Origin of the sequence: Burkholderia sola, assembly GCF_905400185.1 — a bacterium.
GTDB lineage: Bacteria > Pseudomonadota > Gammaproteobacteria > Burkholderiales > Burkholderiaceae > Burkholderia > Burkholderia sola.
Genome location: NZ_FR989677.1, coordinates 1,142,071 through 1,199,741, shown reverse-complemented (window position 1 = coordinate 1,199,741; position 57,671 = coordinate 1,142,071). Strand labels below are relative to the sequence as shown.

Annotated in this window: 36 protein-coding genes and 1 pseudogene (1 of these 37 running past the window's edge); 27 read left to right on the top strand and 10 right to left on the bottom strand. The window is 67.7% G+C overall.

Annotated elements, in window-relative coordinates:
• Together KR541_RS35365 and KR541_RS35360 are read right to left on the bottom strand one after the other, a co-directional pair.
• Positions 1 to 761: the 5' portion of a LysR family transcriptional regulator gene (locus KR541_RS35365; protein ID WP_244138001.1), read on the bottom strand. It extends 118 nt beyond the left edge of the window; 761 of the gene's 879 nt are visible here — the first part of the coding sequence; the start codon lies at positions 759 to 761; its stop codon lies off the left edge, out of view.
• A 1-nt stretch (position 762) separates the two neighbouring features.
• Positions 763 to 936, bottom strand: coding sequence for a hypothetical protein (locus KR541_RS35360; RefSeq protein ID WP_160300523.1), 174 nt, complete (start codon positions 934 to 936; stop codon positions 763 to 765).
• A gap of 23 nt (positions 937 to 959) precedes the next feature.
• On the opposite strand from KR541_RS35360, the gene KR541_RS35355 reads away from it, so the two are divergent.
• From KR541_RS35355 to KR541_RS35340, 4 genes are all read left to right on the top strand, one after another.
• Positions 960 to 2,132 carry a CaiB/BaiF CoA transferase family protein gene (locus KR541_RS35355; RefSeq protein WP_050016100.1) on the top strand — a complete coding sequence of 391 codons (1,173 nt, stop codon included), beginning with the start codon at positions 960 to 962 and terminating at the stop codon, positions 2,130 to 2,132.
• Positions 2,129 to 2,968: an HTD2 family dehydratase gene (locus KR541_RS35350; RefSeq protein ID WP_050016099.1), complete on the top strand. Its 840-nt coding sequence runs from the start codon at positions 2,129 to 2,131 to the stop codon at positions 2,966 to 2,968. The genes KR541_RS35355 and KR541_RS35350 overlap by 4 nt, the downstream gene beginning before the upstream one ends.
• 48 nt (positions 2,969 to 3,016) lie before the next feature.
• Complete coding sequence (locus KR541_RS35345; RefSeq protein ID WP_050016098.1) at positions 3,017 to 4,366, top strand: MFS transporter; 1,350 nt, start codon at positions 3,017 to 3,019, stop codon at positions 4,364 to 4,366.
• 79 nt (positions 4,367 to 4,445) lie between these two features.
• The gene (locus KR541_RS35340; protein WP_089490226.1) at positions 4,446 to 5,309 is read left to right on the top strand and encodes an HpcH/HpaI aldolase/citrate lyase family protein; all 864 of its coding nucleotides are present in this window, start codon (positions 4,446 to 4,448) and stop codon (positions 5,307 to 5,309) included.
• Here KR541_RS35340 and KR541_RS35335 read toward each other — a convergent pair.
• Positions 5,267 to 5,545 carry a hypothetical protein gene (locus KR541_RS35335; RefSeq protein WP_089490227.1) on the bottom strand — a complete coding sequence of 93 codons (279 nt, stop codon included), beginning with the start codon at positions 5,543 to 5,545 and terminating at the stop codon, positions 5,267 to 5,269. The genes KR541_RS35340 and KR541_RS35335 overlap by 43 nt on opposite strands.
• Entirely contained in the window at positions 5,539 to 6,048 is a 510-nt protein-coding gene (locus tag KR541_RS36880) for a hypothetical protein (protein WP_252996719.1), read from the bottom strand. The genes KR541_RS35335 and KR541_RS36880 overlap by 7 nt, the downstream gene beginning before the upstream one ends.
• 214 nt (positions 6,049 to 6,262) lie before the next feature.
• Here KR541_RS36880 and KR541_RS35325 point away from each other — a divergent pair, with 214 nt between their 5' ends.
• From KR541_RS35325 to KR541_RS35315, 3 genes are all read left to right on the top strand, one after another.
• Positions 6,263 to 6,580, top strand: a complete 318-nt coding sequence (locus tag KR541_RS35325) for a co-chaperone GroES (RefSeq protein WP_050016092.1) — start codon at positions 6,263 to 6,265, stop codon at positions 6,578 to 6,580.
• Positions 6,581 to 6,660: 80 nt separating this feature from the next.
• The gene (groL, locus tag KR541_RS35320; protein WP_089490457.1) at positions 6,661 to 8,283 is read left to right on the top strand and encodes a chaperonin GroEL; all 1,623 of its coding nucleotides are present in this window, start codon (positions 6,661 to 6,663) and stop codon (positions 8,281 to 8,283) included.
• A gap of 116 nt (positions 8,284 to 8,399) precedes the next feature.
• A complete protein-coding gene (locus KR541_RS35315; RefSeq protein WP_050016190.1) occupies positions 8,400 to 8,678 on the top strand; it encodes a hypothetical protein in 279 nt (92 codons plus the stop codon).
• A 162-nt stretch (positions 8,679 to 8,840) separates the two neighbouring features.
• Here the strand turns inward: KR541_RS35315 and KR541_RS35310 are convergent, their stop codons facing one another.
• The gene (locus KR541_RS35310; RefSeq protein WP_050016090.1) at positions 8,841 to 9,749 is read right to left on the bottom strand and encodes a manganese catalase family protein; all 909 of its coding nucleotides are present in this window, start codon (positions 9,747 to 9,749) and stop codon (positions 8,841 to 8,843) included.
• 464 nt (positions 9,750 to 10,213) lie between these two features.
• On the opposite strand from KR541_RS35310, the gene KR541_RS35305 reads away from it, so the two are divergent.
• Positions 10,214 to 11,518: an Nramp family divalent metal transporter gene (locus KR541_RS35305; protein WP_216090198.1), complete on the top strand. Its 1,305-nt coding sequence runs from the start codon at positions 10,214 to 10,216 to the stop codon at positions 11,516 to 11,518.
• Between the two features lie 43 nt (positions 11,519 to 11,561).
• Here KR541_RS35305 and KR541_RS35300 read toward each other — a convergent pair whose 3' ends face one another.
• Positions 11,562 to 11,840, bottom strand: a complete 279-nt coding sequence (locus KR541_RS35300) for a hypothetical protein (RefSeq protein ID WP_089490231.1) — start codon at positions 11,838 to 11,840, stop codon at positions 11,562 to 11,564.
• A gap of 479 nt (positions 11,841 to 12,319) precedes the next feature.
• On the opposite strand from KR541_RS35300, the pseudogene KR541_RS35295 reads away from it, so the two are divergent.
• A pseudogene (locus tag KR541_RS35295) lies at positions 12,320 to 16,474 on the top strand (CheR family methyltransferase).
• Between the two features lie 163 nt (positions 16,475 to 16,637).
• Entirely contained in the window at positions 16,638 to 17,642 is a 1,005-nt protein-coding gene (locus KR541_RS35290; RefSeq protein WP_050016084.1) for a chemotaxis protein CheB, read from the top strand.
• 33 nt (positions 17,643 to 17,675) lie between these two features.
• On the opposite strand, the gene KR541_RS35285 is transcribed toward KR541_RS35290, so the two are convergent.
• Complete coding sequence (locus KR541_RS35285) at positions 17,676 to 18,968, bottom strand: NRAMP family divalent metal transporter (protein ID WP_089490232.1); 1,293 nt, start codon at positions 18,966 to 18,968, stop codon at positions 17,676 to 17,678.
• A gap of 178 nt (positions 18,969 to 19,146) precedes the next feature.
• The gene (locus KR541_RS35280; RefSeq protein WP_050016079.1) at positions 19,147 to 19,749 is read right to left on the bottom strand and encodes a TetR/AcrR family transcriptional regulator; all 603 of its coding nucleotides are present in this window, start codon (positions 19,747 to 19,749) and stop codon (positions 19,147 to 19,149) included.
• A gap of 416 nt (positions 19,750 to 20,165) precedes the next feature.
• Here KR541_RS35280 and KR541_RS35275 point away from each other — a divergent pair, with 416 nt between their 5' ends.
• The 3 genes from KR541_RS35275 to KR541_RS35265 all read left to right on the top strand — a co-directional run bounded on the left by KR541_RS35275 (position 20,166) and on the right by KR541_RS35265 (position 22,671).
• Entirely contained in the window at positions 20,166 to 20,753 is a 588-nt protein-coding gene (locus tag KR541_RS35275) for a tetratricopeptide repeat protein (protein WP_050016077.1), read from the top strand.
• A gap of 120 nt (positions 20,754 to 20,873) precedes the next feature.
• The gene (locus tag KR541_RS35270; protein ID WP_050016075.1) at positions 20,874 to 21,701 is read left to right on the top strand and encodes a hypothetical protein; all 828 of its coding nucleotides are present in this window, start codon (positions 20,874 to 20,876) and stop codon (positions 21,699 to 21,701) included.
• Positions 21,702 to 21,879: 178 nt separating this feature from the next.
• A complete protein-coding gene (locus KR541_RS35265; protein WP_050016071.1) occupies positions 21,880 to 22,671 on the top strand; it encodes a hypothetical protein in 792 nt (263 codons plus the stop codon).
• Between the two features lie 145 nt (positions 22,672 to 22,816).
• Here the strand turns inward: KR541_RS35265 and KR541_RS35260 are convergent, their stop codons facing one another.
• Positions 22,817 to 23,761 (bottom strand): LysR family transcriptional regulator, encoded by a 945-nt coding sequence (locus KR541_RS35260; protein ID WP_050016070.1) that lies wholly within the window; start codon positions 23,759 to 23,761, stop codon positions 22,817 to 22,819.
• A 180-nt stretch (positions 23,762 to 23,941) separates the two neighbouring features.
• Between KR541_RS35260 and KR541_RS35255 the strand changes: the two genes are divergently transcribed.
• From KR541_RS35255 to KR541_RS35240, 4 genes are all read left to right on the top strand, one after another.
• Positions 23,942 to 24,865, top strand: coding sequence for a dihydrodipicolinate synthase family protein (locus KR541_RS35255; protein WP_050016069.1), 924 nt, complete (start codon positions 23,942 to 23,944; stop codon positions 24,863 to 24,865).
• A 234-nt stretch (positions 24,866 to 25,099) separates the two neighbouring features.
• Positions 25,100 to 26,542 carry an MFS transporter gene (locus KR541_RS35250; protein WP_050016068.1) on the top strand — a complete coding sequence of 481 codons (1,443 nt, stop codon included), beginning with the start codon at positions 25,100 to 25,102 and terminating at the stop codon, positions 26,540 to 26,542.
• A 187-nt stretch (positions 26,543 to 26,729) separates the two neighbouring features.
• Positions 26,730 to 27,803 (top strand): porin, encoded by a 1,074-nt coding sequence (locus KR541_RS35245; protein WP_050016067.1) that lies wholly within the window; start codon positions 26,730 to 26,732, stop codon positions 27,801 to 27,803.
• Between the two features lie 235 nt (positions 27,804 to 28,038).
• Complete coding sequence (locus KR541_RS35240; RefSeq protein WP_050016066.1) at positions 28,039 to 30,120, top strand: putative bifunctional diguanylate cyclase/phosphodiesterase; 2,082 nt, start codon at positions 28,039 to 28,041, stop codon at positions 30,118 to 30,120.
• Between the two features lie 74 nt (positions 30,121 to 30,194).
• Here the strand turns inward: KR541_RS35240 and KR541_RS35235 are convergent, their stop codons facing one another.
• Positions 30,195 to 30,992, bottom strand: coding sequence for a thioesterase II family protein (locus KR541_RS35235; protein ID WP_089490238.1), 798 nt, complete (start codon positions 30,990 to 30,992; stop codon positions 30,195 to 30,197).
• Positions 30,993 to 31,321: 329 nt separating this feature from the next.
• Between KR541_RS35235 and KR541_RS35230 the strand changes: the two genes are divergently transcribed.
• The 10 genes from KR541_RS35230 (at position 31,322) to KR541_RS35185 (ending at position 57,627) form a co-directional block, all read left to right on the top strand.
• The gene (locus tag KR541_RS35230; RefSeq protein WP_050016062.1) at positions 31,322 to 31,531 is read left to right on the top strand and encodes an MbtH family protein; all 210 of its coding nucleotides are present in this window, start codon (positions 31,322 to 31,324) and stop codon (positions 31,529 to 31,531) included.
• Positions 31,532 to 31,660: 129 nt separating this feature from the next.
• Entirely contained in the window at positions 31,661 to 33,088 is a 1,428-nt protein-coding gene (locus KR541_RS35225) for an MBL fold metallo-hydrolase (RefSeq protein WP_050016060.1), read from the top strand.
• 25 nt (positions 33,089 to 33,113) lie between these two features.
• On the top strand, positions 33,114 to 34,004 hold the full coding sequence (locus KR541_RS35220; protein WP_216090197.1) for a cupin-like domain-containing protein: 891 nt from the start codon (positions 33,114 to 33,116) through the stop codon (positions 34,002 to 34,004).
• 70 nt (positions 34,005 to 34,074) lie between these two features.
• Positions 34,075 to 35,484 carry a hypothetical protein gene (locus tag KR541_RS35215; RefSeq protein WP_216090196.1) on the top strand — a complete coding sequence of 470 codons (1,410 nt, stop codon included), beginning with the start codon at positions 34,075 to 34,077 and terminating at the stop codon, positions 35,482 to 35,484.
• 70 nt (positions 35,485 to 35,554) lie between these two features.
• Positions 35,555 to 38,803, top strand: coding sequence for a non-ribosomal peptide synthetase (locus tag KR541_RS35210; protein ID WP_124631916.1), 3,249 nt, complete (start codon positions 35,555 to 35,557; stop codon positions 38,801 to 38,803).
• Complete coding sequence (locus KR541_RS35205) at positions 38,803 to 52,824, top strand: non-ribosomal peptide synthetase/type I polyketide synthase (protein WP_216090195.1); 14,022 nt, start codon at positions 38,803 to 38,805, stop codon at positions 52,822 to 52,824. Before KR541_RS35210 ends, KR541_RS35205 begins: the two co-directional genes overlap by 1 nt.
• Before the next feature lies 1 nt (position 52,825).
• Complete coding sequence (locus KR541_RS35200; protein WP_235356260.1) at positions 52,826 to 54,421, top strand: MBL fold metallo-hydrolase; 1,596 nt, start codon at positions 52,826 to 52,828, stop codon at positions 54,419 to 54,421.
• A gap of 65 nt (positions 54,422 to 54,486) precedes the next feature.
• Entirely contained in the window at positions 54,487 to 55,959 is a 1,473-nt protein-coding gene (locus KR541_RS35195) for a serine hydrolase domain-containing protein (protein ID WP_124631914.1), read from the top strand.
• Positions 55,940 to 56,383: a GNAT family N-acetyltransferase gene (locus KR541_RS35190; RefSeq protein WP_050016042.1), complete on the top strand. Its 444-nt coding sequence runs from the start codon at positions 55,940 to 55,942 to the stop codon at positions 56,381 to 56,383. Before KR541_RS35195 ends, KR541_RS35190 begins: the two co-directional genes overlap by 20 nt.
• Positions 56,380 to 57,627 (top strand): MFS transporter, encoded by a 1,248-nt coding sequence (locus KR541_RS35185; RefSeq protein WP_050016040.1) that lies wholly within the window; start codon positions 56,380 to 56,382, stop codon positions 57,625 to 57,627. Before KR541_RS35190 ends, KR541_RS35185 begins: the two co-directional genes overlap by 4 nt.
• Positions 57,628 to 57,671 lie beyond the last annotated feature (44 nt).

Sequence of the window (57,671 nt, the reverse complement as noted above, 5' to 3'; positions counted from 1 at the left end):
ATGACCGCGATCTTTCCCTCATCCGATGATTCGATCGCCGTTCGCGGAACGATACCCATTCCAGCTCCCGACGATACGAGGCGAGCGATAGCCCGATAACCGGATACCTGCACGCGAATGTCGAGTCGTCCATCCAGCGCGGAGGCATGGTTCACCAGAAACGTGTGCAGCGCAGCCCCTGATTGCAGACTAATGAACGGCTGGCCCAGGCACGCCTCGAAGCTGACTTCGCTCTGCCTGGCGAGCGCGTGCGTCACAGGCGCGAGCAAGACCAACTGGTCCTTCTTGTACGGTACGAATCGCAGCGCCGAATGCCCGGAATCCAAGGCCACGACACCGACATCCGCTCTACCGGCCACCACCGCGGCGACGATGTCGTGACTCAGTCGTTCTTCCAGTGTGATGCGCACGCTCGGGAACGCCGCGAAGAAACGAGCGAGGTCGTCCGGCAGATGGGAGCTGATCGCGTTGTTGTTGGCGAATACGGTGACGTGCCCGGTCATTCCCTGGGTGAAAGGCAAAAGATCCGAGCGCATTTGGTCGAGTTGAGCGAGACAACGCCGTGCGTGCTCCACGAGAACCTGGCCCGCCGCCGTCAGCGCGACGCCTCTCGGATGCCGACTCAGCAACGTCACCCCTACCGAGTCTTCAAGATTCTTCACGCGAAGGCTCGCAGACGATGGCGCAAGGTGGCAGCGTTCGGCGCCGCGCGAGACGTTGCCTTCCTCGGCGACGGCGACGAACACCTTCAGGTCAGTCAAGTCATAGCTCATCGTGTTCGAATTTGGCGAAGATGACGCCGGCTTTATAGCACAGCAGCACTCGCCAGCTTGCGGTACGCAAATTGCTGCATTGCACGATTTCGTTAATCCCGAACGATCCTTTCGTGAAATCTCGCTGTAATCGACCGCCGCGTTTTCCGATACTGGTAGCCATCAACCTAACTCGGGAAGGCAGTGATGGTCGCATCAGTGGGTGAAGCATCCTCGGCGAAGCCACTCGCCGGCGTCGTCGTCGTCTCCATCGAACAAGCGCTGGCGGCGCCTTTGTGCACAGGACGCCTGGCGGAAATGGGGGCGCGGGTCATCAAGATCGAACGCGCGGAAGGCGATTTTGCGCGTGGCTACGACGCGGCCGCGAACGGTCAATCGTCGTATTTTGTCTGGACAAATCGCGGCAAGGAATCGGTCGTGCTGGACTTCAAGGACGCCGATGACGCCGCACTCCTGCATCGGCTTATCGCGGAGGCCGATGTCTTCGTTCAAAACCTGGCCCCCGGCGCATTGGATAGAGCCGGATTCGGCAGTGAAAGACTGCGTGAAATGCACACGCGTCTGATCACGTGCGATATCAGCGGCTACGGCACGAACAACGCTGCGAGCCATCTCAAGGCGTACGACCTTCTCGTGCAGTGCGAAAGCGGTCTGGCGGGTATCACTGGCGCACCGGATGCATGTGGGCGCGTTGGCGTTTCCATCTGCGACATTGGCGCGGGGATGAACGCGACCATTGCCGTGCTGTCGGCTCTCGCGCTTCGCTCGAGCACCGGCAAGGGATCGAGTGTCTCGGTTTCCTTGTTCGACGGTGCGGCGGACTGGATGACGATCCCCTACGTACACCACGTTTACGGAAATGGAGCACCTGCACGCCAGGGTCTGAAGCATCCTTCCATTGCGCCGTATGGCGCGTTCAAGACCAAGGACGGTGACGAAATCGTCATCAGCATTCAAAACGAGCGCGAGTGGCGTCAGTTCTGCTCGGCGTTCCTCCAGCAACCGGACGTGGCGGAAGACGCGCGCTTCTCGTCCAACACGAATCGCGTGCAAAACCGCGCAGCCCTCGAACGGGTGATTGCCGACGCATTCGCGAAGGTCGACTCCAGCGAAGCACTTCAACGCCTGTCAATCTCGAACACCGCGTACGGTCAAGTTCGCTCGGTTGCCCAGATGGCTGAACACCCTGCGTTGCGGACGTGGCCGATGACAGTCGACGGCGAAGCATTGCGAATGATTGCGCCGGCAGTTCGCGCGCCGTGGGACAGCCAACACTATGACGCGGCGCCCAAGTTGGGAGAACACACCGAGCGGATTCGCGCCGAGTTCGCCACGAAACAAGTGGGAGAATTCGCATGAGCGTCGTCGACATTGCCCACCTCCGCGAATGGATCGGCAAGAGCCAGTCCGACCGTGACGTCCTGTCGTCGCGTCACGCGCGACTGATGGCCGCGACCCTCGGAATGCCTCAGTCCGACTTCGTCGACGGCGCACGATTGCCCCCGCTTTGGCATTGGCTCTATTTCCTGAGTGGCGACGCACCTTCGGCGCTCGGTCGAGACGGGCACCCCGCAAGAGGCGGCTTCCTGCCTCCCGTCCCGTTGCCGAACCGCATGTGGGCCGGGGGCAAGCTCGAATTTCATGGCGACCTGCCGCTTGGCGCGGAAGTTGAAAAGCGTTCGAGCATCGCATCGGTCGAGCACAAACAAGGACGAAGCGGCGAACTCGTCTTCGTGACCGTCCTGCATGAAGTCGTGCGCGAAGGGAAAGTGCTTGTCACCGAGCACCACGACATTGTCTACAAGGAAGCGTCGAAGGGCGGCGCCACGCCTGCGCAAACGGACATGCCCCAACCGCAGCGGACGCGTCGAGTGAAACCCGATTCGACGATGCTGTTCCGCTACTCCGCGCTGACGTTCAATGGCCACCGCATTCACTACGACGCGGACTACTGCCGAGCGGTCGAGGGCTATCCGAATCTCGTGATTCACGGGCCCCTCAATGCAACGCTCCTTGCGAGCTTCGCGGAGGAAGTGAGCGGACGTCGCCTGAAGCACTTTCGTTATCGCGGCATTCAGCCGTCGGTGCTGGGCAACGAATTGGAGTTCAATGCCGCGCCAGACGGCGACCCACTCGTCGTTTGGGTGAGCCTGCCCGGCGGTGCAGTGTCCATGCGAGCCGAAGCCTCGTTCTGAACGCACACAAATTTGCCTCGACAAAATTTTTCAAGATTGGAGACATGGATGCACCCGAACGCCCCTCTCGGTCAGGCCGATGCCTCGACCCGGTCGAAGGACTCAAAGCGCATCGAGCGCCGCGCAGCAATCGCAAGTGTCATTGGCACCACGATCGAGTGGTACGACTTCTTCATCTACGGCACCGCAGCCGCGCTCGTTTTCCCGAAGCTTTTCTTTGCACACGGCAGCTCGGAAGGCCTCATGGAGTCGTTCGCCACGATTTTCGTGGGCTTTCTGTCGCGTCCGTTGGGCGGAGCCATTTTCGGTTACATGGGTGACCGTGTCGGCCGCAAATCGACGCTCGTCGCCACGCTGACCTTGATGGGCGTTGCGACGTTGTTCGTGGGGTTACTGCCCACCTCGCAACAGATTGGACCCGCTGCCGGCTGGCTTCTGATCGGACTTCGGTTCCTCCAGGGAATCGGCGTGGGCGGCGAGTGGGGTGGCGCTGTCCTCCTGTCAATGGAAAGTCATCAAGGCAAGCGTCGCGGCTTCATGGCGTCGTTGCCGAATGTTGGCGTTCCTCTCGGCCTCGTTATCTCGGTGCTCGTGTGGAGCGTCTGCAGCCGCTGGAGCGGCGACTCGCTGATGGAATTTGGCTGGCGCGTTCCCTTCTATGCAAGCGGCGTGCTTTTGGTGTTCGGCCTGCTGATTCGTATGGGCGTGCCGGAGACCCGGGATTTCGTCGAGGCCAACCAGTCGGTCGATCGCACCAGGAGTCCGATTCGGGAAGCCATCAGAACCGAGTGGAAGGCGATATTGCTTTCGGCGCTCGTCCGTCCCGGCGAACAGGCCGCGTTCTACATGCTCACGTCGTTTGCCATGCTGTACGGTTCGAAGAACCTTGGCCTCGGCAAGGCGTTCATCCTGAACGCGGTGTTGATTGCTGCTGTCGTCGCGTGTTTCGCGTTGCCGTACTTTGGGCATCTGGCGGACCGTATCGGCCGTCGGAAGACCTACATGTCGGCAGCCATCTGCATGATGTTGTTCGCTTTCCCGTACTTCGCCTTGCTCAATACGAAGATTCCGCTCGCCGTCATTGCAGGCACGGTCGTCATCATGGTCATTCACGCGGCGCTCTACGGGTCGCAGGCCGCTTTCATTGCCGAGTCGTTTCCTCCCGGCATTCGCTACAGCGGTGCGTCGCTTGGATACCAAGGCGCGTCGATTATTGCCGGCGGCCCCGCACCGATGATTTCGCTCTGGCTGTTTCAGACGTTCCATTCCGCCTACGCCGTTGCCGCTTTTCTCGCGGCCATGTCTGTCGTCAGCGCGTGCGCGGCGTTCTTCCTTGGCAGGCAAAAGACTGTCGAACAGAAGTCGGTATCAGAGCGTCTCGTAGAGGTCGCTCGCTAAGCTCATCACGATGCTCGCGTCGGAAGACCGATGCCTCTTGCGGCTTGCAAGACGCAAGCTCAGCCCCTGGACAAATCGTATGTATCCGAGATCCTATTTGTTCGTTCCCGGCAATCGACCGGAACGATTCGACAAAGCGTGCGCTGCGGGCGCAGACGCGGTAATCATTGACCTCGAAGACGCGGTGCCACCCACCGCAAAAGCGCAGGCTCGTGATGCCGTCATGTCGTGGCTCAGGAATGGTGGACGAGCGTATGTGAGAGCGAACGCGGTGGATACCGAGTGGTACAAGGACGATATAGCGGCTCTTCGGACGTGTCGGAGCCTCCAGGGCATCGTCGTCCCCAAGGCTGAGCGAACCGACCTGCTGTCGAACCTTGCGAACGAGATCTCCGATGAAGCGGCACTGCTGCCGCTCATCGAGACCGCGGTTGCATTTGATGACCTCCGCTCGCTTGCGAAGGTGCCGAAAGTCGAGCGCCTTCTGTTCGGAACCTTGGACTTTCAGGTCGACACCGGTATTCAAGGTGATGGCGATGAGCTCGTGTACTTCCGCTCGCAACTGACCATAGCGTCACGGATTGCCGGCATCGCGGCGCCCGTGGACGGAGTCACTGCAGCAATCGATGAGGCCCAGAGGATCCGTCGGGATACGGTTCGAGCTCGCAATCTCGGTTTCAGGGGCAAGCTGTGCATCCACCCCAAACAAATCGAGCATGTACACGCGGCTCTCCGCCCTTGCCTGGAAGAGATCGAGTGGGCGCACCGCGTCCTTTCTGCCGTTCAGGAAAGCGACGGCTCGGCCATTAGCGTCGATGGAAAAATGGTGGACGCCCCTGTCATTGCCAAGGCGAATGACATCGTAAGCAGTTCGGTCGCCGAGTCGGCGACCGAGCCGCGTCATCCGGCGTCGTCCGATGGCGCGGCAGGCGCTTCGCCTTGACCGCCGCGCTCCGTCGTCGACCCATGGCTCAGGCGGGAAGCGATGTCGGCCCCGAGCGCATGGAGAATCGATCGGCCTTTCTTCGTCAGATACGCGCGTCGGCGGCCGGGGGCGCCATGTTCGAGCATGACGAGTTGCCGTTCGAGCAACGCATCGAGTTCGGCGCGATTCATGTCGAGCTGATCCGGCGCCTGGCACACCAGCATCAGCGTCGCGAATTCATGCGGGCTCAGCATGGCCGCCCCCCGTCGCGTACGGCGCCGCCCATAGCGGGCGCGATCCAGAAAAACGAAACAGGGTGCACCACGCGTCCGCGCGCGGCGATCCGACGGCGCGGCGGCTTCGGTCGGCCGATCGCGGCGGGTTGGGGCGCGCCGCGCAACGCGAACGGCTTGCGCACAGCACGTACGCGAGCGCCGGTCGGCGCGAAGCGACGCGTGCCGTTGCGCGCTGCCCGCAGGCCGACCGGCAGGCCCGTGACGACGCGGGCGGCGCGTCGCGGTCGGCGGCCGACCTCCGGCAGCCGATCGAAGATAAAGAAAGGATCGTTCATGATTCGCTCCGGGTTGAACCTCGCACGGAGGACAAACCGGACCACGCGCTCCAGTTCGTCGATCCACGAGAGGCCTCGCTGACAAACCAATCGAAACACGCAGCGCATAAGCCGCGGCTGCTTGAGCGCTACCCAAAATAGGATGGGAAGCGCGGATTTCAAGTACCGCTTCGCGACGATTCGCATGGCCCGTCGCGAGACAACCGCCGATCATCAAACAGTCCATTCCGCGTTGAAACATTTTGTTACAAACGTCCTGTTTTCACCCTCTTGAAGCGCGCTCCCCGCGCCACTATTTCGCTTTTCGCCAATCGATGGCACGCGGGCGCAGTGCAGCCTTGCGCGTGCACGCGCCAGCGGATTCCCTTTTCCAGGTGATCTCATCGCTCAGGAGATGAAAATGCAGATTCGTCCCCTCTACGACCGGGTTATCGTCAAGCGAATCGAACAGCAGCGAACGACGGCCTCCGGCATCGTGATTCCCGATTCGGCCGCCGAACGGCCCGAGCAGGGTGAAGTGATGGCGGTCGGCAGCGGCCGGCTGCTCCAGGACGGCTCGCAGCGCCCGCTGCAGCTTCAGGTCGGCGACCAGGTTCTCTTCGGCAAATATGCAGGCCAGACCGTGAAGGTGAACGGCGAGGAACTGCTCGTGATGCGCGAAGAGGACGTCATGGGCGTACTCGAACCCGAATCGCCGGCCGCCAGGAAAGCGGCCTGAATGCCGATTCGACCGCGCCGCACGGGTGATTGCCCGATGCGCGCGGCATCCCGTTCAACGACTGTATCCGGAGCAAGAAAATGACTGCAAAAGACGTGAAATTCCGCGACGGCGCGCGCCAGCAGATCGTCAAGGGCGTGAACGTGCTGGCCGACGCGGTGAAGGTGACGCTCGGCCCGAAAGGCCGCAACGTCGTGATCGAACGCGGCTTCGGCGCGCCCGTGATCACGAAGGACGGCGTGTCGGTCGCGAAAGAAATCGAGTTGAAGGACCGCTTCGAGAACATGGGCGCGCAGATCGTCAAGGAGGTCGCATCCAAGACCGCCGACGTGGCCGGCGACGGGACGACCACCGCCACCGTGCTCGCGCAGGCGATCGTGCAGGAGGGCATGAAGCACGTCGCGGCCGGCATGAATCCGATGGATCTGAAGCGCGGCATCGACAAGGCCGTCGGCGCGGTGCTCGACGAGCTGCGCAAGCTGTCCCGGCCGATTTCGACCCACAAGGAAATCGCGCAGGTCGGCGCGATTTCCGCGAACTCGGACGAGGCGATCGGCAAGATCATTGCCGACGCGATGGAGAAAGTGGGCAAGGACGGCGTGATCACCGTCGAGGACGGCAAGTCGCTGGAGAACGAACTCGACGTGGTCGAAGGCATGCAGTTCGATCGCGGCTACGTGAGCCCGTATTTCATCAACGATCCGGCGAAGCAGGCGGCCTATCTCGACGATGCGCTGATTCTGCTGCACGACAAGAAGATCTCCAGTGTCCGCGACCTGCTGCCGATCCTCGAAGCGGCGTCCAAGGCCGGCAAGCCGTTGCTGATCGTCGCCGAGGATGTCGAAGGCGAAGCGCTCGCGACACTCGTGGTGAACTCGATGCGCGGCATCCTGAAGGTCGTCGCCGTCAAGGCGCCGGGCTTCGGCGACCGACGCAAGGCCATGCTCGAGGATCTCGCGATCCTGACCGGCGCGACGGTCATCTCGGAGGAAACCGGCAAGCAGCTCGACAAGGCCACGCTCGAGGATCTTGGCAGCGCGAAGCGCGTCGAGGTGCGCAAGGACGATACGATCATCATCGGCGGCGCGGGCGATGCGGCGCGCATCGACGCGCGCGTGAAGTCGATTCGCGTGCAGATCGACGAAGCGACGAGCGACTACGATCGCGAGAAGCTGCAGGAGCGTGTCGCGAAGCTCGCGGGCGGCGTGGCGGTGATCAAGGTCGGCGCGGTCACCGAGGTCGAAATGAAGGAGAAGAAGGATCGCGTCGACGATGCGCTGCATGCGACGCGCGCCGCGGTCGAGGAAGGCATCGTGCCGGGCGGCGGCGTCGCGCTGCTGCGTGCGCGCGCGGCGCTGTCGGACATGCGGGGCGCGAATGCAGACCAGGACGCCGGCATCCGGATCGTACTGCGCGCGCTGGAGGCGCCGCTGCGCGTCATCGCGGCCAATGCGGGCGACGAACCGTCGGTCGTGGTGTCGAAAGTGCTCGAAGGCACCGGGACCTTCGGCTACAACGCGGCGACCGGCGAGTACGGCGATCTGGTGGACGCGGGCGTGGTCGATCCGACCAAGGTCACGCGTACCGCGCTGCAGAACGCCGCGTCGATCGCGAGCCTGGTGCTGACGACCGATGCGACCGTCGCGCAAGCGCCGAAAGAGGACAGCGCCGAGCCGGCTCCCGCGCCCGAACTCGGCTACTGACCGGCGTCGCAGGCTTGCCTGCGATCGTCGAACGGCCGCTGGCCGGAGCGGCCTTTCCCGGCGCGCGCGACAGCGGGGGCGCGCCGCGCCGCCTTTTCATGTTTGCGAAACCGACCATGAAGCTCGAACTCTCGATCGATTCCAGGCCGCTGCACGTCGAACTCGACGACGTCATCGCCGGCCTGCTCGCGGCGCGGCTCGGCCTGCCTCCGGACGGCGACCATCGCGTCGCGATCGGCCGCTACCTCGGCGATGCGGCGGGGCCGTGGACGCTGGATGACGACCATATGCGCAAGCGCGTGATGCGCCGCCTGATTCTCGACATCGCCGATCCGACGCTGGTCATCCAGTACCTGATGGCCGACCAGGCCGGGCGCGGCGAAGCAGGCGCCTGACGCACGCCGAACACGCGATGGAGCGTGCGAGAGCGCGTGCGCGTCGCGCAGCCAGTCCGTCGAACGTTCGTCGCCTGCAGCGTCAGGCTGTTGTCATTTCATCATCAGTAGAACGAAGAGGCGCTCGCGGTGATGTCCGAGCGCCCGTCTTCGCGCTTCCGGTCAGGTACCACCGTCCGGCTTGCCGGGCGCGCGGCTCTGCGGGACCGGCTGGCCTGCACCCAGTTCGGCGCCCGTCACCGGGTCGCTGTTCGGATCGGACGCGAGCCGCTGCGCCATCGCCTCGATGGCGTCCACCTGCTGCGGCTCGAGCATCCCTTCGGCAATACCGGTGCCGCCGTCGACGGCCGGCTCGGCGTCGCGGATTTCGAGACCCTCTCCATGATTCCAGGGGCCGACCAGCGGCGCCGCGTCCGGCTGCATCCGGAAGTACACGCTGTCGTACGGCGCCTTCGGCGGCAGCTTGCCCGGCGGGAAATGCGCGGTGATCGCATACAGCGCCTTCTCGAACGACTTCAGGTGCGAGACCTCGCGCGTCATCAGGAAGCCGAGCGCGTCCCGAATGCCCGGATCGTCGGTCACGTTGATGAGCCGTTCGTAAATGATCTTCGCCCGCGCTTCGGCTGCGATGTTCGAACGCAGGTCGGCGGTCGGTTCGCCGATCGTGTCGATGTACGCGGCCGACCACGGCACGCCGCCGGAATTCGTCAGTGGCGCGCCCGCGCCGTACAGCACCTGCGTCACGTGGCTGTCGTTGCCCGCCCCGTGCAGCTTGCGGTACAGCTCGGCCTGTTCGTCGACTGCTTCGGCGAGTTCGCCTTTGGCGCCGCGGTTGAGCATCGCGGCCATCGAGCCGATCACTTCGAGGTGGCTCAGCTCCTCGGTGGCGATGTCGAGCAGCATGTCCTTGCGGCCGGGATCCTCCTCGGTGATCGCCTGAGTGAAATAGCGCATCGCGGCGGCGAGTTCGCCCTGCGGGCCGCCGAACTGCTCGAGCAGCAGATTGGCGAGGCCGGGGTTCGGCGCGCCCACGCGCACCGTGTACTGAAGCCGTGTGTTGTGGATGAACATGGCATCTCCATGGAAAGGGTTGCGCGACATTCGCGGTGGCGACCCAGCACGAATCGATCCCGTGGCCACCGCCACCGCCGGGTACGCGCGGTGCTGGCTGGTGCGGGCTGTGTAGCGGCAGCGGTTTCCCGTCGACGCCGGCAGCGTTCGTTGAGTGGCGCGCGTATCGCGACGGCAGGCGACAACGGCCGGCGAGGCACGGACGCGCGCCGGATGGAGACGGCGCGACCGGGTCGCGAGGCGTCGCTTCTCGCGAACGGCGCGGACCGCTGTCGATGCACGGATGCGGCACGCGGGAAGGGTGGAGTCGACGGCAATACGAGCGCGCATCGCATGACCTGAAGCCCTCGTTGCCGGATTTTCAAGCAGTTGTCATTTCGGCGGCATGGGCCGTACCACGCCGGGCAAGGGTGCGGCGCGGCGCGTCGGCACGCACGTGATGGCGGCTTTGCAAAGGAGTGCAGATGGCGACGCTCGACAGGAACGCGGCGACGGAGCGCACCGCGATGGACATGCGCGAGGTGTTTGCCGGCCGACGGCGCGGGCCGCGGGCGGCGCTGCCGTTCGCGGGGCCGGCGATCGTCGCGTCGGTCGCCTATATGGACCCCGGCAATTTCGCGACGAACATCCGGGCCGGCGCGCAGTTCGGTTACACGCTGCTCTGGGTGGTGCTGATGGCGAACGGCATCGCGATGTTGTTCCAGTCGCTGTCCGCGAAGCTCGGCATCGTCACCGGCCGGAATCTCGCGGAGCTGTGCCGCATGCATTTCCCGCGGCCGCTGGTGTTCGCCATGTGGGTCGCGAGCGAACTCGCCGCGATGGCGACCGAGCTCGCCGAATTTCTCGGCGGCGCGATCGCGCTGTCGTTACTGTTCGACCTGCCGACCTTCGCCGGGATGTTCGTGATGGCGCTCGCCACCTACGGCATCCTGCTGGCCGACCGGAACGGGTTCCGGCCGATGGAAATCGCCGTGGGCATATTCGTCGGCGTGACCGGTCTTTGCTATCTCGCCGAGATGTTCATCGCGCCGGTCGCGTGGGCCGACGTCGCGTGGCATGCCGTCGTGCCGGAATGGCCGCGCGGCGATGCGTTGATGGTGTCGGTCGGCATTGTCGGCGCGACGATCATGCCGCATGCGCTGTATCTGCACGCCGGGCTCACGCAGCGACGCGCGGCGGGGCTCGACCACGCGCAGCGCCGGATGATGGTGCGCTTCTCGGATCGGGAAGTGATCGTCGCGCTGTCCGTTGCGGGTGCGATCAACATGGCCATGATCGTGATGGCGAGCGCGGCGTTTCATGCCGACCATCGCGATGTCGTGGAAATCGAAGCGGCGTACCGGATGCTCACCCCGTTGCTCGGCCCGGCCGCCGCGACCTGCTTTCTCGTGTCGCTGATGAGCGCCGGCATCTCGAGTTCCGTCGTCGGCACGATGGCCGGGCAGATGATCATGCAGGGTTTCGTCGGGTTCCGGATTCCGGTCTGGCTGCGCAGGCTCGTCACGATGGCGCCCGCGTTCGTCGTCGGGATGGGCGTCGATTCGATGCAGGCGCTCGTGATCAGCCAGGTCGTGCTGTCCGTCGTCCTGCCGGTGCCGATGCTGGCGCTGATTTACTTCTGCGGGCGGCGTGACGTCATGGGCGCCTTCGCGAGCGGACGTATCGCGCGCTGCGCCGCGCTTGGCGCGACTGCCGTCGTCGTCGGGCTGAATGCCGTGTTGCTGGCGGGGCCGATCGGCGCGATGGCGTTGCGGTTGGGCGGCAACTGAACGGCCCGAGTGTCAGCGTCCGGACGATCGTGGCAGCCCGTGTTCAGCGCGCTTTCAGCATTTCGTCGGCGAGCCGATAGGCGCTGACCGCGCGCTTCGATTCGTAGTCGGCGATCGTCGACACGTTGCGCCCGGCGTCGCGCGACAGCAAGCCTTGCAGCGCGGCGGCGGCGAAGAAATCGCGCAGGTCCGGCGTCGCGGATTTCGGCTCCGGCGGAGTGGCTTCGACGATCGGCCCCGCTTTCCAGAAAACGGGCGACGGCGTGGCTGCCTTGGAGACGGCGGCGGTTTGCTTGCTCACATCCTGGGAAAACGGCGTCATTTCTTCCCCTTCGATTCAGTATCTGTTGGCGAAGCAGCGTAACGTCCCCGATTGCGTGGGCGAGCATCGTTTCGTCTTGTTTTTGAGCGGTACTAACCACTTGATCGACGCGAATATTCGCCGGTAATACGGCATCCGTCAAAGGAAATAAATTGAATCCGACGGGCCGACGCACGAGCACGATTCGTTCCCGGTGGGGATCGGCGGGAGGCATCGTGTTGCGCCAACCGACGGAAATGGTATGTCGGCACGAATGACGTTCCGGCGACACACCCGCGTGCGGGCGTGGCGCTCCGCCGCACGAGGGTTGCAAGCCTCGCGTCAGGCGCCCGGTCGCGCTTTCCGGTGCCGTACAATGCGCATGGAAGCGAAGGGAAGTATCGCCAGCGGGATCGTGGGACGGCCGGACGAGGGCGATGCGACCCGGCACCGATCGGCGCCTGGCGCATCATGTTCCGCAACACCATCAGGAGAATTCAATGGCACGGCAAGCGCCTACGCACAAGGAGCGGCCTCCATCGCCCGCGACGTTGAAGAGCGATCTGTCGTTTCCGGTAGTGGGCATCGGTGCGTCGGCAGGCGGCACGATGGCCTTGCAGACCTTTTTCGAGAGCGCGCCGACGGGCATGGACATGGCGTTCGTCGTCGTCGTCCATCTCGCGCCGGAACAGGTCAGTCATATGGACGCCGTCCTGCAGCGCACGACGGGCATGCCGGTGCATCAGGTGACGTCCACGGTACCGATCGAGAAAAACCATATCTACGTGATCGCACCGGGCATGCAGCTCGAGATGTCGGACGGTTGCCTTCGTTGCCGCAGCCGTGACCCGTCCGACGAGGTTCCGTTCACGATCGACCACTTCTTTCGGACGCTGGCGGACGCGCACGACTGGCGCGCGGTCGGCATCGTGATGTCCGGCACCGGCTCCGACGGCGCCGCGGGCTTGAGCCGCATCAAGGAGGCGGGCGGCATCACGCTCGCGCAAACGCCGGACGACGCCGAGCACGCGGAGATGCCGCAGCACGCGATTGCGATGGCGCGCGTCGATATCGTGCTGCCGGCGGCCGAGATGCCGCAACGGTTGCTCGAACTCTGGTCGAATGCGCGCCGCATCGAACAGCAAAGCCTCGAATTCGCGCAATCGCTGCACAACGTCGATCGGCCGACGGTCAACGATCCCGAACGGGCGCTCTCCGACATTCTGATGCACCTGAGGGTACGCACCGGCCACGATTTCAGGCTGTACAAGCGGGCGACCGTGCTGCGACGTATCGAGCGGCGCATGCAGGTCAACGGCCAGCGCGATCTCCTCGCGTATCGGGATTTCCTGCGGGCCACGCCGGAAGAAGCGAACGCGCTGCTGGCGGACATGCTGATCGGCGTGACCCAGTTCTTCCGCGACCGCGAAGCCTTCGATTTCCTCGAACGGGAAGTGATCGGCTCGTTGTTCGCGTCGGAGTCCGGCGAGGAGCAGGTACGCGTGTGGGTGGCCGGATGCGCGACGGGCGAAGAGGCGTACTCGATCTCGCTGCTGCTGGCGCGGGCGCGTGAGGCCGCGATGTCGAGCCAGGCCATCCAGGTCTTCGCGACCGATATCGACGAAGCGGCGATCGTCCGCGCGCGGACCGGTTCCTAGCCGCTGTCGATCGCGAGCGACGTGCCCGCCCCGCTGCTGCAGCGGTATTTCACGCGAGAAGGCGCGCACTACGTGATCGCGAAGGCGGTACGCGAACGTATCCTGTTCGCGGCGCACAGCCTGCTGCGCGATCCGCCGTTCTCGCATCTCGACCTGATCTCGTGCCGCAACGTGCTGATCTATCTCGAGCGGGCGGTGCAGCGGCAAATCCTGGAGCTGTTCCATTTCGCGTTGCGCCCCAACGGCTATCTGTTCCTCGGCACCGCGGAGTCCGCCGACGCGGCGGACGATCTGTTTGTCGTCGTGGACAAGAAACGCCGGATCTACCGCGCACGCGTCGTCACGCATCGCGCGAAGCCGGCCACGGGCTTTCCGCCGCTGTTCCAGGTCGAATCCGGCGCATCCGACGAGCGGGCCGCGCCGCAGCCGCCGTTGCGCGTGCCGGCCAGCCCGGCCCAACGCAACTTCTCCTATTCGGAGCTCCATCAGCGCGCGCTCGAAACGTATTCGCCGCCGAGCGTCATCATCGACAAGGAATCGAACGTCGTTCATCTGTCGGATAACGCGGGCCGGTTCCTGCGGCACGTTGGCGGCGAGCTGTCGAGCAACATCATGACGCTGGTGCTGCCGGATCTGCGGCTCGATCTGCGCACCGCGATTTTCCGTGCGCTGCAAACGGGCACGAGCGTCGAGGCGCGCCGGGTGAAATGGGCACACGATGCCCGCGTGTCGTGGATCAACATGACGGTCAGGCCGTTTCACGACAAGGTCGCGAATGCGGAATTCCTGCTCATCGTGTTCGACGAGGTGGCCGGCCGCATGACCGAGGAGGACCAGGTCGAGACGAGCGGGCAGGATCCGGTTCTGGCCCAGCTCGAACAGGAGCTGCAGCACAGCCGCGAGCAACTCGCGACGATCATCGAGCAGTACGAAACATCCGTCGAGGAATTGAAGGCGTCGAACGAGGAGCTGCAGGCGATCAACGAAGAGTTGCGCTCCACGAGCGAGGAGCTGGAAAGCAGCAAGGAGGAACTGCAATCGGTCAACGAGGAGTTGACGACGGCCAACGCCGAAATGCAGGCAAGGATCGAAGACACCGCGAAAGCGAACGACGACCTCCACAACATCATCGCGTCGAGCGAGATCGCGACCGTGTTCGTCGACAAGGAAATCCGGGTCAAGCGGTTTACGCCCAACGCCACCGCGATTTTCAATCTGATCGATACGGACCTGGGCAGGTCGCTATTTCATATTACCCACGCACTGCGGTATCCGACGCTGGCAGACGACGTCCGGCAGTCGTTTCAGTCGCTGCGGCTGATCGAGCGCGAGATCGAGAGCGAGGCTGGCCGGTGGTATCTGATGCGGTTGCTGCCCTATCGGACGGCGGACGATCACATCGACGGCGCGGTGATCACGCTGATCGACATCACCGACCGGCATCACGCGGAAGAGGCGGCGCGGGCAGGCGAGCAACGCCTGCGTCTGGTCGCGCAATCGACCAAGGACTACGCGATCATCATCCAGGACGGCAACGGGTCCATCGTGAGCTGGAACGCCGGAGCGGAACGCATCTTCGGCTATACGGAAGAAGAGATGATCGGCCAGGACGTGGATCTGATCTACGAGCCGAGCGACCGACAGGCGCTCGTGCCGACGCGCGAGCGCGACATCGCGACCCGCGAAGGGCGCGCGGACGACGAACGCTGGCACCGGACCAAGGACGGACGGCGGATTTTCTGTAGCGGCGTCGTCACGCCGATTTCCGATACGTCGTTCAACGGCTTCGCGAAGATCGTGCGCGACATGACGCTGCGCAAGCAGAGCGACGACGCGAACCGCGAAGCGCTGGCGCGGGAACAGGCGGCACGCGAGCAGGCGCTCAGTTCGAGTCAGCTGAAGGACGAGTTCATTGCGGTGTTGTCCCACGAGCTGCGGCATCCGCTCAACCTGATCGGCGTCAAGTCGGAAATGCTGCCGCGCCTGCCGGAGACGCGTGACATTCCCGCCGTGCGCGACGCCGCGGATTCGATTCGGCAGGCCGTGCGCGCACAGGCGCAGATCATCGACGACCTGCTCGATCTGTCGCGCATCCAGACCGGCAAGCTCGCGCTCGAGCTGGGCCGGGTCGATCTGACGGCGATGTTGCGCAGCATCACGGATACCTGCGAGCTCGACGTGCACGCGCGCGGCCTGATCCTGCAAACGGAGCTGCCGACGGAGCCGGCCATCGCGCTTGCCGATTCGGTGCGATGCGAGCAGATCTTCTGGAACCTGATGTCCAATGCACTCAAGTACACGCAGCCGCACGGCGAGATCGTCGTGCGTCTCGCGCATGAGGGCAAGATGCTGCGTGTCGACGTGATCGACGACGGGCAGGGGATCGACGAAGATACGCTGCCGCATGTCTTCGACATGTTCCGGCAGGCGCCGCGCGACCGGACCCGCGGCGGTCTCGGTATCGGGCTGGCGCTCGTTCGGCAACTCGTCGAAATGCACGGCGGCCGGATCGCCGCGACGTCCGCTGGCCTGGGGTCCGGCACCACGATGACGGTATGGCTGCCGGCCGCACCGATCGAGCGCGCCGTGCCAGCGGGCGGCGGCGTGCCGGAGGGGAATATCGCCGGCCTGCGCGTGCTGCTGGTCGAGGACGATGAGGAGACGGCGATGTCGCTCACCGCGCTGCTGGAACTGGCGGGGGCGGTGGTCCAGACCGCGAAAAACGGAGCCGCGGCGTTGGCGATGCTGCAGGAGGCGTCCGTCGATGCGATCGTGTCCGACATCGGGCTTCCCGACATGGACGGCTACGAGTTGCTTCGCCGCATCAAGGCCGATCCCCGATGGGCCACGCTCCGGACCGTTGCGCTGACCGGCCGCAATCGCCAGGACGATGTCCGGGCCGCGGCGGAAGCCGGCTTCGACAGCCATCTGTCAAAACCGCTCGATTTCGGGATGTTGCTCGCGGCACTCGGCGACGCGCGTCGGGACACCCGATGACGGCCGACGGCCCGCGCGTGCGTCGCGGGTCGTTCGGGCGCGGCTGGCCACGGCGGCGTTTCCGGCAATCGCCATTCGACCCGCATTGCGGCATGCGGGGCCGCCCGTGGCGGAATCCCGGTTCAGGAACCCGATTTGCGGCTATCTCCGCAAAGGGGGGTCTATGGATCGTCGAGATATCGTCGTAATCGCATCGTCCCGAGGCGGTCTCCCGGTCCTCCGGACGCTGGTGGCCGGCGTCGCCGCGGATTTTCCGGTGCCGATTTGCATCGTGCAGCATATTGGTCGACATCGGACGATGTTGCCGGAGCTGCTGTCGCGATGGGGTACGCTGGATGCGAGCGTGGCGCTACAAGGGGAACCGCCGCAAGCGGGCAGAATTTACGTGGCGCCGCCCGACCGGCACATGATCGTGCGTGACGGAAATCTATGGCTGCTCGATACCGCGGCCGAGAACTTCGCCCGACCGGCCGCCGATCCGCTGTTCCGGTCTGCCGCCCGCGAATATGGCGCCGGTGCGATCGGCGTCGTCCTCAGCGGCGATCTCGATGACGGCGCGGCCGGCCTGGCGGCGATTCGCGCACGGGGCGGCTACGGTATCGTTCAGGACCCCGACGAATGCGAAGCGCCGTCGATGCCGCGCAGCGCGCTGGCCGCGACGGGAGCCGATGCGGTCGCAAAAGCCGGGGAACTGCCGGGGACCATTCATGCAGCGGTCTACGGCGCATGTGTGAAGGAGCAGCGGAAAATGGCAGACTTGCGCGACCTGGACCATGAGAGCCGGATAGCAGAGGACGGCCTCGTCGACCCGGGACTGCTTGACGAGATCGGGACGCGTTCCGCCCTCACGTGCCCCAGTTGCAACGGCGTGCTCTGGCGCATGCGCGACGAACGGCCGTTGCGATATCGATGCCATACCGGGCATGCGTTCTCCGTGCTTTCACTCGACGACGCCGAGGCCCGGAAAGCGGAGGATGCGATATGGGGGGCCATCCGCGCGGTTCACGAGCGCATGATCTTTGCGCGCGAGCGCCAGGAATGGGCGCGCCGCACGGGCAACGCCGAGGACGTCGCGATCGAACAGGCCCGCATCGACGAAAACCAGCGGCTCGCGGACGTGCTGCGCAATGCGGTCGGCACGGCGATAAACAGGGGCGAACTGGAGTGAGCGCAGCGAGCCGTGCCAACCGCGCCGCAGGCTTTATCCCGGTACGAACACGCCCAGCGCCGCGATCGCCATCGCGAGCGTCGCGATCCATCCGCCCCACGCAAGCGTGCCGCTGACGGCGAACTCCCCCATGACGCGTCTGCTTCGCGCCATCAGCATCATCACGACCATGATCGGCACGGCGCTTACCCCGTTGATGACGGCGCTCCAGTAAAGCGCGCGGATCGGGTCGAAATGCGTGAACGTGAACGCGATTCCGCCGACGATCGCCAACACGATCACCGCATAGAATTCGGGCGCGACGCCCAGCTGCAACGCGAGACTGTTGCGCCAGCGGAACGTGCCGGCCGCCGCATACGCGGCCGATCCCGCGAGCACCGGCAGCGCCAGCAGGCCGGTGCCGACGATGCCGAGCGCGAACAGCACGTACGCGAAGTGACCGGCAACCGGCTCGAGCGCCCGCGCGGCGTCCGCGGAAGTCTTGACGTCGATGTGATGCGCGTTCAGCGTGGCCGCCGCCGTCAGCACGATGAAGAACGCAATCACGTTCGAGACGCCCATGCCGAACCACGTATCGAAGCTGATCCGGCGCAACTGCGCGGGCGCCTGACGCGGCATGCGTCGCAGCGGCCGCTGGTTCGGCGCGGCGCGCAATTCCTCGACTTCCTGAGACGCCTGCCAGAAAAACAGATACGGGCTGATGGTCGTGCCGAGCACCGCGACGACCGTGGTCAGATAAGCGGCGGTCAGTTGCGCATGGGGCTGCACGATCGCGCGGCCGACCTCGGCCCAGCTGACGGGCACGATGAGGGCGACCGCGACATACGCCAGCAGCGTCAGCGCGGTCCATTTGAGCAATCGCGCGTAGCGGTCGTACGGAACGAACACCTGCAGCACGACCGACACGCCGCCCAGGCACACGATGTAGAGCTGTTGCGGGCCGGGCAGCAACAAATTGACGGCCGCGCCCATGGCCGACAGGTCGGCGGCGATGTTGATCACGTTGGCCGTGATCAGCAGCACGACCGTCCCGTACAGCAGCCATCGCGGATAGTGCGTGCGCATGTTGGACGCGAGACCCTTGCCCGTCACGCGGCCGATTCTCGCGCTGACCAGCTGGATGGCCGTCATCAGCGGGTACGTCAACAGCAGCGCCCACAGCAATTCGAAGCCGAACTGCGCACCCGCCTGCGAATACGTGCCGATGCCGGAAGGGTCGTCGTCGGCGGCGCCGGTGACGAGGCCGGGACCGAGACGCCGGACCCACGTGGCCGCATTCGGGGCGGGCTCCGTCGGCTCCGGCTGGAGAAAATCGTTGTCGTTCATGATCGCGGCCTCCCGGGAGTCCAGCAGGCGCAATCGCCGTGCCTGGTCGGGCGCGTCGCGCACTGGCGGCCCGGGCGGGCGTTACGGCCCGTTCGACTTCGCGATGTCGCCTGCGTCGACCTTGCCCGGCGCCTTCCCACCGACGGTTTGCCTGCAATACGACGGCGCGCGACCTGCGTTACGTCGGGCTAGCCGCACCGTCGGCGGCCGGAACCGTCGCGTGCATCGCCTGTTCGAGCAGGGCGTGCGCGGCTTGCCACGCGCGCGCGGCAGCCGCGGAATCGTTGAACGCCCGTGCCTCGACCGTGGCGCCGTCCAGCAGCATCATGAAGACCGTTGCCAGCCGGTTGGCGGCTTCGGGCGGCACGAGGGCCTCGATCAGTTCCGCGATCCATTCGACCATTTTGCGGCGATAGCGGATCGCGACATCCGAGATCGGCGCATAAGCGGTGCCGAATTCGGCCAGCGCGCGCTCGAACAGGCAGCCGGCAAATTCGGGTGTCCTGAACCACGCCGCGTACCAGTCGAAGATGGTCTTGACGCGCTCGACCGGATCGGCGACGTGCTGCAATTGCGCGGCGATGCTGCCGACGATCAGGTCGTAGCGCTGGACCAGCACTTCGCGGATCAGCTCGTCCTTGCTCGCAAAATGCCGGTACAGCGTCATGCGGGCGACACCGGAATCGTCGATGATCCAGTCGACGCCCACCGGATGGAATCCGTGCCTGGAGAACAGTTCGGTCGCTTTGTCTACCACCAGCTGGCGTTTGTTGGCTCGCACGAACGGCTTCCTCCTCGATGTTTCAGCAGCATAGACCGATTATTCTAGCATCATGCTGTTCGACGAAATCGGCCTCCCGGCGCGGTCGGATCGCATTGTCGCCCGGCGATCTTCGCGTGCGGCGCCGGTCATCAAGTCATCTTGACTATTGGATAGACCGATATGTATCATTTGAATCCAGAAAGCATCGATCAGTATTGCGGGGATTCAGGAGGCGGAACACGGGGCTGCGTCCCGCTTGCTGTTTTCCGCCGCATCGGACGCTGCAACGATGTTTCAAGCCGAAAAGAGAACCTGAGAGAGCCTCGGTGTGCGAGCCCGCGGAACGTCTTCGCTGCGCGTCGCACCGCCGGGGGCATGCTCGCGGGCGAGCGCGCGAAGCAATACGGCGCCAATGAAACGTGAGGAAAGTACCCATGTATCGCCGTTTACTCGCACCGGGGCTGCTGTTGCTGCTGGCTGCGTGCGCGCAGGATCCGTCGGTTACCGCCGGCACGGTACGGATCTGCGACGACACAGGTTGTTCTTATCGCCCTAAAGATCAGGTCTCCTATCAAAAAAGGGGCGATGCGGAAGACCGGGACGATCCACGCATCGCCGCGCTCAAGCAAACCGCGAAGACCCAGCCGAAGGCCGCCCACGACCTCGGCCTGCGCTATTTCCGCGGCGACGGCGTGCGCCAGGACAGCTACCAGGCGCTCAAGTGGATGCGCGAGGCCGCCGAACGCGGCGACCTGAACGCGCAAAAGGCGCTCGGCAGTTTCTACCTGTTCGGTCTCGAGGAAATGGGCTCGGATGCGCGCGAAGCGGAGAAGTGGCTGTCGATCGCGGCCGGCCGCGGCGACAAGGAATCGAAGAAGCTGCTCGACCTTGCACGCAAGGCCAAGAAGGAAGACGAAGAAGACTGGAAATGGCGCACGCAATGGCGTGACGTCTATTACGGCTACTGGTACTCGGGCTATCCGTACTACGGCGTCTGGCAGCAGACGTACTGGTACTACTGACCGGGTATCGAGCAACGGGGCGGCAGCGGGGAGACCACCATCGCGCGCCACGCCGGGGGGCTTATCGAAGTTCGCACGAACACATAAGCCGAACAACGACGCTAATCGATCGATAACGACATGAAGACCAACCTTTCCCAACGTCTCACTCAAGGCGCGCTGGTTGCAGCGCTTGGCGCGTCCGTCGCGGGTTGCGGCGGCGTGGTGACGCCCGGCGGGCAGAACGCCGGCGTGACAGGCGCGGCGGCCGGCGGCGCGAGCGCCGGCGCCGATTCGCAACTGCAGCGCTGCCCGTCGCCGCTCGGCACGATCGCGGTCGACGACGGCCGCAACGCCGACTGGTGGGGCCAGTTCGGCAGCGCGACCAAGGTGACGAGCATCGATCCGCTGCTGCGGCTGGCGGTGCAGCAGTCGAACTGCTTCGTGATCACGTCGATCGGCAACCAGAAGAGCGACGCGCGCCTGTCGCGCATCACGCAGTTGCAGCGCAACTCGGGCGAATACCGCGCGGGCTCGAAGCAGCAGAAGGGCCAGCGCGTCGCGGCCGACTACTACATGGAACCGCAGATCGTGATCAACGATTCGCCGATCGGCGGGATCGGCAGCATGATCGGCGGGCTGATCGGCAACAGCGCGGTGGCGGCGGTGGCGGGCCACCTGCAGACGAAGGCGTCGGTGGTGACGCTGACGCTGTTCGACGTGCGCTCGGCGGTGCAGATCGCGGCGTCGGAAGGCAGCTCGACGGCGACCAACTACGGCGCGGCGCTGGGCGGCTTCGGCGGCGGGGTGGGCGGCGCGCTGGCGGGCTTCTCGTCGACGCCGGAAGGCAAGGCGACGGTCGTCGCGTTCATCGACGCGTACAACAAGATGGTCGTCGCGCTGCGCAGCTACAAGGCGCAGGACGTCAAGGGCGGGCTGGGCCGCGGTGGGCAACTGCAGGTCAATTGACGTCGCCGGGCCGGCGGGGGCCGCCGGCCGACTCCTGATTTCTGATTTCTGATTCTTGATTCTTGATTCTTGATTCTTGATTCTTGATTCTTGATTCTTGATTCTTGATGGTCGGTGCGCGCGGCGTGATTCGCGCGTACGGGCTTCGTTCGTCCCGTTCGTTTGGAAGGTGATCCCGATGAAAGCCGTTGCACTGATCGCATTGACCTGCCTCGCGCTCACCGCTTGCGGTGGCGACGACAATTCCTCGCCGGCTTCGTCAGGCGGATCGGGGACGAGCAACAACGGCGGCAGCGGCGGGACGCCGACCACGGGCACATCCGGCGGCAATCCGGGCTCGCCGACCGCGTCGAACGTCGACTGTGATCCGATTTACCAGCAAGGCGATACCGTGCAGTTGCACATGTATACGCAAGCGACGTCGCAGAGCCCGTCGGTCGACAACGGCGTGTACACGCGGACTTACGCGCCGGCGACGTTCAATGGCGTGGCGCTCGTGCAGCAGGCCGAAACGACGCCCGGTTCGCCGATTCAGACCAATCACTACTACCTCGTCGGCAACGGCGTACGCACGAACTACGGCGGCGAGGTTTACAGCGGCAGCACGCTCGTGTTGCGGGACGTGAACTCGCCGCCCTATGTCGAGACGATCGGGCTCGCGGGAAGCGAGACGGTGAATTACGTGGATACGCCCGTCGTTCCGTCGGGCGGCGCGCAAACGTCCGTCTCGATCCAGCGGACGTACGTCGCGCGCGAAACGGTCAGCCTCCGCAACGGCAAGGTCTTCGCGAATGCTTGCCACTATCACACCACGGAGACCTTCACCAACTCGGCGTTGACGAGCAACACGACCGCGGACGACTGGCTCGCGCCGGGCGTCGGTCTGGTCAAGTCGGTCGCCAACGTCGGCGGCACGCAGATCATCACGCGCGAACTGGAAGCGGCGACGGTGGGCGGCAAGTCGTACTAAAGGTCGGCGCGAGATGGGCGGCGCGGATGGAGAAATCGCGCACCGCGCCGTTCGCCGCGCAAGCCGGCGCCCGACCACACGCAGCGCATCGCCGAGATCGACATCCTCACTCGATCCGGACTGCGAACGCACTGTGCCGAGCCGCTCAAATTGACCGCAGGAACGCGGCGGACACACCCAACCGAAGATCCGGCGAGAGCGTGCGCGACCGGGCGATTTCCTTCGTGAGCTGCATGACCGTGCGGCAAGCCAGCGTCAGTTCGCCGTGCGGCGACATGGCAAGTGCAATGAAGCGCGGCACGGACGGATCGACCACCATCGACGCTTGCAACCGGCATTCCCGTTCGAGATTGGCGATCGCGTAAGGGCCCAGCAACGCATGAATGCCGCCATCGGCGACGATGTGCCCCTGCAGGCTGAGAGAATCGGCTTCCGCCGCGAAATTCAGCGACACCTGATGTTCGCCCGCGATTTGTTCGAGCCGCTCGCGCCAGCTATTGGGGCGGCAGAAAGAGACCAGCGGAATGCCATCGAGCCTCGAAAAAGCGATCGTGGGCTGACTGGTCAACGGATCGCCTTCCGCCCCCACCAGGTACGTCGCGGCCTCGACCAGATATTCGTCGCCGTTTCTCGGCGTCGGACTATTTCGAAACAGGATGGCGAGATCGACGCTGCCGTTCTCCAGCCAGGTTTCCAGCAACGCTCCTTGACCCTCGCGCACCTGTAACTGCACCAGCGGGTAACGCTCGCGAAGCCGATGGTAAAGGGTGCTGACAAGGGGATGGGCGGTGGAGGGCAGGATCCCGAGCCTGACCACGCCGATCGGCTCGCCCGCCGTGCTGCGGATGTCGTTGGACAACTGCTCCGTGCTGGCAAGCCACGCCCTCACACGCGGCGCGATACGCGCGCCCAACTCGGTCAACACCACGCCGCGCCCAGTCCGTTGAAACAGACGGCCGCCGCAGTACTGCTCGAGCTCGACGATCTGCCGGCTGATGTGAGGCTGGCTGGTCCCGTAAGCAATGGCCGTCTTGCTCAGGCTCCCGAGTTCCGCCGCGTCGATGAACAGCTTCCAGGCCGCATAGTCCACCGCGAAGCCTCCCGTAGATATGTCAAATCAGTATAGCTGAAATGCGCAATTGCGCCGTTCTCGCATGGGTCGTGCGTCCCTACACTGCAACGCATGCACCGTCGTTCCGGTTCGATGCGAAACGGACGGCGGGCTCTCCTCCCGGAAAGAGGAGCGGAAAAGCTCACATTTGGAGACGTCATGAAAGCGATCGATCTGCGCGGTTTGGTCCCGGCACCCGTTACACCTTTCACCCGCGAGGGCGCGGTGGACCATGCGGCAATTCAACGGCTGGGCGCGTGGCTTGGCGGCATCGAAGGCGTCAAAGGCCTGACGGTGCTCGGACATGCCGGCGAAGGCACGTTCCTCTCGCAGAAAGAACAGGCTCAAGTCATCGAAAGCTTCGTGAAGTCCGTCGACGGCAAGATTCCGGTGATCGCCGGTATCACGCTCGAAGGCACGGAAGTGGCGGTGGAAGAGGCGAAGCGCGCGGTCGAGGCCGGCGCGTCGGCCGGTCTGGTCTATCCGTCGCACGGCTGGCTGCGCTTCGGCTATCAGAAAGGTGCGCCGCAGGATCGCTACCGCGCCATCCACGAAGGCAGCGGGCTGCCGCTCATCCTGTTCCAGTACCCGGACGCCACCAAGGCGACCTACAACCTCGACACGCAGCTGGAGATCGCCGCGCAACCGGGCGTCTTCGCGATGAAAAACGGCGTGCGCAACATGCGTCGCTGGGACGTCGAGATTCCGATCATCCGACGCGAGCGTCCGGAACTGCAAATCCTCACCTGCCACGACGAGTATCTGCTCCACACGATGTTCGACGTCGACGGGGCGCTCGTCGGCTACGGCAGCCTGGCTCCCGAGCCGCTCGTCGAACTGATCAAGGCGGGCAAGGCGAAAGACTACGCGGCCGCCCGCGCGATTCACGATCGCCTGCTGCCGGTGACGCGTAACGTGTATCACCGCGGGTCGCACATGGAAGGCACCGTCGCGCTCAAGCACGGTCTGGTGGCCCGCGGCATCCTCCAGCACGCCACCGTGCGCTCGCCGCTGCTGCCGCTCGCGCCAGGCGCGGACGTCGAAATCGCGGACGCGCTTCGTTCGGCCGGCCTCGTCGACTGACTCGGGCGTGGCCCGTCCATAGCCGGATGACGACGGCGCAGCGCCGTCCGCTTGCCGTCGGCGTCGAGCAGTCGGGGCGGCGCGCGAAACCGCGTCGCGCACGCCGCCGCCGACAGGCTCGGCAAATGATAAAAAGGGCGCCGATGTCGCGGAAAACCACCAAGAAACGTGACCGGTGCCGCACAACAAGAAGCAAGCCGAAGGTTCATAAAATGCAGCTTTTCAGGAGACAGCATGAACACCCCTTCGACCGCCTGCGGCGTCGACCTTGGTCGATCCGCGAGCGAAACGCGTCCCATGAGCGAGCAACTGCGGGCGGCGAACCTGCTGTTCCGCATCGAGAACGTGCCGTTTTGCACGTGGCACACCCGGGCACGGATCGTCATGGGCAGCGCGACCCTGTTCGATGCGTTCGACGCACTGTCGCTTGCTTTCGTGCTGCCCGTACTGGTGGGCCTCTGGCATCTTTCTCCCGGCCAGATCGGCGTGCTGATCGCTGCCGGCTATCTTGGGCAGGTCGTCGGCGCGTTGGTGTTCGGCTGGCTGGCCGAGCGCCTGGGGCGCGTGCCGAGCGCCACCATTGCGGTGGGCGTCATGTCGGCCATGAGCGTCGTATGCGCGTTCACCGGCAGCTTTCACATGCTGTTTCTGATGCGTTTCCTGCAAGGCATCGGTGTGGGCGGAGAAGTGCCCGTGGCCGCCACGTACATCAACGAGCTGTCTCAAGCGCACGGCCGCGGACGCTTCTTCATCCTGTACGAACTGATTTTCCCGTTGGGCCTGCTCGCGGCCGCGCAGCTCGGTGCGTTCGTCGTCCCGCGCTTCGGTTGGGAATATATGTTCCTGATCGGCGGGATTCCCGGCATGGTCGTCGCGATCCTGATCGCACGCCTGCCGGAATCGCCGCGCTGGCTCGTTTCACGCGGGCGGTTCGATAAGGCCGAGCGCATCATCGAGCGGCTGGAAGCCAGCACGACGAAGCGCAACCTCGACACGCAGACTCAAAGGGCCGAGGTGGACGCGCGCGTGTCGGGCCTTATGACCGGACGACAGTCGAAGCGGAAGGGAACGTGGAAGGAACTGTTCTCGCCGTTCTACCGGGGCCGCACCGTCGTCGTGTGGCTGCTGTGGGCGAGCGCTTATTTCGTGGCCAATGGCATCAACAACTGGCTGCCGAGCCTCTACAAGACGGTCTACCATCTGCCGCTGCAAGCGTCGCTTCAGATGGCGTCGATCTCGAACGTCCTGAGTACGTGCGGCGTGCTTGCCTGCGCGCTGCTGATCGATCGGGTCGGACGCCGCCGGTGGGCAATGGCCTGCTTCATCATCAGCGCGGCCCTGCTCGCCGCACTGGGCATTCATGGCGCGGGCAGCGCGTGGTCCGTGATGTTGCTCGGATCGTCGGCCTATGCGGTGATGGCCACGACCACGGTCCTTCTGTACCTGTACACCCCTGAAATCTATCCCACCCGGATGCGCGCGATCGGCACCGGTCTCGCGACTTCGTGGCTGCGCGCGGCGTCTGCCGTCGCGCCGGCGATCGTCGGCGTCGTATTGACCGGAAGAGGCATCGCCGCGGTATTCGTCATGTTTGCCGTGGTCAGTGCGGTGGGCTTCGTCGTCGCCGCGCGCATGGTCGAGACGACCAATCGTTCGCTCGAAGAGATTTCCCCGTAGTCACTTGCATGCCTGACGGCGCCTTTCCCTGAGAAGCCTCGAGGGAAGGCGTTTCGTCGCTCGTCACGCCCGTGGCTTCAGCGACATGCTCGCAACAAGCGCCGCCGTCAAAGAGTAGTCCATCAGTACTGCTGACAGGATTGCCGCGGAAAAGGCCGCTCAAAAAATATGAATGGAGACAACCGAAATGAAAAAGACACGACAGGTCGTGGTGCGCGTGGCCGCCCGGCGCGTTGTCGGTACGCTCGGCGCGACGGCGATATTCGGCGCCGGTCTGGTATGGACCTCCGGCGGCGCACACGCAGACAGCGGCTCCCAGGTTCAGCTTTATGGCCTCATCGGCACCTACGTCGGGAGCATCAAACGCAGCGATACGCCGCGGTCCACGGTACTGATGGGAAGCGGCGGGCTGACCACGTCGTTCTGGGGAATCCGCGGCAAGGAAGATCTTGGCGGCGGCGTCGGCGCCATTTTCGTCCTCGAAAGCTTCTTTCAACCCGCCAACGGCGCGCTGGGACGCAGTGCGGCGGACCCGTTCTGGTCGCGCAATGCGTACGTGGGCTTTCAAGGCGACTTCGGCCAGTTGACCTTCGGGCGACAAAGAAACCCGGCCTATACGGCCGAATCCGTCGTCAATCCGTTCGGATCCTCGACCGTCTTCTCTCCACTCGTCCTGCAGACGTTCGTGACCAACTATGGCGGGACGATCATCGGCGATACGGTGTGGAACAACACCGTCAAGTACACGACGCCGGACTTCAACGGGTTCGGCGTCACCGTCATCTATGGTCTTGGCGGCGTGGCGGGCTCGCCTGGCGTCGGTAACCTCGGCGTTCACTTGAACTATCGAGGGCACGGTCTCACGGCCGTGTTGTCGGGCCAGCGCGTGCGCTATACCGCGGCAGGGCCGGTCGGCGCGCAGTACGCCTATCTGGCGGGCGCGGCATACGACTTCAAGATCGTCACGCTCTACGGCGCGTGGGCGATGACAAGCGACGCGCGTACGCCGACCGGCAGCCACACTTACGAGGCGGGTGTGTCGATCCCGTTGTCGCCGGCCGACTTCCTGCTTGCAGAGTGGGCGCGCACGAAGCGGTCCGGCCCGACCGAAGCGGCCCGCAGCCTGCGGAACACCGCGTCTGTCGGCTACAACCACCTGCTGTCGAAACGCACGGACATCTACGCGATTTACTCCTACGACAAGCTGAGCGCTCGCCCCACCGGCAACACGTTCGCGGCCGGCATTCGCCACACGTTCTGATTCCGTCCCGCCTCCTCCAGCGCCCCGCAGCGCTAAATCCTTCCCTGAACGGGAGGGCGCGTTTATGATCCGCCGCTGCAAGCGGTCGTCGTCGGAATCGCCTGACGCGTCACACCACCGGTCCATTCCTTCGGACACCGCTTTCCGTTTGTGCCCAACTTTCCCGCGAATCCGCGAAGCCCCCGGCTGGCCGGGGGTCTCGTTACGCCAAATCGAAAGCGATCTGTAAATAACAATGCTGCCGACAAGTTATAACGCGTTGCTCGTTCTTCTTTCGCTCCTGATCGCCATCCTGGCGTCCTACACCGTGCTGGACATGGCCGGGCGTATCAAGACGGCCGGCGGGCGCGCCGCACATGGGTGGCTGGTAGGCGCGGCCAGCGTGATGGGGGCGGGCATCTGGTCGATGCATTTCGTCGGCATGCTGGCCTTCGCGTTGCCGATTCCACTGGGATACGATCCGGCCATGACGGTGCTTTCGTTGCTGATCGCCATCGGCTGCTCCACGGTTGCGCTGTGGCTCGTCTGTCGGGGCACGCTCAGGTGGCACCGGCTCGGCGGCGGCGCGATGTTGATGGGGACTGGCGTAGCGGGCATGCATTACACGGGCATGGCGTCGATGCACATGTCGCCGGGCATCCGGTACGACCCGTTGCTCGTCTGCCTGTCGGTCGCGATTGCCGTCGTCGCATCGGGCGCCGTGCTGTGGATCGTATTCATTCGGCGAACCGGTTCGTCTCGCGTGCGCCTGCTCAATCTGGGGGCGGCGGTCCTGATGGGCGCCGCCATCGCCGGCATGCACTATACGGGAATGGCGGCCGCCCGGTTCCCGCTGGGCAGCATCTGCGGGGCCGCCGGCTCCAGCATGGATCCCGGCGGGCTGGCGCTCGTCATCGTCGTGGCCACGTTGGCGATACTCGCCATCGCGCTGATCGTTTCGGTCCTCGACCTGCGTCTGGAATCCCGCACGGCGGTACTGGCGACCTCGCTGGCCGAAGCGAACCAGGAGCTGACGTATCTGGCGCTGCACGACACCCTCACCAAGCTCCCCAACCGCGTGCTGCTCGAAGACCGGATCGACCAGGCGATCCAGAGCACCGACCGCGAGCACGGGTGTTTCGCGCTGATGTTCATGGACCTCGACGGATTCAAGGCCGTCAACGACGCCTATGGTCATCATGTCGGCGATCTGTTGCTGGTCGACGTGGCTCGGCGCATCGGCGCGAACCTGCGCTCGCAGGACACGATTGCCCGTCTGGGCGGCGACGAGTTCGTGCTCGTCGTGGCCGTGAACGAGCCCGCCGACGCGGCCGACGTGGCGGACAAGGTATTGGCGGTGATTCGGGCGCCGTTCCACGTGTCCGAACACGAATTGCGCGTGTCGGCCAGCATCGGTATCGCGCTCTATCCCGGCAACGGCAGCGATTTCCGCGAGCTGATGACCAATGCCGATGCGGCGATGTATCACGCCAAGGCGCTCGGCCGAGATGCGTACTGCTTCTTCGAGGCATCGATGAACGCGAATGTCCGCGAGCACTTGAAAATCGTGCAGGAACTCCGTCTGGCGCTGGAGCGGCATGAACTGGTCCTGCATTACCAGCCGAAGTTCGAAGTGCCCGATGGACCGATCATGGGCGTCGAGGCGCTGTTGCGATGGAAGCACCCGACGCGCGGCCTCATGTCGCCCGATCAGTTCATCTCGATTGCGGAAAAGACCGGATTGATCGTGCCGATCGGCGAATGGGTACTGGACGAGGCGTGCCGGCAGATGCGCGCGTGGCGCGATGCGGGCCGAACCGACTGGACGATGGCCGTGAACCTGTCACCGTTGCAGTTCGGTCACGCGAGCCTGATCCGGGTCGTGGAGGCCGCATTGCAGCGGCACGCGCTGGAGCCGCACTGCCTGACGCTGGAGATCACCGAATCGACCGCGATGCGCGATGCCGACGCCAGCCTGAGAATCCTGCAGCAGCTTCACGACATGGGGGTGCGAATTTCGATCGACGACTTCGGCACCGGTTATTCGAGCTTGCTGTATCTCAAGCGCTTGCCGGCCAGCGAGCTCAAGATCGACCGGGGATTCATCCGGGATCTCGAACACGATACCGAAGATGCCGCGATCATTTCCGCGATCGTCGCGCTCGGTCGGGCACTCGACCTGAAGATCGTCGCGGAGGGCGTGGAAACGACCGCGCAGCAGCAGTTCCTGACCCGGCTCGGCTGCAATTCGCTGCAGGGCTTCTTGCTCGGGCGTCCGATGCCGGCGGATCACTTCGTCGAAGTGACCGCGCAAGGCACGGCGATCAAGAGCATGTGATCGCGAGTCGGGGCGCGTCGCGATCGCACGGCGCATCTCCGCAACGGTCGATGACGGCAAGCGGGTCGCCCGCCCTATGGCTGGGGTATCGCGCAATCATCGGTGTCGCGCTGCCCCGCCTGCGCCAACGCCTGGCCGATTGCGTGCCGAACCGCGGCCGGATGGTCCAAAAGAAAGAAGTGCCCGCCATCGAACTCGCGGAAATTGACCGTGTGGTGCGACGCACGCAACCAGTCACGTTGCCCGGCCGGGCTCAGCAACGTGTCGTCGCGGCCGGAGAAAACCGTGACGGGGCAGGGTAGCGCGGTCGCGGACGGCAGCGGGAAGAACCGCTCGACGACGCGGAAATCCGCCTTGGCCAGCTTCAGCAGCATGGCTCGTAGCGCGTCGTGTTCCACCACTTCGCGGGGCGTCCCGCCGAGCGACACGACATAGTCGACGATCTCGGCGTCGGTGCGCAAATGGACCGGCATGCCATCGCGGTGCGCGTGGCGATGCGGGTAGAACGGCGCATCGGCGCCGGAGGCGCCGAGCCAGGCGGGCGGATGCCCGTGTTGCGCCATGTCGCACGCGAAACAGTATGCGATCAAGGCTCCCATGCTGTGGCCGAACACCGAATAGGTGCGCGGCAACAGCGGGCGCAGCGCGCGCAGGAAGTCGATCAGTTCGGGCAACGTATCGATCGCGCGAGCGCCCAGACTCCGGCCGCGGCCGGGCAGCTCGATGAGCCACACCTCGACGTCTTCCGGGAACGACGCCCCCCACCGATAGTAATTGGCCGCCGCGCCGCACGCGTGATGGAACACCAGCAGCCGATGCCGCGCCGTCGGGCGCGCGAGCGGAATGGTGAGAGTACTGGCTAGCAAGACCATGCTTCTGAACTCCGCCTAAAAACGAATCAAACAAAATACAAAACAATTGGGCCGATTATCGATTTATTCGCAAAGGCATATTCCGTCTATCTGTTCGCATATTTATGAAACAATTGGGTGGATTATTGGTTGCCGAAGAATATTATTTATCCTGTTTTCATGCAATAGAAATGTAATTGATTTAAGATGGGTTATGGTAAAGTCGGTTCGCTTCGATTTTTAGCGTGCTTGAGTCGTCGCCCGGTGCTGCCGGGCGCGCTGTTCTTATCGAAATATCGAATTATGTGGTGCGTGTGACACGCGTGATCGATTATTGAAACGAGAGAGACATGGAAGCCGAAACGCCGCAAAACGATGCCGTTTTCAAAGTGGTCGTCAATCACGAGGAACAATATGCGATCTGGCCGGACGACAAGCATGTGCCGGAAGGCTGGCGGGCGGTGGGCCCGTCGGGAAACCGGGATGCCTGCCTCGAATGGATCGGCGCCAACTGGACCGACATGCGCCCATTGAGCGTGCGGGCCGCACTGTCGAGATAATTATCGACGCTTCGCGCCACGAGCGCGCAATAAAAGATAAAGGAACGATGCGGCATTTCGCGGCCCGGTAACGGCGCGCGCGGGAGCACGTTTGCGTTTCGCCGAGAGAATCCGAGGGTAAAACACACCATGTCAGTCGATGATCGCCTGGGGGTCTTCCTCAATACAGGCATTCTGGCTTCGCGCGCGCATGATCTGGGCTTGCTGATCGAGCGGCAGGACGCGCTCATGCAGCAATTCATGGAAGCGAAATTCGAACCGGCCGCCTGTGCCGCGCTGTTGCGCGATGCGATTGCGCGCTATCCGTTTCTGGCCGAACTGTTCGATCCGGATTCGGTGGCGGCCGGCGGCTGTATCGCGAGCCGTGCGCTGCTCTACGATCTGCATCAGCGCCGCGACCGCTGGACGCTCGCGCTGGCGCCGCAGGGCGGCGAGCCGATCGTGCTCGACACCGCCGCCGGCGACGTGCCGCAGCTCGCGAATGCGCTGCGCGACGCGCTGCAGCGCAACCGCTGGCAGCCGCTGTCCGAGCTGTACGCCGACCCTCGCCTGCTCGGCTGTGAACGGCCGAAAGGCGACGCGGGGCTGGCATGGCCGGCGTTCGACGGCCCCGGCATCCAGCGGCTCGAACACGCGTCGCTGCTGATCGCATCCGAAACCACCCGTCTGCTGACCGACCCGATCAGCCTCGCGATCGGCGGCAACGTCGGCCTGCCCGATCTCGATCGCGCGCCGTCCAACCTGGCCCGGCAGATCGACGGCATGCTCGTGACGCACGGGCATCTCGACCATTGGCACATCCCGACCATCCTGCGGCACGGCGGCGACGGATCGGTGCCGGTCATCGTGCCGCACATCCCGGTCGCATCGCTGCTGGCGCAGGACGACATGCAGCAGTCGCTGCGCGACGTCGGGCAGACGGTGCTCGCGCCCGGCTGGGGCGAGACGGTGCGGATCGGCGACATCGAGATCGACATCCTGCCGTTCTACGGCGAGCAGCCGACCATCGGCGCGGCCGTGCCGCCGCACGACGTGCGCAACTGGGGCAATTGCTACCGGGTCACGACGCCGCAGTTCTCGGTGATTCTGCTCGTCGACAGCGGCGATGACGCGAAGGGCTCGGTGATGGACGTGATCGATCGGTCCGTCGCCCGGCGCGGCCGGCCCGACCTGGTCCTGAGCTGTTGCCGCGAGATGCGCAAGGCGCCGTTCTGGCAGGGCCTGTTCACGTTCTGGATGGTGCTGCCGATGACCGACCTGCAGCGCCTGCCGCGCATCGCGGAAGCGGGCGACGGCCCGTCCATCACGCTCGGCCCGTCCGGCATCGGCGAGCTTTGCGCGCGCGCCGGCGCCCATGCGTTCGCGCCGTATGCGAACGGGTTCTGCGGCATCGCCGCCGAGATCGACGACATCGGCTGGATCAACGGCGAGCCGGCGGAAGCCGACACGCTCGACCAGATCGACGCGCGCCTCGACACGCTCGGCGCCACCACCCGCGTGATCCGCTGGCTGCCCGGCGACGTGCTTCGGCACAACGGCGATTGGCAGGTGTCCTGATTTTCCTGTCGACAGGAGCCCCACGATGACTGGCAGCAAGATTGTGCCGATGCCGCGGATTCGCTACGACGGCAGCCGGAGCATGCGTGACGTTCTGGCCGGACTGAAGCATCCGGCCGTGCTGGAAGGATTCATCGACGCGTGGCCCGCGCGCACGCGCTGGACGCCGGATTTCTTCGTCGAGCGCTACGGCGAACACGAGATCACGGTGGAGACGTCGCAGCTGTCGCCGACGCCGACCCGGCCGGACCTCTACCTGGGCGCGCGCCGCTACGAAACCGCGCGCCTGGGCGCGACGATCCGCGCGATGCGGGCGCAGGGCAGCGCCCGCACCGCGTACATCACCTACGCGGCGATCTATTCGACGGCGCCGGAGCTGAAGGACGACATCGTGCCGCTGCACGAGCAGCACGGCTTTCCCGGCTGGATGCCTCAGTGGCTGAGGCGCAGGCTGGTGTTGCGGCCGGGCTTCTGGCTCGGCCCGGAAGGGATTTCGTCGCCGATGCATTTCGACCGGCACGAGAACCTGAACGTGCAGGTGTACGGTCGCAAGCGCTGGGTGCTGTTCGCGCCCGAGCAGTCCGCCAACGTGTATTACCGGCAGCGCCGCGATCTGCCGGTGATCTTCAGCCCGGTGGACATGAGCGACCCGGACCCGGTGCTGTTTCCGCGCGTGCAGTCGGCGCCGCGCCACGACTTCGTGCTCGAGGCGGGCGACGTGCTGTACCTGCCGCCCGGCTGGTGGCACTACGTGGAATCGCTGAGCGATTCGATCAACGTGAACTACTGGTGGTGGTCGCCTCGCGCCGTGCGGACCTTCTGCCGGGTCGAGCTCGCGAGCCTGTGGCAGGCGCTCGCGCGCCGGTGGCGCCGCGCGGCCGACACGGCCGGCAAGCCGATGTCGATGCCGCGCTGACGCGCCGTCGCCGCGCCGTTCGTTCTATCGGCCCGCCGTGCCGGCGGCCGTGTCTCTTCAGGAAGCCATGATGCAGAACGAGTTTGATTTCACCGTCATCGATGCGCTGTACGCGACCGGCTATCACGGGCCGCGCGCGCTCGACAAACCGGAGTTCTACTGGCGCTCGATGCTGGGCTCGATGGTCGCCTATCGCGACAGCTTCTTTCGCCCGCTCGGCGAGGAGATCGCGCCGGCCGAATCGCGCGACGGCATCGAGATCGAGGCCGCGCGCTGCGAGTACGAGGGCAGCCGGTTTCATCACGCGCTGCCGATGAACATCTCGTCGCTGCGGCAGTTCGGAAACCACTGGCACCTGGTGCTGCCGACCATCTCGACGCTGCGCGACGGGTATTGCCGGCTGCGCGGCCACGACGGCGAGGTGTCGATGCTCGACCTGTGGTTCATCAGCAAGCTGTGCCAATTGCTGCCCGCCTACCTGATCCGTCGGCGCGAGCAGCCGGCCGACCCGGACAGCATTCCCGTCGTGCCGTCGATCATCTACCGGATCTCGCTCGGCATGCACCGGATCGTGCATATCTCGCTGATCAAGCGGATGGCATCGGGCGGCGATCCGGCCGCGCCGTGCCTCGCCAGCGACGCGTATTACGTGATCGCCGAGGCGGCGGGCCTGCTCGTCGGCCGCAACTCGGTGTGCGCGGGGCCGCAGACGATGGTCGAGCAGGCCTATCGCGCGATGATCGAGCCGGCGTCGCTGGCGGGCGCCGACGCGAGCGCGGCCGAGCCCGGTTTCTACCGCTACGCGACGGCGTTCCTGAAGCTCGAAGCCGAGAAATACCTGTTCGCGGTGCGTGCGGCGCAGCAGTTGCGCGCGCTGATCGTCGCGCTCGACGCGGTGCCCGGTCAGGCGCGCACGCAAGCGTTCCGCGACGCGCTGGCGCGTTTCGAGGATTGGTCCACCGAACACACGAGCCCGCTCGCGCACGAGATCGCGCGCGAGGATCTCGCGATGCTGCTGCAGGGGGACGAAGCCGAGATCGCGCGGGCGCGCCAATGGCCGGCGGGCACGGTGCTGCGCCAGATGACGGTCGGGCTGAATCAGCTCGTCGCCGCGGCGGACCGCATGTGCGTGGCGACGCTCGGCGCTGACGGGTCCGCCCTGCTGGCCGAAGTCGACGCGATGCGCGACGCGCCGCGCGACGCGGACGAATGGTCGGCCGACGCGTTCGCCGCGCACGGGCTCGACGCGGCGGCGGCGCACGCGACGGCGGCCGCGCTCAATACGTACCTGCACGACGAGCGCGCCGCGCAGCGAATCTTCACGCGACTCCAGCAGGAAGTGGACCGTGCGCTCGGCATCGACGACGTCATTGCGCCGTACTCGGCCGACGACATCGCTGCCGTGTTCGGCCCGCGGCTGCGCCACTGCATCGCCGAACACTTCGCGGAAACGGACGTCGCGCACCACGCGGCCCGTTGACGCGCGGTGCGCCGGGATCGACTCGCCGCGCCGTCCTTCACGTCCTTCATGTATCCAGACAGGGGCTACCATGCGTACCACTTCGCTTTCAGCCTATCAGTACCGCTTCTGGCTCGAGTGGCAGCTCAATCCGCACTCGTCGGCCTACACGACCGCGCTCGTCTACCGCCTGTCGGGGCCGCTGGATCGCGATGCGCTGCGGCGCGCACTGGACGCGTTCGTCCATGAGCATGACGAAGGATGCCGCAGCACGTTCCGGATGGACGGCACTCGCGTGGTGAGGGACGTGCACGACCGGGTGGCGGTCGCGCTCGACTACCGCGACGCGCGGGCGGCGCCGTCGCTGGACGCCGCCGGGGCCGACGCATGGATCGCCGCGCGGGCGGCGCACGTGTTCGCGCTCGACGACGCGCCGCTGTTCCGCTTCGCGCTGCTGCGCGAGGATGCCGATGCGCACCGGCTCGTGCTCAGCTTTCCGCACATCATCTCCGATGCGTTTTCGGCGGTGTACATCAACCAGCGGCTGACGGCGCTGTACAACCACGCACTCGGCGCGGGCCCGGCGCCCGCGTGCACGTTGCGGGATCTCGGCGAGCAGCTCGCGTTCGAAGCCGCGTACCGCGCGTCGCCGCGCTACGACGAAGATCTGGCCTATTGGCTCGGCGCGCTCGCGCATGCGCCGCTCGGGGTCGAGTTCGACACGGCGGCATCGGCGGGGCCGCGCGACGCGCGCATCCACCCGATGCGTTTCGACGCGGACACGATCCGCCGACTGCGCGCACGGGCCCGCGCGAGCCGCTCGACGCCGTTTCTCGTGCTGTCGAGCCTGTTCGCGATCGCGCTGGCCCGCTGGCAGGACGTGCGCGAGCTGGTCGTGACCTATCCCGTCAACATGCGCTCGCCGGGGTTTCACGACGCCAGCGGATGCTTCGTCAACAACCTGCCGATGCGCTTTTCTCTACGGCCTGGCGACACGTTCCGCGACATCGTCGCGCGTACCACCGCCCGGCGCGCGGAAAGCAAGCGCCATCAGCAGCTGTCGCTGACCGACCTCGTGACGGCGCTGCGGCGCTCGCGTTCGCTGGCCGACACGCCCGTCTTCAACGTCGGCGTGACGGAAGCGTTCTTCGTGCAGGATGCGCCGCTCGCCTTCCACGGCGTGCACGCGGAATTGCTGCCGGTGGTCGCCGCCGAGCGGCCGTTCGACCTGAACTTCGCGTATCAGCTGACGCACGACGGCCTGCACGTGAATCTCGAATACGACACCGGCTGCCTGCCGCCGGCGCGGGTCGGCGAATTCGCCGCACGTTTCGGCCGACTGCTGCGCGCGTACCTGGACGACGATGCGCAGCCGGCGCTCGCGGTCGACCTGCTGGCGCCCGAGCAGCGCGCACGGCTTGCGCAATACTGGCACGGGCCCGCGCGCCCGATCGACGCGACGGACTGGCCGGCCCGCTTCGCCGCGCAGTGCGTCGCGACGCCGGATGCGCCGGCCGTCCGGTTCGGCGCGGAGCAACTGACCTATCGCGAACTCGATGTGATGTCGGCCCGGCTCGCGGGCTTTCTCGCGGCGCGCGGCGTGACGCCGGGGGCGCTCGTCGGGCTGTGCTGCGAGCGCTCGACGGAGATGGTGCTGGCGATCCTCGCGGTGATGCGCGCGGGCGCGGCCTACGTACCGCTCGATCCCGCTGCACCGCCGGACCGGTTGAGGCGCATCGTCGACGATGCGGGCCTCGCGCTGCTGCTCACGCAGCGGCACCTGCTGGCGAACCTGCCGGCCGGGCCGGTCGCACGGCATGCGCTCGACGAGCGCGCGATCTGGCTCGCCGCCGAACCGCTGCCGCCGCAACGCATTCACCCGGACGGGATCGCGTACGTGATCTACACGTCCGGCTCCACCGGCGCGCCGAAGGGCGTCGCCAACACCCATCGTGCGCTGGTCAACCGGCTCGACTGGCACGGTTCGCTGCTGCCCGATACCGCGCCGGTGAGCGTGCTGCAGAAGACGCCGTACTTTTTCGACGTGTCGGTCTGGGAATTCCTGTGGACGTTGCAGAGCGGGCATGCGCTGGTGATCGCGCCGCCCGGGCTGCACAAGGACCCGGCCGGGCTCGCGGTGCTGCTGCGCGATGCGCGCATCGCTGTCGCGCACTTCGTGCCGTCGATGCTGAACGCGTTCCTGGATACGGCGTGCGGGCAGGTCTTCCCGGATCTCGCACTGGTCGTCTGCAGCGGCGAGGCATTGCTCGCCGAGCAGGCCGAGCGCTTCCACCGGCTGCTGCCGGGGGTACGGCTCGTCAACCTGTACGGGCCGACCGAGGCCGCGATCGACGTGACCGTGTGGCATTGCACGCCGGGCGACGCTCATGCGTGCGCGGGCGTGCCGATCGGCCGGCCGATCGACAACGTGTCGCTGTACGTGCTGGACGCGGGCCTCGAGCCGTGCGCGCCCGGCAGCGCGGGCGAGCTGTACATCGGCGGCGCGGGCCTCGCGCAAGGATACGTCGGCCGCCCGGATCTCACCGCGGCGAGCTTCGTGCCCGATCCGTACGCGGGCCGTCCGGGTGCACGCATGTACCGCACCGGCGACATCGCGATGTTCGGCGAGGATGGCGAGCTGCATTACCTCGGCCGGCGCGACGAGCAGGTCAAGCTCAACGGCAACCGGATCGAGTTGCGCGAGATCGAGGCGTGCCTGCTGGCGCTGCCGGGCATCGCGCAGTGCGCGGTGGTGCCGGTGCGGGTGCAGGGGCGCGTGCGGCTGCTGCACGCATTCGTCGAGCCGGCCGCGGGATGGGACAACTGGCCGGTCGACGCGTTGCACGCGGAGCTGGCCGCACGGCTGCCCGACGCGATGCGTCCGGCGCGCATCGACGTGGTGGAGCGCATCGCGCTGCTGCCGGCCGGCAAGATCGACCGCAAGCGCCTGGCCCAGCTCGCCGACGCGGCGCTCGAGACGCGCGCGCACGGCGCCGACGTGCGCACGAAGACGCCGTTCCAGGCCGAGGTCGCCGCGGAGTGGTCGGCCGTGCTGGACGTCGCCGATATCGGACCGGACGACCATTTTTTCATGCTCGGCGGCAGTTCCGTGCAAGCGATCCAGTTGATCGGGCGTCTCAATGGCCGCTACGGGTTGCTGCTGTCGCCGCCGCTGCTGTTCGGCGCGCCGCAACTCGACCGGTTCAGCGCGCAAGTGCTGGTGGCGCTCGGCCAGAAGGCCCAGCAGGAGGACCGCCTCGACGCGCTGCTCGATCGTCTCGCGCCGGACGACATGGACGAACTACTTACAGTGTTTTCATCGTCGGGAGAGCTGGTTTGATGTCGCATAACGATTCCACCGAAAACAAGCGTCGCCAATTGCTCGAAGCATTCGGCAGGCAGCGTGGCGCGGGCAGCCGCGACGCGATCACCCGCCAGGCACGGCCGGCGGACCTGCCCGCGTCGGCGGAGCAGTTGCGGATGTGGGTGCAGATGGCGATCAGCGGCGGCGCCGGCCATTTCCACGTGCCGCACGTGCTGGAGATCGCGGGCACGCTCGACGAAGCGGCATTGCAGGCGGCGCTGCGCGACGTGGTGGCGCGGCACGAGGCGCTGCGCACGACGTTCGACGAGCGCGAAGGCCGCCTGTACCAGCGCGTGCATGCCGAGCTGGCCGCGTCGCTGCCGGTGCATCGGCACGCGGCGGATGTGACCGACGCGGAGATCGCGCGCGCGATCACGACCGAAATCGCGCAGCCGTTCGACCTCGCGCACGGGTCGCTGCTGCGCGTGTCGCTGCATCGTCTCGGCGACGCCCGGCAGATTCTCGTACTGACCGCCCATCATCTGATCGTCGACGGATGGTCGCTGGAGCTGATGCTGGCCGACTGGTGGTCGGCCTATGCGGCGCGGCTGGCGGGTCGCGCGCCTGAGCCGCCCGCCAGCGACGCGCCGCAGTATGCGGACTATGCGCTGTGGCAGCAGGCGCGCGGTGCCGCGGACAGCGCGCCGAGCCTCGCCTACTGGCAGGGCCGGCTGACGGGCGCGACGGCGCTCGAATTGCCGTTCGCGCTGCCGCGCCCGGCACGGCGCGCGCACGACGGCGAGCTGGTGTTCTTCGCGATTCCCGCCGCCGTGCGCGCGCGGGCCGAGGCGCTGGCGCGGCGGCAGGGCGGCACGCTGTTCACGGTGATGCTGGCCGCGTGGCGCTGCCTGCTCGGAGACTACGCCGGCCAGGACGACTTCTGCATCGGCACGACCGCATCGAACCGCGTGCATCCGGGCAGCGAGCGCATCGTCGGCTTCTTCGCGAACCTGCTCGCGTTGCGCACCGCGCGGCAAGGTTGCGCGACGTTCGCCGCGCTGGTCGAGCGCGAGCGCGACACCGTCGCCGACGCGCTGCGGCATCAGGCGGTGTCGTTCGACCAGGTGGTCGAGCAGGTCGGCGTCGCGCGCGATTCCGCGCGCAGCCCGCTGTTCCAGGTCAACTTCGTGCTGCAGGACACGAAAGGCGCGGTGCCCGGCGCCGCCGAGCCGGCGACGGCGGCCGGGATGCCGGCGATGACGGTGCGCGACGACCTGTACCGCTACGCTCAGTTCGACCTGACGCTGTTCGCCGAGCTGACGTCCGACGGCGTGCGCTGCTGCACGGTGTTTCGCACCGACCTGTTCGAGGCCGCCGATATCGAGCGGCTGTCGCGCACCTATGTGCAGTACCTCGACGCGCTGACCGCGCAGCCGGACGCGCCGTTCGGCACGCTCGCGCGCGGCGACGCGGCGACGCTCGACGCGCTGCGCGGCTGGCAGAGCCGGCCGCTCGGGCAGCCGCTGCCCGACTCGATCGGCGCGGTGATCGACGCGCTTGCGCGGCAGCATCCGGGTCGCCCTGCGATCCGCCACGGCGACGCGACGCTCGACTACCACGCGCTGAACACCCGCGCGAACCGGCTGGCGGATCATCTGCGCGATCTCGGCGTGTCGCCGGGCTCGACCGTCGGCCTGTGTCTCGAGCCTGGCGCGGAGCTGATCGTCGCGATGCTGGCGGTGCTCAACGCGGGCTGCGCGTATGTGCCGCTCGACAGCCGCTATCCTGCGGACCGGCTGCGATTCCTGCTCGACGACAGCCAGGTGAGCGTGATCGTCACGCGCGAGGACGTGGTGGCGCGCACCGATGCACTGCGTGACGGCTATCTGAACCTGATCGTCCTCGAGGACCACGACGACGAGATCGCCGCGCGCGACGGCGCGTTCGTCGCGAGCGGGCTGCCGGCGCAGATGCCGGCGTACCTGATGTACACGTCGGGCACCACCGATCGTCCGAAGGGCGTGATCGTGCCGCAACGGGCGATCCTGCGGCTCGCGTACCGGCCGACCTATCTCGACGTGACGCCGGACGACGTGTTCCTGCAGTTCGCGCCGACCGCGTTCGACGCGTCGACCTTCGAAATCTGGACCGCGCTGCTGAACGGTGCGTCGCTCGTGGTGCCGGCCGGACGCGACGCGTCGCTGGACCAGCTCGGGCCGTTGCTGGTCGACGCGCGCGTGACGATGCTGTGGCTGACGAGCGGTCTGTTCGCGGCGATGGTCGATCACGCGTCGGACGCGCTGCGGCGGCTGCGCTACCTCGTCTGCGGCGGCGACGTGCTGTCGCTGCCGCATGTGGAGCGCGCCCGCGCGCTGCTCGAACGCGGGCAGGTCGTCAACGGCTACGGGCCGACCGAGACCACGACGTTCGCGACAGCGTACCCGGTGCGCGACGCGCCGGCGGCGGGGCGCACGGTGCCGATCGGCATGCCGATCCAGGGCACGTCGGTGTACGTGCTCGACGACGCGCTGAATCCGCTGCCTCCCGGCGCGGCGGGCGACATCTACATCGCAGGGCTCGGCGTCGCGCACGGCTACGCGAACCGGCCGGACCTGACCGCGGCCGCGTTCGTGCCCGATCCTTACGGCGGCGAGCCGGGCGCCCGCATGTACCGCAGCGGCGACGTCGGCTACTGGGCGCATGACGGCGCGTTGCATTACCTCGGCCGGCGCGACCGCCAGGTGAAGCTGCGCGGCTACCGGATCGAGCCCGCGGAAATCGAGGCGGCGCTGGTGGCATGCCGTGGCGTGCAGGCCGCCGTCGTGACGGTCGACGCGACGCCGCAGGGCGACAAGCAGCTCGTCGCGTACTGGACCGCCAGTCCGGGCACGGGCACGGGCGCGGACGTACCGGACGAAGCCGGCCTGCGCGCGCAGTTGCGGGCATCGCTGCCGGATCATCTGGTGCCGGCGCGTTTCCACGCGGTGCCGCACATTCCGCTGACGGCGAACGGCAAGGTGGACCGGGCCGCGCTCGCGCGGCTCGCGCCGGCGCAGGCGGCCGCGGAAACGGCGCCCGAGACGCTGACCGACACGCAACGCATCCTGCGCGCGTTGTGGGAAGACGTGCTGGGCCGCAGCGGGTTCGGCCTCGACGACGGTTTCTTCGATCTCGGCGGCGATTCGCTGCTGGCGATCCGGCTGAAGGCGCAGGCGCAGCGCCACGGGCTCGAATTCGAGATCCAGGACCTGTTCGCCCACCAGAGCGTGCGTACGCTGGGCGAGCACATCGAGCGGCAGCGCGGGGCCGGCGCGGGTGCGGATGCGGATGTTGGCGCGGGCGCGCCGGCCGAGGCCGCCGCACGGCGGGCGCCGCTGACGAACGACGCGGACCGCGCGCGGCTGCCGGCCGGCGTCGTCGACGCGTATCCGCTCAGCCGCCTGCAACTGGGGATGCTCTATCACAGCCTGCGGCACGAGCGCTCGAGCCTGTACCACGACGTGATCGGCTACGAGGTCGCGTATGCATGCGACGAAGCCTGCGTCGCGCATGCGCTCGACCGGCTGTCGGCGCGTCATCCGGCGCTGCGCACCGCGCTGCGGATGGAAGGGTTCAGCGTGCCGCTGCAGCTCGTGTTCGACGCGGCGCGCATTCCGCTGGCGGTCACCGACCTGACTGCGCTCGATGCGGCGGCGCAGGCCGCCCGGATCGCCGCGTTCATGGACGGCGAGCGGTTCGCCGCGTTCGACGTCGCCGCCGCGCCGCTATTCCGTTGCTTCGTGTTCAGGCTGGCGGCGCAGCGCTTCAAGCTGGTATGGAGCTTCCATCACGCGATACTCGACGGCTGGAGCGAGGCCGCGCTGACCGCCGAATTCATCCGGCTCTACACGGCGGGCCTGGCGGGCGCGCAAGACGGGCAGAACGACGAGCCGGTGCAGGCCGGTTACCGCGATTTCATCGAGCGCGAACAAGCCGCGCTCGCCGATCCGGCCCAGCGCGATTTCTGGCGCGGCCAGCTCGACGGCGCACAGGCGCTGTCGCTGCGCCGCGCGCCTCTGACGGCCGACGCGGCAGACGAGCGCGTGGATTATCTGGAGGTCGAGATCCCCGCCGAACTGGAGGCGGCGCTGCGTGCGCTCGCGCGCGACGCGAACGTGCCGCTCAAGAGCGTGCTGCTCGCCGCCCATCTGCGCGCGCTGCAGGCGCTGAGCGGGCGGCGCGACGTGCTGACGTCGATGGTGACGCACGTGCGGCCCGAGACCGAGGATGCGGAGCGTGCGGTCGGGCTGTTCCTGAATTCGGTGCCGGTGCGCGCGGCGCTCGACGGCGCCGCATCGCCGGTCGCGCAGGTGCGGCAGGTATTCGAGATCGAGTCGGGCATTTTCCGGCATCGTTTTTATCCGTCGCAGCAGATCCGGCAGGACAGCGGCGGAATCGAACTCGGCGAGGTGCTGTTCAATTTCACGAGCTTCCACGTGCTGCGCGAGCTGGACGACGCGGACGTGCGGATGCTGGCGGGCCGCGACGGCCACGCGGTCAACAGTTTTCCGGTGCAGGTCGATTTCTCCGTTTCCGCGAGCGACCAGCGGCTGCGCTGCATCGTCGGCTATCGGGCCGACAGCCTGCGGCGTGCCGACGCGCAAGACATCGTGCACGCCGAGCACGAGGCGCTGCGGCGGCTCGCCGGTGCGCCCGCGGCGACGTGGCTGCCGCCGGCCACGCTCGCGCGGCTCGACGAGTGGGCGACGCCGAAGCCGCGGCTGCCGGTCGGCGCGAGCGTCGGCGAGCGTCTCGCCGCGTGCGCGGCCGCCGCGCCGGACGCCGTCGCGCTGATCGACGACGCGGGCGAGACGACCTATGCGGCGCTGCTCGAGCAGTGCGACCGGCGCGCGGCGGCGCTCGCCGCGCTGGGCGTGCGGCAGGGCGACGTCGTGGCGGTCTGCGCGGGCCGCTCGGCGGCGACGCTGCAGACGGTGCTCGCGCTGTTCCGGATCGGCGCCGTGTATCTGCCGCTCGATCCCGCGTTGCCGGAAGCGCGCCATCGCTTCATGGTGGACGACGCGCGCCCGGCGGCGATCGTCGGCGATGCCGCCGCGCCCGCCTGCCTGCGTGCCTGCGGCGTGCGTTTCGTCGAGCTGGCGGCGCTGGCGCAAGCGAGCCACGCCACCTTGGCCGCCGCGCCGCGCGTCAGCCCCGGCGAGCCCGCCTACATCCTCTATACGTCCGGCTCGACCGGCACGCCGAAGGGCGTGCTGTGCCGCCAGGAAGGCATCCTCGCGTTGTTCGATGCGCTTGCCGACACCTATCCGCTCGCCGCGGGCGACCGCGTGCTGTGGAAGACCGCGCAATCGTTCGACGTGTCGCTCACCGAAATGCTGTGGCCGTTGATGAAGGGCGCCGCGATCGTGATCGCGCGGCTGGACGGCCAGTACGATCCGCGCTACCTGCAGCGCGCGATCGAGCAGCATCGCGTGACGGTGGTCAACTTCGTGCCGTCGATGCTGCACCTGTTCCTGCAATCGCTCGACGCCGGCGCGGCGAGCCCGCTGCGCGCGGTGTTCGCCGCCGGCGAGCCGCTGCTGCCCGCGACCGTCGAGCTGGCGGCGCGCGTGCTGCCGCACGCGCCGCTCTTCAACGCATACGGCCCGACCGAGGCCAGCATCTACGCAACCGTGTGGCGTTGCGCGAGCGGCCCGGTGCTGATCGGTCGCGCGGTGGGCGACGTCGGCACGCATATCCTGTCGCCCGAGCTCGCACGGCTGCCGATCGGCGTGACGGGCGAACTGTACCTCTCCGGGCGCGCGCTGGCGTCGGGCTACCTGAACCGGCCCGAACTGAGCGCGGAGCGTTTCGTGCCGAACCCGTATGCGACGGGCGACGCGGATCGCGTGCTGTATCGTACCGGCGACCTGGCCCGCTTCGATCGGCACGGCGACATCGAATTCGTGGGCCGCGACGACCAGCAGGTCAAGGTGCGCGGCTTCCGCATCGAGACGGGCGAAGTCGAATCGGTGCTGGGCCGCCATCCGGGCGTCGCCAAGGTCGCGGTGCTGGCGCGTTCGGGTAGCGCGGGCGCCGTGCTCTGTGCGTTCGTGCAGGCGGCGGGCACGCTGCCGGACGGCGCGCTGAAGGCGCATGCGCAACAGGCGCTGCCGCCGTACATGGTGCCCGACCGGATCGTCGTGCTCGACGCGATGCCGATGACCGGCAGCGGCAAGATCGATCGCCTCAGGCTGGCCGACTGGCCGCTCGATGCGGCGAGCGTCGCCGATCGCGCCGTCCCCGCCAACGCCGCGCGCCGCGCGCCCGGCGATGCTCAAGCGGCGGTCGCCGCGATCTGGCGCGACGTGCTCGGCCTCGCCGAGATCGATCCGGACACCAACTTCTTCGACGCCGGCGGCCACTCGCTCGCGCTGATCCAGTGCCAGGCGCGGCTGCGCAGCGAATTCGGCCGCGACGTCGACATCGATCACCTGTTCCGCTATACGACGATTCGCACGCTGGCCGGCTGGCTGTCCGCGTCCGGCGAGCCGGCGGCCGATGCCGGCGGCACGGCCGAGGCCGCACGCGCGTCGCAGGTCGACAGCCGCGCCGTCGCGATCATCGGGATGAGCGCGACCGTCTCGGGCGCGGACGACGTCGAGCAGTTCTGGCGCATGTTGCTCGCGGGCGAGGACGGCATCACCCGGCTCGACGACGCGCGGCTGCGCGCGCTCGGCGTGCCGGACGAGCTGCTCGGCAATCCGCGCTTCGTCGCCGCGCGCGGGTTGATTCGCGATCCGGACTGTTTCGACGCCGCGTTCTTCGGCTATACGCCGCGCGAAGCCGAGATCATGGATCCGCAGCAGCGCAAGCTGATGGAGGAAAGCTATCGCGCGCTCGAGGACGCCGGTTACGCCGGGCCCGGGCCCGCGCGCGACGTGGGCGTCTACGTCGGCGTCGGCGCGAGCCAGTACCTCGCGAACCACGTGCTCGGCAACCGCGACGCGGTCGACGCGCTCGGGCTGTACCAGATCAACGTGCTGAACCAGGCCGCGACGCAGATCGCCTACCGGCTGAATCTCACCGGCCCCGCGGTCACGCTGAACACCGCGTGCTCGACGTCGCTGGTCGCGCTGCACATGGCCGCGCGCGCAGTCGCGCAGGGCGACTGCGAACTCGCGCTCGCGGGCGCGGCGTCGATCGGCGTCGACGGCGTGCCGGGCTATCTGCACCGTACCGGCGGGATCTTTTCCGCGGACGGCTATTGCCGCGCGTTCGACGCGGCCGCGAGCGGCACCGTGGAGGGCAGCGGCGCGGGTGCGGTCGTGCTCAAGCGGCTCGATCTCGCGCGCCGCGACGGCGATCACGTGTATGCGATCGTCAAGGGCTCCGCGATCAACAACGACGGTCACGACAAGGCCGGCTACACCGCGCCGAGCCCTGCCGGCCAGGCACGGGTGATTCGCGCCGCGCTGGCGGACGCGGGCGTGGACGCCGCGTCGGTCGGCTATGTCGAGACGCACGGCACCGGCACGCTGCTCGGCGACCCGATCGAAATGGCCGCGCTGAAGGCGACCTACGGCCAGCATCCGGCACGTGCGCCGCGCCTGCTCGGCGCGGTCAAGACGAGCGTCGGGCACCTGGACAGCGCGGCGGGGCTCGCGGGCGTGATCAAGGCGGCGCTCGCGCTCGAGCGCGGCAAGGTGCCGGGCACGCTGCACTTCGACACGCCCAATCCGCTGCTCGAACTCGACGACGCGGCCTTCCGCATCACCGCGCAAGCGACCGACTGGCCGGACGGCGGCGCGCCGCGCCGCGCGGCCGTCAGTTCGTTCGGCATCGGCGGGACCAATGCGCATGTGATCCTGGAAGCCGCGCCGCCGGAGGCGGACGCGCCGACGGCCGCCGCCGCGCATTGCCTGCGGCTGTCGGCCGCCACGCCCGACGGGCTGCGGCGCGCGGCGGACGGCCTCGCCGCCGCGCTGCGCCGCCACCCCGAATGGGCGCTGGCCGACGTCGCGTACACGCTGCAGGCCGCCCGGCAGGACCATGCGTGCCGCGCGTTCGTGGTCGCCGAGTCGCGCGATACGGCGCTCGACGCGCTGGCGGCTGGCGTGTCGCCGGTCGCCGACGACGCGCCGTCCGCGCGTCCGGTGATCTTCCTGTTCACCGGGCAGGGCGCGCAGGCCGCCGGGATGGCGCGCGACCTGCATCGCGAGAATCCGGTGTTCCGCGCGGCGCTCGACCAGGTGTGCGGGCGGTTCGCGAGCACGGCCGGGCTCGCGCTCGAACCTTACCTGCTGGGCGACGCGAACACCACCGACACCGCGCTGGTGCAGCCGCTGCTGTTCGCGTACGAGTACGCGCTGTATCAGGCGTGGGCAGCGCTGGGCGTGACGCCGGATTACCTGATCGGCCACAGCCTCGGCGAATTGGTCGCCGCGTGCTGCGCGGGCGTGTTCTCGCTCGACGATGCGGTCGGCTTCGTGGCGGCGCGCGCGGCGGCGATGCAGGCGCAGCCGGCCGGCGCGATGCTGTCGATATCGATCGCGGAGGACGAGCTGGCCGCGCAATTGCCGCCGACGCTCGCCATCGCGGCGGTCAATGGGCCGTTGCAATGCGTGGTGTCCGGCCCGGTGGATGCGGTCGACGCGTTCGCGGCGCACCTGCGCGACGCGGGTGTCGCGCATGCGCGGCTCGCGTCGTCGCACGCGTTCCACTCGCCGATGATGACGGACGCGGCGGCGCGCGTGCACGCGCATGCCGCGACGATGACGCTGCATGCGCCGCGCATCCCGTTGATCTCCAACCTCGACGGCGCGCTGCTGGACGCGCCGCGCGCCACCGATCCGGCGTACTGGGCCACGCACGTACTCGGCACGGTGCGCTTCTCGGCAGGCGTGCGAGCACTGGCGGCACTGGGTGATGCGCTGTGGGTCGAGATCGGCCCGCGCGACGTGCTGGCGGCGCTGGTGCGCGCGCATCGCTGCGCGCCGGCCGACGCGGTGCTGGCGAGCTTCACGGAGCGCGCGCCGCGCACGATGGCCACGCTGCTCGCCGGCTACGGGCGGCTATGGGCGAAGGGCGCGCGGCTGACACGGCGCGACGCCTACGCGGGCGAGCGCCGCAAGCGCCTGCCGTTGCCGGGCTATCCGTTCGAGCGGACGCGTCACTGGCTGCCGGCACGGCACATCGAGCGCGTGCAGCCGGACGCGTTGTCGCCGTCGATTGCAGCGGTGGCCGCGCCGGCCGCGGTCGACACCGCGCCCGCTGCTTCGGCCGAGACCGACGACGTGCGGCATGCATTGACGCGTATCTGGACCGAGTGCCTCGGCCACGAGCGGATCGCGCCGACCGACGATTTCTTCGAGCTGGGCGGCGATTCGCTGCTGGCCGGGCGCGTGCTCACGCGAATTCACGAGCGGCTGAATGCGGAGCTGACGCTCGACGCGTTCTTCGGTGCGCCGACGATCGACGGGCTGGCCCGCGCGATTCGCTTGCAGTCCGAACCGACGCCGCCTGCCCTGCAGGCGGCAACGACGCCGGACGGCCTGCCGGGCGCCGGGCCGCGCCGCGCGCCGATGTCGTTCCAGCAGCGCCGGCTATGGACGCTCGAACGGCTCGGCATGGGCGGTTCGGTCTTCCACCTGCCGCAATGCCTGCACCTGCACGGCGAGCTCGACCGCGCCGCGCTGCACGCGGCGCTCGCGGGGCTGGTCGCGCGCCATCCGGCGCTGCGCACGTCGTTCCACGAAGGACCGGACGGCGACGGCGAGCAGCACGTGCATGCCGACGCGACGGTCGCGCTGTCGATCCATGCGTACGCAGGCGGCACGGACGACGCACTGCGCGCGTTCATCGCGCAGCATCGCGACGCGCTGCGGGCGGAGCCGTTCGATCTCGCGCGGCCGCCGCTGTTTCGCGCACGGCTGCTCGAACTCGGGCCGCGCCGCGCGTGCCTGCTGATGTCGTTCCATCACATCGTCGTCGACGGCTGGTCGTTCGGGCTGATCGCGCAGGATCTCGCGTCGCTGTACGGTGCGGCGAGCCAGGGCGGCACGCCGGATACCGAACCGCCCGCGTGGGATTACGCGGACTACAGCGAGGAGCAGGCGACGCGGTTCGCCGCCGGGCACTACGCGGCGCACGAGGCGTTCTGGGCGCACCTGGACGGCGCGCCGGTGCTCGACCTCGGCGCCGATCGACGCCGCGCACGCACGCCGGGGCGTCTCGCGCGCAGCGGCCGCGTCGCGGTGGATGCCGAGCGTGCGCGGCAGGTCGACGCGCTGGCGCGGCGCTTGCGGACGACGCCGTACGTCGTGTTCCTGTCCGCGTTCCTGCTGATGCTGTCGCGGCGCACCGGACAGCGCGACCTGGTGGTCGGCTCGCCGGTCGCCAACCGCGCGTCGAGCCGCACCGAAGGGCTCGTCGGCTTTTTCGTCAACCTGCTCGCGCTGCGCGTGGCGTTCCCGGCAGCCAGCCGCGCGCGGGCGTGGATCGAACGGGTGCGCGACTGCGTGATGGCCGCGCACGCGCACCAGGACTATCCGTTCGAAAAGCTGGTCGAGCGCTTCGCGGGCCCGCGCGACACGTCGCTGACGCCGCTGTTCCAGGTGGTGTTCTCGATGCAGGAGGCGCCGGTCCGCCATGTGCGGATCGGCGGGCTGGACGTCGCGTTCGAGGACACGCCGGAAACGGAAACCGAATACGACCTGACGATGAACCTGCATCGCGACGGAGCGGGCTACGGCGGCGTGCTGCTGACGCGCGACCGCGCGCTGGAGCGTGGCGAGGCCGACGAGGTGATCGAACAGTTCCAGGCCGCGCTGGACCTGCTGCTGACGCTGCCGGACGATGCGCCGCTCGGCGACGCGGGCGTGCTGTCGGCCGCACAGCGGCAGGCCTGGCAGGCGGCGTCCGGGGTGGCCGACGTGTCGTCGTGGGCGGCGTCCGACCTCGTGTCGCTGCTGTCGGGCACGCTGACGGACGGCAACGCCGCGCCGGCGGTCGCCACCGCGCACGAGACGCTCAGTTACGCGGCGCTGCGGGCCCGGGTGGAGCAGGTTGCGGGCGCGCTGCACGCGCGCGGCGTCCGCGCCGGCGAGCGCGTCGCGCTGTGCTTGCCGATGGGGCTCGACGCACTGGTGGCGCTGCTCGGCGTGCTGCGCATCGGGGCGACGTACCTGCCGCTCGATCCCGCCGCGCCGGCCGCGCGGCAGCACGCGATCCTGTCGCAAGCGGCGCCGGTGCTGCTCGTGCACGACGCGACGGCGCCGCCGCCGACGTGGCCCGGATGCGCGGCGATCGCGTTCGCCGCGCTTGGCGACGCGTCCGCCGGCGCGCCGCCCGCACGTATCGATCCGCAACGGGCCGCCTATACGCTGTTCACGTCCGGTTCGACCGGCGTGCCGAAGGGCGTCGACGTCAGCCATCGGGCGGTCGCGCAGAAGATCCAGGCACTGTGCGCCGCGTATCGCATGACGGCCGACGACCGGGTCGTGCAGTTCTCGTCGCTCGTGTTCGACGTGTCGATCGAGGAAATCTTCACGACGCTGTCCGCCGGCGCCTGTCTGCTGCTGCTCGAGCGCACGGCGTGGCCGACGCTCGGCGCGTTCAGCGGCCTGCTCGACGCACAGCGTGCGACCGTGCTCAACCTGCCCGCGTCGTTCTGGCGCGAATGGGTGCGTGCGATCGGGCTCGGCGAGGCCGCGCTGCCGGCGCGGCTGCGGCTGGTCGTGACGGGCAGCGAGACGGTGCCGCTCGCGGCCGTGCAGACATGGCGCGCCGTGACGGGCGGCCGCGTGGCGCTGATGAACGCGTACGGGCTGACGGAGAGCGTGATCACGTCCGTCGTGCACGACGTGCCGGCCGACGCGCGCGCGGATGAACGCGACGTGCCGATCGGCGCGCCGCTGCCCGGCACCACGGCCTATGTGCTCGACGCGCACCTGCAACCGGTGCCGCCGCTGTGCCGCGGCGAGCTCTATCTCGGCGGCGGCGCACTCGCGAGCGGCTACCCGGGCCGGCCCGGCCAGACGGCCGCCGCGTTCCTGCCCGATCCGTTCGCCGGACAGCCGGGCGCGCGCATGTATCGCACCGGCGACCTCGTGCGTCGCGACGGGGCGGGCGCGCTGATCTACCTCGGCCGCAGCGATCGCCAGATCAAGGTGCGCGGCGTTCGTGTCGATCTGGCCGAAGTGGAAGCGCTGCTGCTCGAACAGGACGGCGTGCGCGAGGCCGCAGTGCGGCTGTCGGGCGGACCCGACGCGCCGGCGCCGCGCCTGGAGGCGTTCATCGTCGTGGGCGCCGACGCATCGGGCGCGGCGGACACGTCACGCGAGGCGGCGCGCGAGCGGCTGCGCGCGCTGCGCCGCGTCGCGCCCGCGCATCTGGTGCCGCATGCGCTGGCAATCGTGCCGTCGCTGCCGAAGACGTCCGGCGACAAGATCGATCGCCAGTGGGTATCGACGGCGGTGCTGCCGGACGCGGCCGCGGACGGCGACGACACGCCGCCGCTGCGCGCGCTGCTGACGGTGCTGCGCGACGTGCTGCGGCTGGAGCGGATCGGCCGCGACGACAACTACTTCGGGCTGGGCGGCGACTCCATCCTGGTGCTGCGCGCCGTCGCGCAGCTGAACCGGGCCGGCTGGACGGTCGACCCGCAGGATTTCTTCGCGAGCCCGACCCTCGGGGACCTGGCCGATTGCCTGCGGCCGCTGGCGGCGCGACCGGACGCGCACGATGTGTCCGCGTTCCCGCTGACGCCGTATCAAAGGCGCGTGCTGCAGCGCCCGCACGCGCACCACTGGAACCGCGCGTTGCTCGTTCGGGCGGCGCAACCGCTCGACGCCGACGCGCTGCGGGCCGCGCTCCGTTCGCTGCTCGACGCGCATCCGGGGCTGCGCTGCGTATTCGATCGCGGCGCGCTGTCGGGCCGCGTCGCGCCGGCGGACACGGACGCCGTGCAGCGCTGCTTCAGCAGCCACGACCTGGTGGCGGACGATGCGGCGCGCTTCATCGTCGCGCACAGCACGACGCTGCAGCAGGGCTTCGATCTCGCGCACGGGCCGCTGGTGCGGATCGCGCACTACCGATGCGGCGCGGCCGGCGACCGGCTGCTGCTCGTCGTGCACGGTCTCGTCGCGGACAGCCATGGCTGGGCGGTGCTGCTGGACGACCTCGCCAATGCGTATGCGGCGCATGCGGACGGCCGGACGCCGGCAGTGGCCGCGCCGACGCTGGCGTACCCGGCCTATCTTCGCGCGCTCGACGCACGCATGGCGGCCGCGCGGCAGGCGGGCGAAACCGCCGCGTACTTTGCGCCGATGGCGGCCAACGTCGCGCTGCCGCGGGATCGGCACGCGGAAGCCGGCGCGAACGCCGAGGCGAGCCAGCAGGTCGTGCGCGACCGGCTGACCGGCGAGGCGGCGCGACGGTTGCTGGCCGTCGTGCCGCAGCGCCTGCGCGTGAAAGCCGCCACCGTCGCGATCGCGGCGGCGGCGCGCGCGCTCACCGACTGGGCGGGCGGCGCGGTCGTCGCCGATCTCGGCCGGCACGGCCGCGACTGGCTCGACGACGGGCCGGCGGTCGAGCGCGCGGTCGGCTGCTTCGTCTGCGACGTGCCGCTGCTGTTGACGCATCGCGCCGGCGTGCCGGGCGTCGCCGCGCTGCGCGAGTGGGAGGCGACGCTGGCCGCGCTGCCGCTGGCGGCGCTGGGCGGTGCGGACCTGCCGCCGCCCGCCGGCGTCGATCCCGACGCGTGGCGGCGCTGCGTGCAGCCGCAGGTCAGCATCGATTTCGTGTCGGCGGCCGCCGCGCGTCCGTCCGCGTGGTTCTCCGCCGCCACCGAGGCGGTGGGCACGGACCGCGCGGCAACCGACGAACGTTCCCATCTGCTGAACCTCGTCTGCGTCGCGGGCGACGGCGAACTCGCGTTCGAGTGCCGCTACAGCGACGCCGTCCACACGCGCGCCACCGCCGAACAGTTGCTGCGTCGGTGGCGCGAACACATGGAGGCCGCGCTCGCGCATGTCGCCGACGCAGCCGTTCCCGTAGTCGAACACGATCATTCCTGACATGACCCAGATCTACCTGAAACCCAACGTCGTCTTCGAACCGCTGATCAATCAATGGTATGCGTGGACTTTCCTGCTGCAGCCGGCGACCTGCGCGCTGGTGATGAAGCAGGTGCATCTGCGCATCATGGAATCCTTCATCCGCGCGCCGGAGCTGCATCGGCGTTCCGCCGCGAAGATGGCCGGCGGCCCGTTTCTCAACGGCGGCCGGGAGCTCGTGCCGGCGGTCGACGCGCTGATCCGCGACACCCGCACGCGCGCCGCGCCGCTGCTGGCGCTGGCGGACGCGCTGCGCGAGCTCGACGAACTGCTCGAGCGGGAAGGAGGCGGCGATACGCTGTCGCCGCTGTATGCGCGGGTGCCCGAGCCGTTGAAGGGATTCGTCGAGCTGGGCTACGACCTGCGCGGCCACGCGTCGTACCGGCTGTTCGAGCGGCTGTTGTACGACAGCGCCGGCTATCTCGACGCGCTGCAGAGCGTGAACGGCTTCCTCGCCACCAGCGACGACCGGAGCTTCATGCTGAGCACGCCGCGCTTTCCGGACGAGCACATGGTGCAGATTCGCTTGCCGTTCCGCGACGCGCTGTACGACGAGCTGTTCGCGGCCCGCCACACGGGCGCCGCGCCGGACCTGATCGACCGCCTGCTCGCGCACGCGGAGGGCGGCGCCGCGCGGCGCACGGCGCTCGAAACCTGGTTCACCGACGCACCGCCGCCGCGCCCGCCGTCGGCGCCGGCGCGCGCGGGGCAGCCGGTGCGGGTGCGCTACTTCAACCATGCGACGGTGCTGGTCGAAACCGCGAAATTCTCGCTGCTGACCGATCCGATCGTCGGCTATCCGCTCGGCCAGGGCGACGATCCGTTCACGTTCGCGGATCTGCCCGAGCGCATCGATTACGTGCTGCTGACCCACAACCACCAGGATCACATCGTGCTCGAGAGCCTGCTGCAGCTACGGCACCGGATCGGCACGCTGGTCGTGCCGCGCAGCCACGGCGGGTTCCTGCAAGATCCGTCGATCCGGCTCGCGCTCGAAGCATGCGGGTTCGAGCGGGTGATCGAGGTCGGCGAACTGGACAGCGTGCCCGTGCCGGGCGGCGAGATCGTCGCGCTGCCGTTCCTCGGCGAGCACGGCGATCTGCATATCGCGGCGAAGATGGCGTTCGCGCTGAAGGTGGACGGCAAGAGCATGCTGTTCGCGGCCGACTCGAACAATCTCCAGCCGGAGCTGTACCAGCGCATCGCGCAGCGCATCGGCCGGATCGGCACGCTGTTCATCGGCATGGAATGCGAAGGCGCGCCGATGTCCTGGCTGTACGGCGCGCTCCTGAACGAGCCGCTCGGGCGCCAGTTCGACCAGAACCGCCGCCTGAACGGCTCCGACTGCGAGCGCGCGTGGCCGCTGGTCGAGTGCTTCGCGCCGCGCCAGGTGTTCGTCTATGCGATGGGCGCGGAGCCGTGGCTCAAGTTCATCTCCAGCATCGAATACGCGCCGACCTCGCTGCCGATCGTCGAATCGGACAAGCTGATCGCCCGCTGCCACGCACGCGACATCCAGTCCGAGCGGCTGTACCTGAAGAAGGAAATCGTCCTTTGAGCGCGGGCGGCCGCGGGGCGGCCCGCATCGTCTCGTCGAATCGTCGAACGAGGAAAACACTCCCCATGCCGGATCGTCCTCCGTCCCGTGTCGCTACCGCCGTCAAGATTCTCGCCGTCACGGTCATGCTGTTGCTGGCCGCTGCCGTGGGCCTGCTGTATTGGGCGCTGCCCGCCGCGACCGGCTATGCGTCGCATTACCTGTGCGCGCGCGTGCTCGCCGGCGGCGACGGTAGCGACGGTAGCGACGGCGATGCGCGCGCCGTGTTCGCGCGCGAGGTGCAGCCGATCAATCCGTTGTTCGACTTCGTCACGTACCGGATCGACCGTGCGCGACAGACCGTCGAGGCCGCAGGGCTCGGCGTGCTGCGCTCGACGGTCGCGTTGTACCGGCCGGGCCTCGGCTGCACGATCGCGCCGGCCGACGCGATCGACGCGTTGCGCGTGGAGGGCGATGGCCTCGCGCTGCCGGGCGCGTCGGCCGAGGCCGACAACCTCGACGATGTCATACCGTCCGATCCGCCGCCGGCGCTGGGCGCCGTGCTGGATCGCGCGGTGGCGGAGCCGGCGCCCGGATCGCTGCGCAACACGCTGGCGGTGGTCGTGCGGCAGGACGGCAAGCTCGTCGGCGAGCGGTACGCGCCGGGCGTCACGGCCGATACCCCGTTGCTCGGCTGGTCGATGACGAAGACCGTCACCGCATTGCTGGCGGGCGTATTGGCCCGCGACGGCAAACTGACGCTCGCGCAGGATCGCCTGCTGGACGACTGGGCGTCGTCCGGCGACCCGCGCCAGGCGATCCGGTTGCGCGACTTGCTGCAATGGACGAGCGGGCTGGACTACCGGGAAGGCTATCTGCCCGGCTCGGACACGACGAAGATGCTGTACCAGTCGACCGACATGGCGCGCTTCGTCGCGAGCCGGCCGCTGAAGATCGCGCCCGGCCGCGAGGTGGACTACCAGAGCGGCGGCAGCGTGCTGGTCGCGAAGATCATCGCGCGCGCGGTCTCGCCGCGGCCGCTCGACATCGTGCCGTTCGCACGGGCGCGGCTGTTCGAGCCGCTCGGCATCCGCACCGCGATGATGGAGCCCGACGCGTCGGGCACGCTGGTCGGCAGCAGCTACATGCTGGCATCGGCGCGGGACTGGTCGAAGCTCGGCCAGTTGATCCTGCAGCACGGCGTGTGGCGCGGCGCGCGCATCGTCGATGAGGACTGGGTGCGTTTCATGGCGACGCCCGAGGCGACCCGGCACGACGGCCGGCTCGGTGCGCATCTTTGGCTGAATGCCGGCGCCGGCGGCGCGCGCCGGTTTCCGTCGCTGCCCGAGGACCTGGTGATGATGGACGGCTTCAATCACCAGCTGGTGGTGATCGTGCCGTCGTGCCGCGTGGTCATCACGCGGCTGGGCGCGACGGTGGACCACAGCTGGGACACCGAACGCTTCGTCGCCGACGTGATGGCGAGCCTGCCGGGCTGCGCCGACCCGGCAACCACGTCCGCTGCAAGGGAAGCGAATCATGAAGATCATCGTACGTGACGCAGTGGCCGCCGATACGCCGGCCCTGCGCGAGCTGTTCCTGCACTCGCGCCGCGAGACCTTCGTCTGGGTGCCGGCCGGCGCGTTCCAGCCGGCCGACTTCGACGCCCAGACGGAAGGCGAGCGGCTGAGGGTCGCCGAGGACGCAAGCGGGCGACTCGCCGGCTTCGTGTCGGTCTGGGAACCCGACCATTTCATCCACCACCTGCACGTGTCCCGGCCGCACCACCGCAGCGGCGTCGGCCGCGCGCTGCTGCGCGCGCTGCCGGGCTGGCCGGCCACCCGCTATCGGCTCAAGTGCCTGCGCGCCAACGCGCCGGCGCTGGCGTTCTATGCGGCGTGCGGCTTCGCCGAGATCGGCGCCGGCAGCGCGGAAGACGGCGAGTACCTGCTGCTCGAGTCCGGCGACAAGGACAGCCGATGACCGTCCACCTGCGGTACTGCCTGCAGCAGGCGGCGTTGTGGGGTACCTTCGGCCTCGTGCTGCCGGTCGTCACGCTGTTCCTGCTGCACAACCATTTCACGCTGTTCGAGATCGGGCTTTACGCGGCGCTGTTCAGCCTGTCGACCATCGCGCTGGAGCTGCCGTTCGGCGCGATGGCCGACCGCGTGGGCCGCATCCGGACCTATCGCGTATCGCTGCTGATGAACAGCGTCGGCTGCGCGCTGATGCTGTGCTTCAGCCAGAAGCCGATGCTGTACCTCGCGGCGGCGAGCTTCGGCATCGCGCGCGCGATGAGTTCCGGGACCGTCGACGCGTGGTATGTCGGCCTGCTGCGCGAGCACGGCGAAACGAAGCGGATTCCGTATTTTCTCGGCCGTGCGGAGCTGGCTTCCGCGCTCGGGCTGGCGAGCATGTCGCTGGTCGGCGGCGTGCTCCCGGACCTGATCGGCAGCCGGCTGTTCGACAACCCGTACAAGATCGGCCTCGCGCTCGCATGCGGCTTGTTCGTCGTGCTGCTGGGTCTCACGTCGTGGTTTTTCGCCGAGGCGGAGCAGGCGCCGCACGAGGCGGTGCCCGCCGGCAGGATTCTCGACGATCTTCGGGAACTGGTCCGGTTCACGTGGCACGGCGGCGCGGTGCGGCCGCTGATCCTGCTCTGCATGCTGCTCGGCGGCGTCGTGTCGGTGCTGGAGAGCTACTGGCCGGTCGTGTTGAAGACGCTCGTGCCGATGCATGGCGCGACCTGGGCGTTCGGCCTGTTCCTCACGCTGATGCTGGTCGTGAAGGGCGCGGGCGGCTGGGTGTCGTATCGCGTGATGAAGCAATGCGCCGCGCGGCCAGCGCTCGCCGTGACGCTGCCGTTCGCCGGGCTCGCCGTGAGCCTCGTGCTGACGCGCTGGGCGAATCACGTCGTCGCGTTCGGCATCGTGCTGAGCGGGGTCGCGCTGTGCCTCGGCATCGCCGGCGCGGTGGTCAACGCGGTGCTGCATCACCGCACGCCCGATGCGCTGCGATCGCGCGCCGTCTCGTTCTTTTCGCTGGTGTTCCAGCTCGGCAGCATGATCGCGTCGGTCCTGCTCGGCTACCTGGTCAGCCAGTGGGGCGTGCAGGCGGTGTGGTGCGGCGTCGGCGTGCTGGTCGCGGCGGCGTCCGGATACGGCGCGACGATCGGCGGCTGGGCCGCCGACCCGGTGGAAGAAGCAAAGGCGACGGCGCGCGTGTAGGGCCGGGCGCGCCGGTTCGATGCAGGTGCGATGCGTCATGCGGT

Coding starts and splice junctions, on each gene's coding strand:
- KR541_RS35360 (WP_160300523.1), bottom strand. CDS start 936: ATGGCTACCAGTATCGGAAAACGCGGCGGTCGATTACAGCGAGATTTC.
- KR541_RS35355 (WP_050016100.1), top strand. CDS start 960: ATGGTCGCATCAGTGGGTGAAGCATCCTCGGCGAAGCCACTCGCCGGC.
- KR541_RS35350 (WP_050016099.1), top strand. CDS start 2,129: ATGAGCGTCGTCGACATTGCCCACCTCCGCGAATGGATCGGCAAGAGC.
- KR541_RS35345 (WP_050016098.1), top strand. CDS start 3,017: ATGCACCCGAACGCCCCTCTCGGTCAGGCCGATGCCTCGACCCGGTCG.
- KR541_RS35340 (WP_089490226.1), top strand. CDS start 4,446: ATGTATCCGAGATCCTATTTGTTCGTTCCCGGCAATCGACCGGAACGA.
- KR541_RS35335 (WP_089490227.1), bottom strand. CDS start 5,545: ATGCTGAGCCCGCATGAATTCGCGACGCTGATGCTGGTGTGCCAGGCG.
- KR541_RS36880 (WP_252996719.1), bottom strand. CDS start 6,048: ATGCGAATCGTCGCGAAGCGGTACTTGAAATCCGCGCTTCCCATCCTA.
- KR541_RS35325 (WP_050016092.1), top strand. CDS start 6,263: ATGCAGATTCGTCCCCTCTACGACCGGGTTATCGTCAAGCGAATCGAA.
- groL (WP_089490457.1), top strand. CDS start 6,661: ATGACTGCAAAAGACGTGAAATTCCGCGACGGCGCGCGCCAGCAGATC.
- KR541_RS35315 (WP_050016190.1), top strand. CDS start 8,400: ATGAAGCTCGAACTCTCGATCGATTCCAGGCCGCTGCACGTCGAACTC.
- KR541_RS35310 (WP_050016090.1), bottom strand. CDS start 9,749: ATGTTCATCCACAACACACGGCTTCAGTACACGGTGCGCGTGGGCGCG.
- KR541_RS35305 (WP_216090198.1), top strand. CDS start 10,214: ATGGCGACGCTCGACAGGAACGCGGCGACGGAGCGCACCGCGATGGAC.
- KR541_RS35300 (WP_089490231.1), bottom strand. CDS start 11,840: ATGACGCCGTTTTCCCAGGATGTGAGCAAGCAAACCGCCGCCGTCTCC.
- KR541_RS35290 (WP_050016084.1), top strand. CDS start 16,638: ATGGATCGTCGAGATATCGTCGTAATCGCATCGTCCCGAGGCGGTCTC.
- KR541_RS35285 (WP_089490232.1), bottom strand. CDS start 18,968: ATGAACGACAACGATTTTCTCCAGCCGGAGCCGACGGAGCCCGCCCCG.
- KR541_RS35275 (WP_050016077.1), top strand. CDS start 20,166: ATGTATCGCCGTTTACTCGCACCGGGGCTGCTGTTGCTGCTGGCTGCG.
- KR541_RS35270 (WP_050016075.1), top strand. CDS start 20,874: ATGAAGACCAACCTTTCCCAACGTCTCACTCAAGGCGCGCTGGTTGCA.
- KR541_RS35265 (WP_050016071.1), top strand. CDS start 21,880: ATGAAAGCCGTTGCACTGATCGCATTGACCTGCCTCGCGCTCACCGCT.
- KR541_RS35255 (WP_050016069.1), top strand. CDS start 23,942: ATGAAAGCGATCGATCTGCGCGGTTTGGTCCCGGCACCCGTTACACCT.
- KR541_RS35250 (WP_050016068.1), top strand. CDS start 25,100: ATGAACACCCCTTCGACCGCCTGCGGCGTCGACCTTGGTCGATCCGCG.
- KR541_RS35245 (WP_050016067.1), top strand. CDS start 26,730: ATGAAAAAGACACGACAGGTCGTGGTGCGCGTGGCCGCCCGGCGCGTT.
- KR541_RS35240 (WP_050016066.1), top strand. CDS start 28,039: ATGCTGCCGACAAGTTATAACGCGTTGCTCGTTCTTCTTTCGCTCCTG.
- KR541_RS35235 (WP_089490238.1), bottom strand. CDS start 30,992: ATGGTCTTGCTAGCCAGTACTCTCACCATTCCGCTCGCGCGCCCGACG.
- KR541_RS35230 (WP_050016062.1), top strand. CDS start 31,322: ATGGAAGCCGAAACGCCGCAAAACGATGCCGTTTTCAAAGTGGTCGTC.
- KR541_RS35225 (WP_050016060.1), top strand. CDS start 31,661: ATGTCAGTCGATGATCGCCTGGGGGTCTTCCTCAATACAGGCATTCTG.
- KR541_RS35220 (WP_216090197.1), top strand. CDS start 33,114: ATGACTGGCAGCAAGATTGTGCCGATGCCGCGGATTCGCTACGACGGC.
- KR541_RS35215 (WP_216090196.1), top strand. CDS start 34,075: ATGCAGAACGAGTTTGATTTCACCGTCATCGATGCGCTGTACGCGACC.
- KR541_RS35210 (WP_124631916.1), top strand. CDS start 35,555: ATGCGTACCACTTCGCTTTCAGCCTATCAGTACCGCTTCTGGCTCGAG.
- KR541_RS35205 (WP_216090195.1), top strand. CDS start 38,803: ATGTCGCATAACGATTCCACCGAAAACAAGCGTCGCCAATTGCTCGAA.
- KR541_RS35200 (WP_235356260.1), top strand. CDS start 52,826: ATGACCCAGATCTACCTGAAACCCAACGTCGTCTTCGAACCGCTGATC.
- KR541_RS35195 (WP_124631914.1), top strand. CDS start 54,487: ATGCCGGATCGTCCTCCGTCCCGTGTCGCTACCGCCGTCAAGATTCTC.
- KR541_RS35190 (WP_050016042.1), top strand. CDS start 55,940: ATGAAGATCATCGTACGTGACGCAGTGGCCGCCGATACGCCGGCCCTG.
- KR541_RS35185 (WP_050016040.1), top strand. CDS start 56,380: ATGACCGTCCACCTGCGGTACTGCCTGCAGCAGGCGGCGTTGTGGGGT.